Source organism: Streptomyces sp. AM25 (genome assembly GCF_058146165.1).
In genome coordinates, this window is sequence record NZ_JBKIWN010000021.1 from 57,389 (window position 1) to 102,798 (window position 45,410).

General features: G+C 69.5%; 33 protein-coding genes and 1 pseudogene (1 of these 34 cut by a window edge). 13 read left to right on the forward strand and 21 right to left on the reverse strand.

What is annotated here, in order from left to right; all coding sequences use genetic code 11:
- Window positions 1-932 carry the 5' portion of a DUF5005 domain-containing protein gene (locus ACLHRZ_RS27010; protein WP_490421132.1) on the reverse strand. The gene continues 226 nt to the left of window position 1, outside the view, so only the first 932 of its 1,158 coding nucleotides appear in the window; its start codon is at window positions 930-932; its stop codon lies off the left edge, out of view.
- Between the two features lie 236 nt (window positions 933-1,168).
- On the opposite strand from ACLHRZ_RS27010, the gene gad reads away from it, so the two are divergent.
- The 3 genes from gad to ACLHRZ_RS27025 all read left to right on the forward strand — a co-directional run bounded on the left by gad (window position 1,169) and on the right by ACLHRZ_RS27025 (window position 4,837).
- The gene (gad, locus tag ACLHRZ_RS27015; protein WP_490421133.1) at window positions 1,169-2,602 is read left to right on the forward strand and encodes a glutamate decarboxylase; all 1,434 of its coding nucleotides are present in this window, start codon (window positions 1,169-1,171) and stop codon (window positions 2,600-2,602) included.
- Window positions 2,603-2,612: 10 nt separating this feature from the next.
- The gene (locus ACLHRZ_RS27020) at window positions 2,613-3,482 is read left to right on the forward strand and encodes a class II glutamine amidotransferase (protein WP_490421134.1); all 870 of its coding nucleotides are present in this window, start codon (window positions 2,613-2,615) and stop codon (window positions 3,480-3,482) included.
- Window positions 3,483-3,568: 86 nt separating this feature from the next.
- Entirely contained in the window at window positions 3,569-4,837 is a 1,269-nt protein-coding gene (locus ACLHRZ_RS27025; RefSeq protein WP_490421135.1) for a DUF418 domain-containing protein, read from the forward strand.
- Here the strand turns inward: ACLHRZ_RS27025 and ACLHRZ_RS27030 are convergent.
- The 8 genes from ACLHRZ_RS27030 to ACLHRZ_RS27065 all read right to left on the reverse strand — a co-directional run bounded on the left by ACLHRZ_RS27030 (window position 4,815) and on the right by ACLHRZ_RS27065 (window position 11,915).
- Window positions 4,815-4,949 carry a hypothetical protein gene (locus ACLHRZ_RS27030; RefSeq protein ID WP_490421136.1) on the reverse strand — a complete coding sequence of 45 codons (135 nt, stop codon included), beginning with the start codon at window positions 4,947-4,949 and terminating at the stop codon, window positions 4,815-4,817. The genes ACLHRZ_RS27025 and ACLHRZ_RS27030 overlap by 23 nt on opposite strands.
- Window positions 4,950-5,034: 85 nt before the next feature.
- On the reverse strand, window positions 5,035-6,348 hold the full coding sequence (locus ACLHRZ_RS27035) for a tyrosine-type recombinase/integrase (RefSeq protein WP_490421137.1): 1,314 nt from the start codon (window positions 6,346-6,348) through the stop codon (window positions 5,035-5,037).
- A 13-nt stretch (window positions 6,349-6,361) separates the two neighbouring features.
- Window positions 6,362-6,619, reverse strand: a complete 258-nt coding sequence (locus ACLHRZ_RS27040; protein WP_490421138.1) for a helix-turn-helix transcriptional regulator — start codon at window positions 6,617-6,619, stop codon at window positions 6,362-6,364.
- Between the two features lie 2,129 nt (window positions 6,620-8,748).
- A complete protein-coding gene (locus tag ACLHRZ_RS27045; RefSeq protein ID WP_490421139.1) occupies window positions 8,749-8,982 on the reverse strand; it encodes a cold-shock protein in 234 nt (77 codons plus the stop codon).
- Between the two features lie 211 nt (window positions 8,983-9,193).
- On the reverse strand, window positions 9,194-9,346 hold the full coding sequence (locus ACLHRZ_RS27050) for a hypothetical protein (RefSeq protein WP_490421140.1): 153 nt from the start codon (window positions 9,344-9,346) through the stop codon (window positions 9,194-9,196).
- Window positions 9,347-9,363: 17 nt separating this feature from the next.
- A complete protein-coding gene (locus tag ACLHRZ_RS27055) occupies window positions 9,364-9,999 on the reverse strand; it encodes a hypothetical protein (protein ID WP_490421141.1) in 636 nt (211 codons plus the stop codon).
- 320 nt (window positions 10,000-10,319) lie between these two features.
- Complete coding sequence (locus tag ACLHRZ_RS27060; RefSeq protein ID WP_490421142.1) at window positions 10,320-11,153, reverse strand: slipin family protein; 834 nt, start codon at window positions 11,151-11,153, stop codon at window positions 10,320-10,322.
- A 336-nt stretch (window positions 11,154-11,489) separates the two neighbouring features.
- Complete coding sequence (locus tag ACLHRZ_RS27065; protein WP_490421143.1) at window positions 11,490-11,915, reverse strand: ester cyclase; 426 nt, start codon at window positions 11,913-11,915, stop codon at window positions 11,490-11,492.
- A 527-nt stretch (window positions 11,916-12,442) separates the two neighbouring features.
- Between ACLHRZ_RS27065 and ACLHRZ_RS27070 the strand changes: the two are divergent.
- Window positions 12,443-12,580: pseudogene (locus tag ACLHRZ_RS27070) on the forward strand (IS256 family transposase); the annotation flags it as partial.
- 264 nt (window positions 12,581-12,844) lie between these two features.
- Window positions 12,845-14,212, forward strand: a complete 1,368-nt coding sequence (locus ACLHRZ_RS27075; RefSeq protein ID WP_490421144.1) for a DUF2254 domain-containing protein — start codon at window positions 12,845-12,847, stop codon at window positions 14,210-14,212.
- A 42-nt stretch (window positions 14,213-14,254) separates the two neighbouring features.
- On the opposite strand, the gene ACLHRZ_RS27080 is transcribed toward ACLHRZ_RS27075, so the two are convergent.
- Together ACLHRZ_RS27080 and ACLHRZ_RS27085 are read right to left on the reverse strand one after the other, a co-directional pair.
- Window positions 14,255-14,536 carry a hypothetical protein gene (locus tag ACLHRZ_RS27080; protein WP_490421145.1) on the reverse strand — a complete coding sequence of 94 codons (282 nt, stop codon included), beginning with the start codon at window positions 14,534-14,536 and terminating at the stop codon, window positions 14,255-14,257.
- A 38-nt stretch (window positions 14,537-14,574) separates the two neighbouring features.
- On the reverse strand, window positions 14,575-15,063 hold the full coding sequence (locus ACLHRZ_RS27085) for an MgtC/SapB family protein (RefSeq protein ID WP_490421146.1): 489 nt from the start codon (window positions 15,061-15,063) through the stop codon (window positions 14,575-14,577).
- A 199-nt stretch (window positions 15,064-15,262) separates the two neighbouring features.
- Between ACLHRZ_RS27085 and kdpF the strand changes: the two genes are divergently transcribed.
- The 3 genes from kdpF (at window position 15,263) to ACLHRZ_RS27100 (ending at window position 16,644) form a co-directional block, all read left to right on the forward strand.
- The gene (gene kdpF / locus ACLHRZ_RS27090) at window positions 15,263-15,352 is read left to right on the forward strand and encodes a K(+)-transporting ATPase subunit F (protein WP_490421147.1); all 90 of its coding nucleotides are present in this window, start codon (window positions 15,263-15,265) and stop codon (window positions 15,350-15,352) included.
- Window positions 15,352-15,480 carry a hypothetical protein gene (locus tag ACLHRZ_RS27095; protein WP_490421148.1) on the forward strand — a complete coding sequence of 43 codons (129 nt, stop codon included), beginning with the start codon at window positions 15,352-15,354 and terminating at the stop codon, window positions 15,478-15,480. Before kdpF ends, ACLHRZ_RS27095 begins: the two co-directional genes overlap by 1 nt.
- Before the next feature lie 96 nt (window positions 15,481-15,576).
- Window positions 15,577-16,644, forward strand: a complete 1,068-nt coding sequence (locus tag ACLHRZ_RS27100; RefSeq protein WP_490421166.1) for a potassium-transporting ATPase subunit KdpA — start codon at window positions 15,577-15,579, stop codon at window positions 16,642-16,644.
- A gap of 377 nt (window positions 16,645-17,021) precedes the next feature.
- On the opposite strand, the gene ACLHRZ_RS27105 is transcribed toward ACLHRZ_RS27100, so the two are convergent.
- The 4 genes from ACLHRZ_RS27105 to mihF all read right to left on the reverse strand — a co-directional run bounded on the left by ACLHRZ_RS27105 (window position 17,022) and on the right by mihF (window position 18,871).
- Window positions 17,022-17,339, reverse strand: a complete 318-nt coding sequence (locus tag ACLHRZ_RS27105; RefSeq protein WP_490421149.1) for an STAS domain-containing protein — start codon at window positions 17,337-17,339, stop codon at window positions 17,022-17,024.
- Between the two features lie 174 nt (window positions 17,340-17,513).
- The gene (locus ACLHRZ_RS27110) at window positions 17,514-17,747 is read right to left on the reverse strand and encodes a S1 domain-containing protein (RefSeq protein ID WP_490421150.1); all 234 of its coding nucleotides are present in this window, start codon (window positions 17,745-17,747) and stop codon (window positions 17,514-17,516) included.
- A 377-nt stretch (window positions 17,748-18,124) separates the two neighbouring features.
- Window positions 18,125-18,424 carry a hypothetical protein gene (locus tag ACLHRZ_RS27115; protein WP_490421151.1) on the reverse strand — a complete coding sequence of 100 codons (300 nt, stop codon included), beginning with the start codon at window positions 18,422-18,424 and terminating at the stop codon, window positions 18,125-18,127.
- 132 nt (window positions 18,425-18,556) lie between these two features.
- Window positions 18,557-18,871, reverse strand: a complete 315-nt coding sequence (gene mihF / locus ACLHRZ_RS27120) for an integration host factor, actinobacterial type (protein WP_490421152.1) — start codon at window positions 18,869-18,871, stop codon at window positions 18,557-18,559.
- A gap of 913 nt (window positions 18,872-19,784) precedes the next feature.
- On the opposite strand from mihF, the gene ACLHRZ_RS27125 reads away from it, so the two are divergent.
- Entirely contained in the window at window positions 19,785-20,429 is a 645-nt protein-coding gene (locus ACLHRZ_RS27125) for a hypothetical protein (RefSeq protein ID WP_490421153.1), read from the forward strand.
- Between the two features lie 195 nt (window positions 20,430-20,624).
- On the opposite strand, the gene ACLHRZ_RS27130 is transcribed toward ACLHRZ_RS27125, so the two are convergent.
- The 4 genes from ACLHRZ_RS27130 to ACLHRZ_RS27145 form a co-directional block, all read right to left on the reverse strand.
- Complete coding sequence (locus tag ACLHRZ_RS27130; RefSeq protein ID WP_490421154.1) at window positions 20,625-21,329, reverse strand: helix-turn-helix transcriptional regulator; 705 nt, start codon at window positions 21,327-21,329, stop codon at window positions 20,625-20,627.
- A gap of 360 nt (window positions 21,330-21,689) precedes the next feature.
- Window positions 21,690-24,494, reverse strand: a complete 2,805-nt coding sequence (locus tag ACLHRZ_RS27135; protein ID WP_490421155.1) for an AAA family ATPase — start codon at window positions 24,492-24,494, stop codon at window positions 21,690-21,692.
- A gap of 4 nt (window positions 24,495-24,498) precedes the next feature.
- Complete coding sequence (locus ACLHRZ_RS27140) at window positions 24,499-27,270, reverse strand: LuxR C-terminal-related transcriptional regulator (protein ID WP_490421156.1); 2,772 nt, start codon at window positions 27,268-27,270, stop codon at window positions 24,499-24,501.
- Between the two features lie 57 nt (window positions 27,271-27,327).
- Window positions 27,328-30,171 (reverse strand): AAA family ATPase, encoded by a 2,844-nt coding sequence (locus ACLHRZ_RS27145; RefSeq protein WP_490421157.1) that lies wholly within the window; start codon window positions 30,169-30,171, stop codon window positions 27,328-27,330.
- Between the two features lie 399 nt (window positions 30,172-30,570).
- On the opposite strand from ACLHRZ_RS27145, the gene ACLHRZ_RS27150 reads away from it, so the two are divergent.
- Genes ACLHRZ_RS27150 through ACLHRZ_RS27165 form a run of 4 tightly spaced genes read left to right on the forward strand, consistent with a single transcriptional unit; the run spans window position 30,571 to window position 40,073 of the window.
- Window positions 30,571-31,947: a glycosyltransferase gene (locus ACLHRZ_RS27150; protein ID WP_490421158.1), complete on the forward strand. Its 1,377-nt coding sequence runs from the start codon at window positions 30,571-30,573 to the stop codon at window positions 31,945-31,947.
- Window positions 31,948-31,975: 28 nt separating this feature from the next.
- Window positions 31,976-32,731 (forward strand): thioesterase II family protein, encoded by a 756-nt coding sequence (locus ACLHRZ_RS27155; RefSeq protein WP_490421159.1) that lies wholly within the window; start codon window positions 31,976-31,978, stop codon window positions 32,729-32,731.
- A 58-nt stretch (window positions 32,732-32,789) separates the two neighbouring features.
- Entirely contained in the window at window positions 32,790-34,886 is a 2,097-nt protein-coding gene (gene pabB / locus ACLHRZ_RS27160; RefSeq protein ID WP_490421160.1) for an aminodeoxychorismate synthase component I, read from the forward strand.
- 54 nt (window positions 34,887-34,940) lie between these two features.
- Window positions 34,941-40,073 carry a type I polyketide synthase gene (locus ACLHRZ_RS27165; RefSeq protein ID WP_490421161.1) on the forward strand — a complete coding sequence of 1,711 codons (5,133 nt, stop codon included), beginning with the start codon at window positions 34,941-34,943 and terminating at the stop codon, window positions 40,071-40,073.
- A 94-nt stretch (window positions 40,074-40,167) separates the two neighbouring features.
- Here ACLHRZ_RS27165 and ACLHRZ_RS27170 read toward each other — a convergent pair whose 3' ends face one another.
- Window positions 40,168-40,398: a LysM peptidoglycan-binding domain-containing protein gene (locus ACLHRZ_RS27170; RefSeq protein ID WP_490421162.1), complete on the reverse strand. Its 231-nt coding sequence runs from the start codon at window positions 40,396-40,398 to the stop codon at window positions 40,168-40,170.
- A gap of 420 nt (window positions 40,399-40,818) precedes the next feature.
- A partial coding sequence (locus ACLHRZ_RS27175; RefSeq protein WP_490421163.1) for a type I polyketide synthase occupies window positions 40,819-45,410 on the reverse strand: 4,592 nt, incomplete at its 5' end.

The window sequence follows — 45,410 nt, forward strand, 5'->3', positions numbered from 1 at the left end:
GTCCGCGCGCTGTCGAACGGGCCGAACGGCGTGCGGGACCAGGCCACTTGGAGCTCGGCACTGAACGGCTGGTCCGCCCGCTGTGTGAGCAGGGCGTACCAGGAGCCGTGCCGGACGACGCTGAGCTCGTCGGCGGTGCGCAGGGCGGCTCCGCCGGGTCCGGTCAGGCGGGCCGCGTCCGCTTCGCGGGCGGACCAGGCGCCGTGGGCCGTGCGGTACTGCCAGGGCCGGCGCAGGTCGGTGCCGGTGACGCGGGCGAGGTGCAGGAAGTTGCCGCCGGAGGGCGCCCGTTCGGTGCCGTAGACGTAGGTGTGCCCGTCCTGCCGGGACAGCCAGGCGCCCCAGGCGATGCGGGCGGACGACGGCAGAGGGGTGACCGATACCGTCCGGTCGAGCCGGCCGGTGCGGAACCGGGCCAGCGCGTTGCCGCGCCAGGCGATGTCCAGGGGGCCGGGGCCGGTGCGCTCGTAGCGTGCGTAGACGACCTCGACCGCACCGGGGCCGTCCGTGGTGCCGGCCCGGGCCCAGTACCAGCCGGAGGCGGGCGCGACGAGGGACGTGGGGCCGCCGTCCCGGTCGTGCCCGACGGCGGTGTGCGGGCCGGAGCGGTTCCAGAGCACGAAGCTGTTGTGGACGAAGGGCGTCGGGTTCCGCGAGCCGTCGGGGTGCACGGTGCCGAGGAACGTGTCGGAGAAGACCCAGAGTTCACCGGCGGCCGTCGGTACGGAGTACGTGCTGTCGCCGCCCGTCCAGTGGGCCGGATCGGTGCCGTGGAGGGCGTATCCGCGGAACGCCTCGTTCAACGATGCGTCGGGGCGGACCTGCGACAGCGTGGGCGCCTCCGCAACCGGCGTGGGCGTGGCGGACGGCAAGAACGCGCAGAGCGTGATGAGCAGGACGGCGACGGCCGGCTTCCCCCAGGACTTTCGCACGGAATTCCCAACGAGCGGGATGTACCCGTCGTTTCCCTCCCGGACGACCGAACTGTCCGGAAACCGGTTCAACCGGAGCTCTGGGGGCTCCCGTTGGGGCTGGCGGGGCGTCAGCTGGAGACGGCAGAGTGCTGCGTGCCCGCGGCGCCGCAAGGCGACCCTCCCCGGCGCGGTGAACCGGACCGCACCGGGGTAGGCGGCAGAGGCGCCGGATTCCCTGGGAGAGGACGTCGACGATGGCCCTGAAGCATCCCCGCCACCACCGCCGTGCCGCCCGCGACGTGGAGATCAATCCGGTCTTCACCCGGGAGCCGGTCCATGTGCCCCGGCACGCCCTGCCGCGCGGGGAGATGGGGCCGGACACCGCGTACCAGATCGTGCGCGACGAACTGATGCTGGACGGCAACGCCCGGCTGAACCTGGCGACGTTCGTCTCCACCTGGGCCGAGCCGCAGGCGCTGCGGCTGATGGCCGAGTGCGCCGAGAAGAACATGATCGACAAGGACGAGTACCCGCAGACGGCGGAGCTGGAGACCCGCTGCGTGCACATGCTGGCCCGGCTGTGGAACGCCCCGGACCCGCACCGCGCGGTCGGCTGCTCGACGACCGGTTCGAGCGAGGCGGCGATGCTCGCGGGCCTGGCGCTCAAGCGCCGCTGGCAGCACCGGCGCCGCGCCGAGGGCGCCCCGGCGGACCGGCCGAACCTGGTGATGGGCATCAACGTCCAGGTCTGCTGGGAGAAGTTCGCCGACTACTTCGAGGTCGAGCCCCGGTACGTGCCGATGGAGGGCGACCGCTACCGCCTCGATGCGCAGAGCGCCGTCGCGCTCTGCGACGAGAACACCATCGGCGTGGTCACGGTGCTCGGTTCCACCTTCGACGGCAGCTACGAGCCGGTCGCCGACATCGCCGCCGCGCTGGACGAGTTGCAGGCGCGCACGGGCACCGACGTGCCGGTGCACGTCGACGGCGCCTCGGGGGCGATGATCGCCCCGTTCCTCGACCCCGGGCTGTGCTGGGACTTCCGGCTGCCGCGCGTGGCCTCGGTCAACACCTCCGGGCACAAGTACGGGCTGGTGATGCCCGGGGTCGGCTGGGCGCTGTGGCGGGACAAGGAGGCGCTGCCGGACGACCTGGTCTTCCACGTCAACTACCTGGGCGGGGACATGCCGACCTTCGCCCTGAACTTCTCCCGCCCCGGTGCCCAGGTGGTCGCCCAGTACTACAACTTCCTGCGGCTCGGCCACGAGGGCTACCGGCGGGTCCAGCAGACGTGCCGGGACGTCGCGATGCGCCTGGCGACGGAGATCTCCAAGCTCGACGTCTTCGAACTGCTCACCGACGGCAGCGAGACGCCGGTGTTCGCCTTCCGGGTGCGCGACGGCATCGAGGCGTTCACCGTCTACGACGTCTCCGCCGCGCTGCGGGAGCGGGGCTGGCTGGTACCCGCCTACACTTTTCCGCAGAACCGCACCGATCTGGCCGTCTTGCGCATCGTCGTCCGCAACGGCTTCAGTCACGATCTGGCCGATCTGCTGCTGGAGGACCTGCGCCGGGTCCTGCCCCGGCTCGCCGGCCAGAACAGGCCCTACCGTGGAGTGGACGACGCGGGCGCCTTCGCGCACGGTGCCGAGACCGCGTGCCCCCGGCGTCCGGGACCCCGCGAGTGAGGAGCCCCCGATGTGCCGTCTGTTCGGCCTGAGCAGCGCTCCCCGGCGTGTGCGCGCCACGTTCTGGCTGCTGGACGCGCCGGACAGCCTGAGCGTCCAGAGCCGGCACGAGCCCGACGGCACGGGGCTCGGCCACTTCGCCGCCGACGGGAGGCCGGTGGTGCGCAAGGCGCCGCTGGCCGCCTGGCAGGACCGGGAGTTCGCCGAGGAGGCGCGGCAGGTGGAGTCCACGGCGTTCGTCGCGCACATCCGCTTCGCCTCCACCGGCGGTCTGCAGGAGCGCAACACGCATCCGTTCGTGCAGGACGGGCGGCTGTTCGCGCACAACGGGGTGATCGAGGGGCTGGACGCGCTGGAGGCCGAGCTGGGCGAGGACCGGGCCCGGGTGCTGGGCGACACGGATTCCGAGCGGTTCTTCGCGCTGGTGAGCCGGGAGATCCGGGCCCGCGGCGGGGACGTGGCGGCCGGGATCGAGCACGCCGCGCGGTGGGTCGCCGAGCATCTGCCCGTCTACGCCGTCAACTTGGTCCTCGCCACGGCGGACGGGCTGTGGGCGCTGCGGTATCCGGACACCCACGAGCTGTACGTGCTGCAGCGCCCCGCGGGCGGCCGGCACGGCTGCCGGCACCTGGACCACAGCGGCACCGCGGGCCGGCTGCGGGTGCATTCGCAGGACCTGGCCCGCTCCCCCGCGGTCGTGGTGGCCAGCGAGCGCATGGACGACAACCCGCAGTGGCGGCTGATGGAGCCCGGCGAGCTGCTGTACGCCGGCCCCGGCCAGGAGGTCGTCCGCCGCGTGGTGCTGCCCGAGGAGCCCCGCCACCGGCTGACCCTCGCGGATCTGCGGCCGGAGGCGGCCGCCTCGCAGCATGCGGCCTGACATCCGCAGGCCGGCCACCCGCAAGTGTGAGGCAAATTAAAGCCAATGCCCTGCCATCGGTAACCTCGGTACCCGACCCTGGAGGGATGTCGCAGAACATATCAACGGCAGCCCTCCCGGCTCCTTCCCCTGCCCGCGCGGGGAACGGTGCGGGCCGCCGCACGGGGGCGGGACGGCTGGTCGGCGTGGATCTGGCCCGGGGGCTCGCGGTTTTCGGGATGTTCGCCGCCCATGTCGGCCCGGATCCGTCCACCGGCGGGATCACCGGGTTCCTGATGGAGCTCTCGCACGGCCGGGCCTCGGCGCTGTTCGCCGTGCTGGCCGGGTTCTCGCTCGTGCTGATGACCGGCCGGCGGGTGCCGAAGACCGGACGCGACGGACAGGTCGCCGTCGCCCGCATCCTGATCCGCTCCGCCGCCCTGCTCGTCCTCGGCACGGCGCTGACCATGACGGGTACGCAGGTCGAGGTGATCCTCGCCTACTACGGGCTGTACTTCGTCCTCGCCCTGCCGCTGTACCGGCTGCGGGCCCGCACCCTGGCGTGGCTGGCGGCCGCGGCGGCGCTGGTGCTGCCGCAGGCGCTGTACCTGGTGCAGGACTCCATCAGCACCGGCACCTGGGCCGAGCGGGTCGCCGCGCACGACCCGCTGGCCCGCATCAGCGGCACGGACGGGCTCGTCGACCTGTTCTTCACCGGCAGCTATCCGGTGCTGACGTGGATGCCGTTCGTCCTGGCCGGCATGGCGGTCGCCCGGCTCGACCTCGGCTCGCGCGCGGTGCTCGGGCGGCTGGCCGCCGCCGGCGGTGCGCTCGCGGTGGTCGGCTACGGCGGCTCCTGGCTGGCGTTGAACCTGTTCCACAGCATCTCGGCCGCCGTCGGGGCGGTCGGTGACGGGCCGGTGATGTCGGCCTGGTGGTCGGACGCGGTGGGGGACCCGACGGGCGACACCCCCGCCTGGCTGCTGGTGGCCGCGCCGCACAGCGAGACCACCCCGTCCATCCTCGGCAACGCCGGGGTGGCCCTCGTGGTGCTCGCGGCCTGCATCGCGGCGGCGGACGCCCTGCCGCGCTTCCGGCGGGCGGCCTGGCCCGTCATCGCGGTCGGCAGGATCTCGCTGACGGCCTACGTCCTGCACATCGCCGCCATCTGGGCGCTGGGCATCGGGGACGTGCCCGGCTCCCCGCTGCCGGTGCTGCTCGGCTTCATCGCGGCCTTCATGCTGCTGGCCGTCGTCTGGCTGCGCTATGCCGAGCGGGGCCCGCTGGAGTACCTGATGAACAAGGTCACCGGGCTCGCCCGGCTCGTCCCCGAGAGTCCGGCGCCGCAGCCGGTCAGGACGTCCAGCCCACGGTGAGGGTCTGCACCGCGGAGCCGTCGAGGTCGGAGAGCTTGGTGCCGACGAACTCGCGGGCCCGGTCGGAGGTCTGCATCCGGAAGGGCGGCCGCTCCGCGGTGAGGACGTCCATGCCATAGGTCCCAGGCCGTCCCGCTTCTCAACCTTACATTCGACAGCGGAGGCTGAGGTGGAGCAAGACGAGAAGTCGACGGCGATCAGCCCTGGGGAGAATCTGGGGAGTTTCGGCTGGCATCCCGATCCCCTTGTCTCCCCAGCATTCCGTCGATGGCGGTGCGACCCTTGCTTCCGGCCTCCGGCATGAAGTGAGCATAGTAACCGAGCGTGATGGCCGGCGAGGAATGCCCGAGCCAGCGCGCCAGAGTCACCACGGATTCACCCGCCTCCAGCAGGATGGAGGCATAGGTGTGTCGCAGCACGTGGAATCCGTCCTTCGGTGCCGCCGCCCACTGCCAGGGTTTCGCGTCGTGCGGGCGCGGCGGGATGATCCCGGCCGCGGCCAGCGCCGGTTTCCAGGTGTAGGTGTTCCACGTGTTCGCCGCCACAGCGTTACCGAAGCGCGTGGTGAGCAGGAGAGAGACCTTCCTCCGCTGCCCTGCCTCTGGCTTCCCCCACGGAAGCTCCACCTCCACGGGCGGGAACGCTTCCACGTGGCGCTTCAGCTCCTCGGCCACCGAGAAGGGCATGTCGACGACGCGCGTCTTCGCACCCTTCGGCAGGGTGAAGTACAACTTCCCTTTGATGGCCTGGACTTGGCGACGGACGTGGAGGACGCCACGGGCATAGTCGATGTCCTCCTGGCTCAGCCCGAAGACCTCACCCTGACGCAGTCCGCACCCAAGCCCGAGGACGACAGAAATCCGGTTCCGCGGGCTGATCTCATCCCGGACGCGGAGGGCTGTCTCCAGCGACCAGGCCTCACGCCGCTCCCGCGGCGCCTTGGGCCACCGTACGGACTTCGCGTGCATCGGGTTCCTGGCGAGCCGCTTGTCATCGACGGCCGCTTCCAGGATGCTTGACAGCTCGGACAGGATGTCACGCCGGTAATAGGCCGAGGAGACGGTGGCCTCCAACTTTGCTATGTACACGCGGAGGTCCGCCGCTGTGATGTTCCTGAGCGGGAGTTCACCCAGGTGCGGAACAATGTGGAGCCGCGCATGTCGCTCCTGGTTCTGCTGGGTCTTCGGAGCGCCTCCTCGGCCCGGCGCCCAGTGCATCGCGATGTAGTCGGCCAGCGTCATGGATCCGTCGCGTGGATCAACGAACTCGCCGCGTTCCTCGTCCGTGGCTGCCCGGCGAAGCCACGCCTTGGCGTCCTCCAGGGTGTCGAAGGAGCGATCCCGGATCCCGGGTATGCCGGCGACCTTGTATCGCTTCCCCTTGCCGTAGCGGGCGGTTCTTTCCCTCTTCCCGGTTATCGGATCCTTCCTCTTCTTGATCCAGCGGTCTTCTATGTAGCCGGGCAGGTGCGTCTCCTTGTCGAGGGGTGGCAACGGGAGGCGGCGCGCCAAGGCGCGCAGTGTGTCAGGCGCTGGGCATGCGGCTGGAGCGATGCTGCGGAACGGCACTCAGCGGGCTCAGGGCCTCGTTGGAGCGGGAGTCGGCCTGCTCCTGTTCACGGACCCAGGCATCAAGGGCTTCCCGCCGGTACATGACGCGACCGCGAGGCCCCATGCGGAAGCTCGGCGGTCCCTGCCGCCGGTGCCGCCAGACGTAGAGCGTGTGCGGTGAGAGACCGAGGTACTCGGCGGCATCCTTGACGGTCAGGAAGGCTGCGTGCATGACACGGGTCGCAGAGGGAACGGCGGAAGAGGCAAGGAGCGGTTGCATCACGCCACCTCGCGATTTCCGATGGACGCGTTGTCTGTGAGCAAGGCAGTTGGGCCGACCATTTCGAGGTGAAAAAGGGCAGGGGGTATCGCGGATCGGCACATGGGGTGGTGTTCCTTGTAAGGGAGCGCGGGGCAATAGAGCGGGTTCAGCAGCGCCGGGATCCCATGCCTAATCGGCCGAGGTATCGCTGTCTTCCAGCGAAGAGACGCTGCGGATTTCAGGGCAGCAACAGGCGGGGCCGCTCACTACCTCCTCTGTGTCTTTGCGGCGCTGTCTACTGCGTCCACCCCACGGCTCCACCGCCAAGCAAAGCCGAGTGCGAACACCATCAATACTCTGCCGCGATCCCCGGTTTCGGTAACCGGGGATCGTCTGCTATGTATTGCCCCGCACGACGAGAGACTGGCCATCGCCTCTTTTGGGCCGCGGTCAGGAGGCCAGTCGGCAGGACCGGAGGGCGCGGCTCACACCATCGGTGACGAGCATCAGCAGCCCGTCGCCGGCGAGGCAGTCGAGGTTGCGGGCGACAATCGCACTCGGAGGCGCCAACAGCTCGGCCGCGCAGACACAGAGACACAACGCCGTTGAAAGAGCCCCGTAGCCCTCTGTCTCCTGGGTAGCTCACGCGTTCACGGCAACCGAGCACCAGGACGACGGGAGCAGTGAAGCGAGCGGATCGGATCGCGGGATTCGACAGATGGACCTCCTTGGGCGGGCCTCGGCTGCGAGACCGAGTAGCGCAGGCTGCGGGCTGCCGTGGCGGCTGACCGGTCGGCCGATCGACCTAGTAGCCCGCGCCCCTTCGCTGACCTGGTGTTTTCCGGGACGTTGTACGTTGACATGGTCCCGGAGGAGGTTCCAGTCCCTTGGGGCTCTTTCTCGTCTGCCGTGGGCGAATGCCCTGGTGCCGACCCGAGCAAGACGCCCGCCTTACCCTGTCCCACCCGGGCGGGAGGAGTGTGCCGGCACCCCCGTCACGGAGCCGCTGCGCGACCTCGCCGGTGCCCCGGCCGCGCCAGCCCAGCGCGGCCGTCGGCCCCGGTGACCACGCGCCAGTGAGCCCGTGGTCGGGGCCGGGTGCGGGTGACCACCGGACGGAGTCCGGTCTCCAGACCCAGGGCTTGGAGGACCGGGAAGGTTATTCAAAACGCTTTGGATCATGGGAAGTTCGGGATCATCGTGCCGATTCGATCAGGCTGCGCAGTCGGGCGGACTCCCTGGTCGAGCGGCTTGCGGCCCGAGCAGGACCTTGGGGATCATGAGCCCGCCTGCGACCTGCAGAAACAGTTCTGAATAACCTTCCGGGCTGTCGACGGCGCCGGAGGCGATGCGCCGGACGATCCGGTGCCGCGAGAGGCGGAGACCGAGGCCGACACGCGGCATGGGGTGAGAGTGGAAGAACGTGAGAAAGGACACGGGAGACCACCTCCGTGAGGGGAGCACGGTGCGGCCGGGCAACAGTGCGAACTGGCCGGAAAATCACGGGCGGAAGGAGTGCGGCGGGGGGGCGGAGCAGCTACCACATACCGCAGGTTGACGGGGACATCCGGATGCGAGGCCGAAGGCAGCCCGGACTGCTGCAACTGCGCTGCATACCTCTCACCTCATCTCCGTCGCGGGGCACGTGATGCGAACCCGTAAAGACGTCCCACCGGACGAGGCATCCGATGTTTCCCTGATGCTTCCTCAACTTTCCTCTCAGCGTAGGCTTCCAACTGCGTTGCGGCATGTGCCGAGACTGGCAATGGATTCGTCCTTGACGCCGACTCTGCCCTCACGATGGTGTCGATACCGGGCAATGGCGTACCAGCGACTTCGACGACCGCATCGAAAACTGTGCGCTGCGTCGCACTGCCGAGGGCGTCGGCGGCACCCGGCGCAGCGCCTGAATCTCGCGAAGTTCGGCCGTTCCCCGTCCCAGGCCCTCGAACCCGTCAGCAGGCTGTCGAGCGATGATGCCGAGCAGGCGTTTGCTCGGCATCCGCATGGATGTCACGAGCGCCGGCCGAGAAGTTCTCCGCCACGACAGGGCGAACGGGCACACCCGCTTCGCCTCCGGAGGTTTCCGGATGTACGGGCTACTCGTGGCGGGCAACGCCCGGGGAGTGCCGGGCAATGTTCAAGCGCTCCGCATGCCAGCCGTTTTCGTCTTCCACGGGCACGTAAGTCACCCGCAATCCCTCGACGACGAAGCTGCCGTCCTCGATGGCCTGGCGGTCCACCCTCACTTCAAGGCCGTCGTCCCCGTCGATGTACCCGACGCCCCGGGCCTGGTTGTACCACCGGACCACGCCACTGACCCTGTCAGCCATATGTTCGCCTTCCAAAGCTGGTGCATGTGGGCACTGTTGACTATCGCATCAGGTCATTCCCGTCCAACGTGGCGCGCACCCTGGGTGAGTGCATCAACTCGGCTACAGTCGCCGATGCCCAGCAGCCGTACCCCGGCGAACACCCCCCTTCGACACGCTGACGCCCTGGCCGGGCACCATGCGTTCAACGACCCCGCCGACGCCGCGGGGGTCACCTGCCGCCGAGAAGGCCGCCTTCCTCCAGGTCGAGGTCGTACTGCAGCTGCCGCCGGGTGATGCCGCTGATCTGGTGCTCGTCGTGCAGCGCCGCGAGGCCCGCCGGGCTTACCCCGGCTGTCCCGTTTCGGCGCAGCTCGCGCAGCATGAGCCGTGCCGGAAGCGTCAGTTCACGCCCTTCCCGCTGTGATCCGTGCGGTCCTGGCCGGCTGGCGGGAGAACGGCGCCCTGCAACTCTGCCGCCCTCCCCTGTGCGCCGGAGGACCCGGCGTGCTGGTGACGTACTGGCTTCTTGGGCCCGCCGCACCAACGGAGGGGCGCTTTGATCATGAATGCGATGGCGCTGACGGAGTCCCTGATGACATCGCGGTGCTGATGGCTCGTGACCCGCTCACTCACGTGATCGCGTATCTCCGCGACGAAGTCGCCGATCATGACAAGGCCGGTGGCAGCCATGATCTCCCTTCCGGTGACCGCGTCGAAGTCCCAGCGCGCATGGACACCCACCTCCACCACCACGACGACAGCGATCAGGGCGATCCAGACGCCGATCTTTTCCAGGACCCCCACCAGATTGACGTTCTCCAGCCGCGCCGCCACCCCGATACTGCCCAAGATGATCAGCCCTGCCGCAAGTGCCAGGACTTTCCACTCCAGGCGGAAGAAGTCCATCCCCAGGATCAGCAGCACGAGCACCCAGGCGGTGCACTGGACCAGAGCACGTTCGCGGATACGCGTTGTGGCTGGCTCCCCCGACAGCGCCATGAACCATCCCTCCCCCGTCCGAACAAAGGCGGACACGCCTTCAGCGTAGGCAGCGTCTCCCCCACAACGGCGCTCAGCGAAGCGTTAAAGCTCACGACTGTCGGAAGCGCTACTGCAAGGCGTGCGCCCCGGCGCACGGGGAACGCGCCGGCCAGCATCCCACCTCATGGCGTGTCGGGCCAAAGGCGTGTTCCCCGTCCAACAGCTACTTCCGGGCTCCAGCCATGACTTGAGATGGTGGCTCTCTGTGCTGCGGGTCGTGGGGGTGGCCTTCCGGATGGCCACCCCCACGTAAGAGACAGGCAAACCCGGGAGGAAGCGTGCCGGACTTGGCGCTGCCACTCGGGCGTGGTCCGCTAGCCCGCCCGGTGCTGCCCCGTCTCCGGACGCGGTGAACGCGGATCGGGAACCGGGGAAGCCGTACCGTTCCCCTCCGGGCGGCCAGCCCGGTCGAAGAAGCGGAGCATTTCCACCGGGAACGGCATGACCAGGGTCGAGTTCTTCTCCGCTGCGACCTCCACCACCGTCTGTAGCAGCCGCAGTTGGAGCGCGGATGGGTTGTCCTCCATCGCCCGCGCTGCTTCGGCCAGCTTCTGGGAGGCCTGCAGTTCGCCATCGGCGGTGATGATCCGGGCACGCCGCTCGCGATCGGCCTCGGCCTGACGGGCCATCGACCGCTTCATGGACTCCGGCAGTGCCACGTCCTTGATCTCCACTCGGTCGATGTGAACGCCCCAGCCGGTCGACGGGGTCTCCAGCATCAACTCCAGCCCCTCGTGGAGCGATTCACGACCCGACAGCAGGTCGTCGAGCTCGCTCTTGCCGATGACCGAGCGCAGCGACGTCTGGGCCACCTGCAGCATCGCGAAGGTGTAGTCCTGCACATGCACGGTCGCCAGGATCGGATCGACGACCCGGAAGTAGAGCACCGCGTCCACCCGCACCGAGACGTTGTCCCGTGTGATGCCCTCCTGGGACGGCACGGGCATCGTGACGACCTGCATGTTGACCTTGGTCATCCGGTCGAGAAACGGCACCAGCAACCGCGGCCCCGGCTCCTTCGGCGCCGGCCTGACCCTCCCGAACCGGTAGACAACACCACGTTCGTACTGCTTGACCACACGCAGGCTGCTCTTCAACAACACCAACGCGGCAACAACGACCACCACCACAGCGGCGGCAGCATTCATGTACGTGTCTCCCTCGCTCACAACAGACTGACGGCAGCGACCTGTTGTACCACCATGGCTGTCCTGTGTGAGTCGGCGCCTACCTCCTGGCCGCCGCAGCACTGCGTCCCGCGGAACGCCTGCGTGCCCGGACCGGCACGATAGGCCGTACCGACCGGGCACCTCGTGGCGTCGGCCGCCAGTTCCAGCACTCCGATAATGACGAGTTCGGTCGTGCCGATGGCGCACACCCCCGAAGCTCAGGGTGACCAGGGCGAACGGGCGGCAGTATGCCACGCTCGGAGCAGAGGTCTCGTCATGTCCGCCTCCTCTCGTTTCCCGGAGCACCGGGGGCCGTCAGCTGGCCGTGGATTCCCACAGGTCCAGTTGCGCCCACTGTCCGGTCACCAGCCCATTGCTGACCTTGACGATACGAATGGCATCGAACGCGATCCGACGTCCGGTCGCCGGCACCCCGAGGAATGGTCCGACGTGCGTGGCCTCGACGCAGAAGCGGACGGTGACGGCATCCTGTCCCTCGATGACGTTTCCCTCGCGCATCTCCATGCGGTCCCACGGGCGGACCATGTTCGTGACGTAGTGCGAGACGGCGCCGTCGAAATCGGTCAGCCAGTCGGTCAGCCCCAGGCACTTCTCATTCCAGTGCTCACGGTCGACGTACCGCGCTGCCCCTTGGAAGTCACCAGCCAGCAGGCAGGCGTTCCACTCGCGGTAGACGTCCAGGGGCGCAACGGGCTGCCCGGAACGTACAGAGCTCTTCATCGGTCCTCCTCAGTCGGCTGTTTGCCGCCAGATGCTTCCGTTCTGGATCACGAGCGTCCCCGTAGCCTCTCTCCGCTGCCCGCCCACGCTCATGACGGCCCGGTACAGACCCGATCCACCGAGTCCTACAAAGCCCTCGGCCCCCTCCTCGAATCCATCACCGCCAAGGCCCCCGACGGAACGCCGTGCTGCACCCGCATCGGCCCCGGCGCCGCCGGACACTTCGTCAAAATGGTGCACAACTCAGCACTGGTCAGCGTTTCCGCAGCTCAGAGGCCTCGTGGAAGGCGCCTGGTCAGCAATTGGTCAGCATCGCACCGGGAGGCCACCCGCTGGCAGCAGGACGACGAACTCACGGCTGCCTGAGCCCGCGCTCTTCCTCACCACCGACAGCGATCCGCCCGATCCCTATCTCCCCGACTTCACCGTCACCACCAGTGATCAGAGACAGTCTGGACGAGCAGGCCCGACGGGCAAGAAGCCCGAGAGCACCCTGACCAACACCCGGAAATCCTGCTTCGGCACGCGCACAGCCGTGGGTGACCACCTTGCTCAGGACGGTGTTCAAGCGGCCTGACACCGATGCCGTCCACACCCGGATGTCCCATACTCTGGACGCGCTGGAAGCCAAGTTCCCCAAGGCGGCACAAGATCACCGAGCGGCCGTCGATACACCATGTCACCGGACGCGACGAGCGGCGCGCGCCTGTTGTCCGGAGACGCTGTTGTTGGACTGCTGTGCCGGAGGCATCGGCCTGCCTGGAAGCCGCCGTTCGCGTACCGGACCGGACAACTCGATGAACTTCTCTCCCAGCTGCTGCTGTCTGCATTCCCGTTGGAGTGAATCTGGACTATGCCCCGGGTGTGGGGACATAGGCTGTATTCCAGCGAACCGGAGAGCCTGATCAGCAGCTGGTGGTGGGCAACGTATGCGCCGGGCCTGCCTCGAGTCGCACTGGCGCCGGGAGGTACTACGGACGAATCTGTGGCTGGTGCCCGTGGTGGAAGTCGTCCTCGCGAGCGGCATGTTCCTGGGAACCTGTGCCGTGGACTGGTCGGCGTACCGGGGTCTGCTGGTGTTGCCGTGGTGGGTCATCGACGGGTCCGCCGATGCCGCGCGGCAGGTTCTCGCAGTGATGGCGGGTTCTTTGATCACGGTTGTCGGCGTGGTGTTCTCTGTGGTGATCGTGACGCTGACTCTGGCATCCACCCAGTTCGGGCCGCGGATGTTACGCACTTTCATCCGCGACCGTACGACGCAGCTGACGCTGGGAACGTTTGTTGCCACGTTCGTCTATGCGGTCCTCACCCTGATCGCCGTCAGCCCTGGCCCACAGGGCGACTTCGTGCCACACCTGTCGATCACCGTCTGCATGGTCCTCGTGCTGGCCGACCTGGCGCTGCTGATCTACTTCATCCACCACACCGCCACCTCCATCCAGCTCCCGAATGTGATTGCAGGTATCGCCGCCGAGTTGTCGGAGGCGATCGAAGTCGGCGAGGCAGGGCCTGGGCAGGCGAACAGGACGGAGCGCGGGCCGTGTGCCGCGGAACTGCACGCCCGGCTGGACGAGTCGGGGGGTGCGGTACCGGCGCCGGGCAGCGGCTATCTGCAGTTCGTCCGGCACCGCACGCTGGTGCGTATCGCCGCTGGGCTCAACGCGGTGATCCGCCTTGATCACTGTCCCGGGCAATTCCTGCTGCGAGGCCACCGGCTGGCCACCGTCTGGCCGGCCAGTGCTGCGCCCGAGGTGGCCAGCAGCCTTGCGCGGGTGCACATCACCGGTCCGTCCCGGACCCTCGCCCAGGACATCGCCTTTGCGGTGGACCAACTCGTCGAAATCGCCCTCCGGGCACTGTCGCCCGCCGTCAACGACACCTTCACTGCGCTGACGTGCATCGACTGGCTGGGGGACGGGCTGTGCCGGGCCGCGGCCCAGTGGCAGCCGAACCCGGAGCACCGGGACGAGGCAGGCTGCATCCGGGTGCTGACGGCCCCGGTGGGGTACCAACAGCTGGTCGAGCGCGCATTCGAGAAGATCCGGCAGGCAGGCCGGGGCATGCCTGCCGTGCTGGCCCGGCAACTCGATGCCCTCGCCGGGATCATGACGGAAACCACGACGTCCGAACAGCGCCAGGTGCTACTGGCCCAGGCACAGATGATTCACCGAGCGAGTGCCGAGTCGGTACCGGAGCGGGCCGACCACGAGCATGTGCACCGCTGCTACCTCGCCGTACTGGAAGCCCATGCACGCCTCGACAGCACATCTCTACCCCGCCCCCCAAGCCGCGCGTGAGCTGCGCACTCTGCTGCACTTCCCTCGGCGACTGTCGGCCGGTCAGGGCACACGTCGGCTCTTGAGCCGGTCCGACCAGTGCCGGACTCTTGCGACCGTCTGGTGGATGGTGTTGACGGAGGCCCGTATCCCGTCGTTGTGCTGGTGTCTCGTGACCTGCTCGCTGATGTGGTCACGGGCTTCGGCGATCAGGTCCCCGATCATGACCAGGACAGTTGCCGTCGTGATCTGTCTGCTGGTCACGACGTCGAGGTCCCAGTGTGCATGCACGCCCAGCTCCACGACAAGAACAATGACGATCAAGCCGAACCAAATGCGCTCCACCCGTCCGCAGTACGGGGGGTGCGAGCCTGCGGGCCTCGTCACGGGCTCGGCGCCGCGCCGGGGGTTTCGGACTGTGTGCGGGAGGCGTCGTCCTCCCTGAACCGGTGGGACCACTGCTTGCCGTCGAGCGCGCGCAGGACCGGGATGTTGCGGATCTCCAGGGCGAGCAGCACCAGAGTCGTGCCCGCGACGGCCAGCGTCGTCCGCCCCTGGCCGGCCGTGGCGCCGATGCCTGCCGCCGCGAAGATTGCCGCTGCGGTGGTGATGCCGTGCACTACCTTGCCGGAGGCCATGGTTTGACGGAACGTCAGTCCGCCGCCGATGAAGCCGATGCCCGTCACGACCCCGGCCAGCGCGTTGGGCGCGTGGTTCAGCGCCAGGATCGCCACCAGGGCGGATCCGACCCCGATGAGGGAGAACGTGCGGTCCCCTGCAGTGGATCCGCGCAGGCTCCGTTCGAAGCCGAGCGCGTACGTGAGGAGGAATGCCAGCAGGAGATGGCCCAGGGCGGGGAGGTCTTGAGGCATGATCCATTGAACCGTGCCCGGCATACTCCGCGGTGTACCGGTGCCAGGGGCGTGTCAAGGAGAGGCCCGGTTCGTCAGGGTCCCGCCATGTCCCCGCCCTGCGGGACTACCGTCGACGGGCTCCAGCCCGATTTCCGTATCCGACTACCCCTTCCGACAGGCTCAAGCATCCCGCACAGCAGAAGGAAACGAGGTCCCGGTGAGCACTGAGAACATCGTCGGGCTGGCGGTCGCGGCCGGCCTGGTGGGCTACCTGATTCTGGCGTGGATCTTTCCGGACTCGTTCTGATGAGCCCCCGCCCCACCGGATCCGGCGCTCGACCGTTCCTCCGGCTGCTCGACCTGTGGCAGCTGTGGCCGACCCTGACCGCCCCGGTGCGCAGGCTCGATCCGCTCACCCTGATGCGCAATCCCTGATGCGCCGCCTGGCCGGATGGACGCCGGGAGTGCCGACAGGTGCCGGGCGACGGTGATGTCGTCGCAGGGGCCGCCAGCGTCGACTACCCAGCGATCATGGGAGAGTCAGCCCCGGTGATCAAGGCCGCGGCCATGCTCATCGGGCGGTACCTCCCCATGGCGTTCGCACTCGCCCTCTCCGGACGCCTGGCCCGGCAGCGGCCCGGCACCGTCACCGCCGGAACGCTGCTCGCCCATGGCATCAACCTCATCGCGCTGGCCGCCGGGGCGGCTCTCGTCCTCGCCCTGCTCAACTTCTTCCCAGCGCTGTCGCTCGGGCCACTCGCACAGGGGCTGCAGCGGCAGAAGGATCAGGGCTCCAAGTACCAATCGGCCTCCAGGTGCCGACGACCGTCGGCACCGGTAACCACCTGCCAGTGGGCTCGGGGACGGGATCGGGTGCGGTCCGCCTCTGCGCGGGGACCGGTCTCAAACCCCAAGGCCTGCAGGACGGGGGTGCTGACGGCGCCAGCGGCAATGCGCCGGACGATCCGGTGCCGTGAGGGCCGCGTGCCGAAGCCGAGGTGCGGCATGACGCGGTGGGAGTGGAAGAAGGCGAGGAGGGACACGGAAGACCACCTCTGTAAGGAGAGCACGGCGCGGCTGGACAAGCGGGGAGAGCCGGCCGGGCAGGGAAGGAGATCGGACTGCGGCGCGCAGGGGACAGAGCGGCTACCAAATACCGCAGATCGACGCGGACATACGAATGCGACGCCGAAGACCACTCAGGCTGTTGCAACTACGCTGCATGTCACTCACCCCGTCTCTGGCCGTAACGGTGGTTCACAGGCTGCACTGTGCCGGCTTCCACTGGCCGCGACTTGTGAAGGAGCGACCACCTCGGCCCCACGCCACCAGTGCCCCGAGCCGGAGCAGATCCGGGTGGGGACCGGCTCAAGCCTCATCGATCCTCACGGATTGGGACCACTGCAGACAGTCCGTGGGGCGCTCAAGGCTGTCACAACCACCCCACGTTTGTTGTGGGGCACATGGCACGAGCCTGTGAAGAGGTCCCACCGAACAACGCACCTGGTGTTTCCCGGGTGTTTCCTCAACTTCTCCCGCAGCGTAGCCCTTCTTCTGCGTGACGGCATGTGCCGGGACGGGCAATTGATTCGTCCTTGACGCCGCCCCCGTACGAGCAATGGCCTCCGTCCCGTCGGACAACGTTGTTCCAGGCGCAACAGGACACTCCGCCGGCCGACCAGCAGCCAGCTGCCGGTGCGCTCACAACGCCCTGTGCCGCACGCAGCAGCGCCTGAACAGTCGTGGAGTTCACCTGCGGCCCGTCCCGGGTCTCAAGTCCAGTGTTCACGCTGATGTGTTCACCGGAGTGCGGGATCAGCACCAGCCAGGACCCACCTTGCGGTTCGGTGAACCATGCCGGTCGCACCCGCCACTCGGCCGGGGCACCCCGCGCACGGCACCAACCCCCTTTGAATGCTGCGGAGTTGGCGAACGCACCGGGGGTACTGTGGCTGCCACGCCTGCTGCGATGGGCATCAATGGCATGACGGTTCAATGCAGAACACGCTGCTGACGTGCAGCAGCCGGAATAGCCGGTCCAGGCAGGGCGGAACATTATGCAAGCGCAGTTCCGCGCCTCTCTCCTTTGCCGCGCGAGCACCATCGAGCAGTGCGCCAAGTCCTGAGCAGTCAGAGAATGTGAGTTCCGCCAAGTCCACCACTACAACGCAGTGATCGGACACCGCGGCCCGCAGTGTGTCGCGGAGGGCTTGGGAGGTAGCCACATCGAGCTCCCCCGTTACGATCAACCGGAATCCGTCCGGGCCGTTGTAACAGAACACGGTGCATATCATGGCCTGTTGTGCGCCTGTGAGGGGCGCTGTCCCGGGAAAAGTGCCTCCTGAGGACTCATGGCCTCACGGGAGGTGCCGAACTGCGCGCAGGCGAACATCTCCCGAGAGGCCCTCCGCCATCGCGGGGCGAACGGGCATGCCTGCTCGCTCCCCAGAGACTGCCGGACCTGCGAGTCACTCGTGGTCGGCATCTCCCGGAGACTGCCTGTCAATGGTCAGGTGCTCCGCATGCCAGCCGCTTTCGTCCTCCACGGGCACGTACGTCACCCTCAAGCCTTCGACGACAAAGCTCCCGTCTTTGATGGACTGGCGCCCCACCCGCACCTCACGGCCGTCGTCCCCGTCAATGTATCCGACACCTTGGATCCGGTTGTACCACTGGATCAGGCCGCTAGCCCTATCGGCCATATGTTCCCCCTTCAAAGCTGGCGTCTCGGTGCACGGTTGAGTCATTCCCACCAGACGTGGCCTGCACCCCAGGCGAATGCATCAGCTGCCTGAACCCCCCAATCTCCGGTGGGCTTGAAGCCTACTGCCGGTCAGCTCGCCGGCGAGCCAAGGTCAGGCGGCGGCCCGGATACCCGCGAGGTTCTCACGGGTGCCGATGGCCGTCCTCGTGCTGCTACATGGCGTCATCCTCCCCACCGGCACCAGAGCTCCACAGCCGACTCAGGCGAACCTGCTGGTCTCTCGCGGTCGCGTGTGCTGCGGCGGTAGCGTCCGATCCGGCCGTCGTTCACCTGCCGGGGGCCGCAGATTGACATGGCTGGATCGCAAATGCTGGCTCAGTGCCGTTCGTTCGAGAGATCAACGGTGAGGTCGAGGCAGTGGAGCGGCGGGCCGAGAGGGTCGGAGTCGTGAGGAAAGAGGAAGCCGCCCACCCAGTTGACACCGATGAGTGTGGCGTCACGGTGTTCCCCCATCCACATGCCGGCGGAGTGGAGGATGTCGGCCTCTTCGGACCCGGTGAACGTCACAACCTGGATGCTGGTCTCGCGTGGGCAGACCCCGACGGGACCGTGATACGTCCGCGCGTGGATGTGTCTGCGGTCGGTCCGGGCCGTCCTGTGGGCGTCCTCGCTCATGCGTATGTCCTTGCGCCGAGTGCCTGGCGGGTTCGTTCCATCGGTTCAGGTTGGTGCTTCAACCGGCCCGGGGTGTGTTGGGCGCCTTGCTCTCCTGCCGAGTGCGGTCTCCGGCCGACAGGGACCTGCCGGTCAGCCCTTGGGCTCGAACCGTTCGAGAAGGCGTTCTCGCTGGTGGCTGCCCAGGCCACGCAGGCGGCGGCTGTCGGCGATCTCCAATTCGTCGAGGGCCTTGCGGGCCCGCGCCTGGCCGGTGCCGGGCAGCGATGCGAGCAGGATGCGGACCGGCATCTTGCGGATGGCATCACGGTCGCTGGCCAGTACCTCGCGCAGCGACAGCGTGCCATGCTTGAGGGCCTCCTTCGCCTCGGCCCGCTCCTTGCGCGCGGCGACGGCCTTCTCCAGTGCGGCCAGGCGCTGCTCGAGGCTGAGCGGGGGCACAGCCATGAGGGACTCCTCTCATCGTGCGTAACCCAACGGGCCTGCCGGTCTCCTTCAGGCCCGATGCTCGGGCCAGCTCTCGCGCAAGGTCACGACAATGGCACCCGCCGTGCATACCTGACTTGGGCCAGTGGCTACGGATTCGATACCCGCAGACACACGTCTTTACCACCGCTACTCCGCGGTCTTATCGGCGCCTTTACGGAGCCGCTCATCCTGCTCGTACAAGGTGGTTACCGCCGGATACGAAATGGCAATGCTCCGGAAGCACAGATATTTTCTCCGTGCCGCTTGGACCCATGCATGACCCTCGGCACACGCCCAGCTGATGGTGATCCGTGCGAACTCCGTGCAAACTCGACCGGGGCAGAGCCGACGCCCTCGTAGTGCAGCGAAGATCCAGCCGACGGAGCACTCACAGCAGCGGGCGGGACTCCGGCGGTGTAGCGGTTGCACGTCAGTCGCGAACAGGCTCGAAAACTTTGCCTGGACTTGTGCGTCTTGACCAGCGATCACGTTTGACCCTCGCGAAACTTGCTCAGTCTCAACGTACCCCATGCTCGCCGGATACCGGTGGCTGTCCTGTGGGTGCGGGTCCCATTCCAGGGAGGGAGGGAGCTGGTGGATGGGACGGCAGCCGAGCCAACAAGAAGACCGATACTCCACAGGGCCTATTCCGTGGCAGCCACATCCGACTCCGGGCGGTCAGTTACTGGCTGCTGCTGGCACCGCCTGACACGAAGTGCGTCAAAGTGATGTGAAACGCGCTGGTGAAGCGATGCCGGTGAAAAGCTCAACCCGGCAGCAATCCCTCCGCAGGCCACGGCTACCACTCTGAGGCCCTGCTGCTCCCCGACGGCCCGGGTGGCTGCCTATGGTTCACACCCACTTGTTCGTCCACGCGCAGAGGAGGCACACCATGACCCTGATACCTGGCCGTGGCAGCATCCGCCGGGTGCTCGAGGCCCGGGCACATCCGATGCGGCACCTCGATCTCATGCTGGAGGCCTTCTGGGATGCCGGGTACGACCGGAAAACCTACCGCAGCGCGTACGACCTGCCAGAAACCCACGTGGCGCTGGCCCAATTGATCTACCGCATGCGCAAGAACGGAGACCTCGTTCTGCTTCCCGCCACCAAGTGGCGCCGGCTCCTGGGCGACGCCTTCCAGCCCCAGCGCATCTCCCACGGCCACCCCGGCAGCTGCTGGTACGCCACGGCGACGCAGTACGCACGCTGGCGACGCGCCGCCGCGGGGCAGCAAACACGAATTGCGGCAATCGCAGCCCGGCTGATGGCCGCCGGCCTGCCACCCCGCCTGCACGTCACCGAGCAGTCGCCGGTCGGCTGCCGCCTCGACTGGTCCGCAGGGCTCCTTGGCGCTCTCGCCGAGACGGACAGCGTCTCACACGATAGGCCTCGGAGCAGGGTGCATGTCCGGGCCGAGTTGCTGGCCAACGCCCCAGCCGATCTCGCTTTTCTGCTCTCCCTTCTTGTGCAGGGCGAGCATTCCCCGCCCAGGCATCACGAGCTGTGGCGACCCGTCCGGACCACAGGTTCCTGACCCCCGTGCCCTCACATGCCCTGCAGCGGCCCCTCCGCGGCGGCGGAGGGAAGCGCAGCCGGCCAGCTTCGACGACGCGGTCGAGGGCGGTTGCCTGAGCTGTATGCGCGCGTTCCGCTCGAGTCCCTCCGAACGTGCTGATGATCTTTCGGCAAGCGTGACCGGGACACCCGCCGGTGTCCCGGTCACGCGGCCTCATTTGACGAAGTCCTCGACGACGCGCGGAGGCCAGACACCCACCTTGAGCACACCCAAGGAGTAGGCGCGGGAGACCAGGGCAGCCCGGTTGCGGACCCTGAGCTTACGCATCAGGCAGGTGACGTGGTACTCGACGCCGTGCCGGCTCAGGTACAGCCGTGACGCCAGGGGGACGCTGGGGAGTCCGGCGGCAATGCCCTCCAGGATGCGTGCGTCCATCTCGGTCAGGATCTTCTTGCGCCGGATGACGACCCTGGGGTCTTCCGAGGCGTGCTCGGGGCTCAGCATGACCAGGATCGCTGAGACGCCGGGCAGTCCGTTTCTGACAGCAACTGCGGTCAGAGGGACGGTGAATGCCGTGTCCTCCGGACCCACAGCTATCACGTCGGTGGCGAACCGGTCACGTCTGCCTTCGAGAAGGCCCGAGAGCTGGCGCAGCAGCGGCAGTTGGACGCTGGGATGGACCAGCTCACTGAAGGAACGGCCGCAGAGACGAACAGAGGGGCCGCCGAACCTCCGCTGGAACTCCTTGTTGGCATGCTGGATCGTCAACTTCCGGTCCAGGCAGGCCATGTTCAGGTCGGCCCGGTGGAGCAGCACGTAGACCTCCGTCGGCCCGGGGAGGCCGGCCGGGAGTCCCGGTGCGACCGCGGGCGCGGAGGCCGGCGGTGCGGGAAGAGCGGAAATTGCCAAGGAACTCATTTCCCCTCGGGACACCGGATGATCCGGAAGGATATCCGGGGGTTCTTCTAGGGTTTTCCTGGAGGTCGGTTCGAAGGCTTGCACCGGAACGACTCCGACATGAATGCTAGGGACGCCTCCGGAGGCCGGTCAACGCGGCGTCCCAGGTTCCGCGTCAATTTCGTGGGATGCCGCGCCAGGTTCGGAGGGGCCGTCTTCGGCTTCGGTGGATCGGTACGGTGAGCTCGGTCAGGCCGCAGTTCGGGCTGGATTCACAGGAGCTCGCCGCCGTGGGACGGCGCGGACCGAACCGACCACCGAAACGCGATGCCGGACGGACCGAACCACGGCCCGCCCGGCGAAGGAACAACGGTTCTGCGGTCAGTACCGGTTCTCGGCCCGCGCCCCGTTCAGGACGGAAACGAGCTGCGACCTTCCGCATATTCCGAGCTTTCGATAGGAATTGGTGAGGTGCTTTTCCACCGCTCGTGAGCTCACTCCGAGTTCGCGGGCGATTTCTTGGTTGGTACGGCCGCCTCCGGCCAGGCCTGCCACTTTGCGTTCCGTGCGGGTCAGCAGCGCACCCGGAGCGGTACCTGCGTCGGCGGCTCCGGGTGCCGTCGGCCCGGCCCGCCACGGTGCCCCGCAGATCCATGCGAGTGTCTCGGCCTCGCGCAGTGCGGCCTCCGCCTCATCACCCTCCCCCGGCCTGCAGCCCAACGCATGGAGGGCGCGGGCGAGTTCGAGCTGGTTGGCGGAGTCCCGCAGGACGGTGACGGCCTCGCGCAGCGTTTCCGTTCCCGTGCTGCCGAGCAGTCGGCCCTTGAGGCGAAGGGCGCGGCCGACTGCGACCGGCGCACCCCACGCGGTGGCGCGGGCGTGTTCCTCCTCGGCAAGGGCAAGCGCCGATCGCTCGTCGCCGAGGCGCTGAAGGAGGCTGATGGCCCAGGGGCGCCAGGGGAACAGGACCGTGTTGTGCCAGCCTGCCGCCTCCAGTCGCCTGCCGCAGGTCAGTGTGGTCTCGAGGGCTTCGCTCCAGTGGCCGCGCTGCGCCTGTGCGGCACTCTGCAGGAGGAGGAGCAAGGCCGAGGGCATCAGGTGCATGTGCCCATGCCGGCCGACGTGGGTCAGGATGCGGTCACTGAGGGCGAGGTCGCGTGCTTCGAGGGCGACTGCGGCCAGCGTGGTGGTGCAGAAATCGCCTGCTTCCAGCCAGTTGGCCTCCGCCAGGTCGAAGGCGCGCTCCGCGGCGTAACGTGCGGGTGCCAGGTGTCCCCGGGCCAGGGACACCAGGGCGTGCTGGGCGTGCACGACTGCTTCGGCGATGCCGCCGGTCCCCCGCCGGGCCTGTTCCTCGGCGGCGAGCCAGGAGCCCAGCGGCCGCAGCGAGTCCGCTCCCACGAGACTCATTACCACCAGAGGCAGGACCGGGGACAGCCGGGCCGACGTGGCCGGTTCGCGGTCGAGGATACGGTGTGCCTGTCGGGCGATGCCGACGGCCGGCAGCGCGGCACCGAGTGTCGCGGTGTGCAGCAGCACGGCGAGCAGTTCACGTTCTGCGCTGGAGTCCGCCGGAGGTTCGTCCCCGTGGGCACGCAGGCGCTCGACCGCCGAGGTGACTTCGGCCGAGTCCGCCCGGCCGGTGTGCCGCAGGCGTGCCTCCAGCCGCAGGGCCACTTCGCGGACCGAGCCGGTGAGCTGACAGGGAGAGCCGAGGTCGTCGGCCGCCTGGCGCAGGATGTCGACGGCCGTGGGAGTGAGGTGTGCATGGAACTCCGGTGAGATCCGAAGGGCTGCGGAGGCCCTGTCCCTGGCTGTGTGCAGCAGGGGGATGGCCTGTGCAATGTGCCGTTCGCAGGCGGAGGCGTCGAAGGCACGCTCTGCGGCAGCCAGGCAGAGCAGCAGGCGGGCCCGGTCCTCGCCCTGTTCGGGGCTGTCCAGCAGCGCGCGCCTCAAGTATCGAGCAGCCGTGTCGGGAGCGCCCCTGCGCAGTGCGGTGTCGGCTGCTGCGCACAGCACACTCACGGACCAGGTGTGGCCGGAGACGGGCACGGCCATGAGCTGTGCGGCAACCTGTTCGGCCGGATATCCGCTGCTGTACAGGAGATTCGCGGCGGATTCGCGCCAGCGTTGCCGTTCTGCAGCGGTGAAGGAGTACTCGACCGCGTCCTGCACGACGCGGTGGACGAAGCGCGGCCGGTGCTCCCCTGCCAGCAGCCCCAGTTGGTGGAGGACCCGCAGTGCTCCGGTGAAGCCGACGGTGTCCAGGTCTGCCAGCCGGGCGGCGAGCGCGGGCTCGCCCTGTTCGCCGAGGGTGGCGATGGCCGCCGCGAGGTCGCGTACCAGTTGTGGCTGGGTGCGCAGGGAGGCGGCGAGGCGTTCCCGCAGCTGCGACGGGCGCAGGGATCGGGCCGTGTCCGCCTGCTCCGCCGTGGGCCGGTGACCGCCGACCGCCATCCCGACCAGGACCGACATCAGGAACACGGGGTTGCCGGCGGAGGTTTCGTGGCAGGCGACAGCAAATTCCTCGTCGCCGGCTTCACCGAACTGCCGACTGATGACTTCCTTGGTGGCTGACAGGGACAGGAGTCCGGGCCGCAGCACATGTGTCGAGGCTTCCACCACTTCGCGCACCAGGAGGTTCTGGGCCCGCGGGTCGCCGTCGCGCAGGGTACAGACGAGCACGGCGCGCAGGCCGTGGAGCCGCTTGGCAAGGTAGGCGAGCCAGCGCAGGGAGGAGGCATCCACCCAGTGCAAGTCGTCCACGAGAATCAGCACGGGGGCGGCGGCGCCGGTCCGGGCCACGAGGGACCACAGGTCGTGCAGGACCGTGTCCGAGGCCGGGACGTCCTGGTCCTCGCCGGTGACGGCGAGGTCGTCGGTGAGGACCGGGCCCGCGGAACCTGCGTCGCGCAGCCACTGGTTGCGCGCGTGGTCCGGCATCCGCACCAGCAGCGGGTCGAAGAGTTGGCGCACCACTCCGAAGGCGAAGTCCTGTTCCATCGGTGCCGCGTGGGCCTGGAGGACGGACACGTCGTCCGTGACGCAGGAGGCCAGTTCGTACAGCAGTGCCGACCGTCCGATGCCCAGAGGGCCGGTGAGCAGGACCACCGAGGACTTGCCTTCCCTGGCGGCGTACAGCGACTCCCGCAGCAGCGCCAATTCGAAGCCACGCTCGATCAGCATTCGTTCAGCGTCCTTCCATCGCACGCACCAACGCACTCAGTTCCTGACGCCCAGTAATACGAAGCTGCCGGTACGCTCGACTCAGCCGGAGCTCGACCGTCCGCTGTGACACGGCCAGGATGCCGGCGATCTGCCGGTTGCTGTGTCCGTGGCCGGCGAGTACGGCGGTGTGCCGTTCGGTCTGAGACAGCGTGCTCCACTCCGTGGCCGGTCCCGTCCGCGGCACCGTTTCGAGTTCTTCGGCAAGCCGTCGCGCCCGCAGGGCCATCGGGCTCGCGGGGTGGGCAGCAGTGAGCCTCGTCAGCTCCGCCAGTGCTTGGGCGGCCGCCTGCCGGTCACCACCCGGTTGCTCGAGTTCGGCGGCCACCAGGTCGGCCAGCGCACGCGTGTAGACCGGCCCCTGGGGTCCTCGGCGCAGCACGCCTACCGCCTCGCGGATCATCGTCAACCGGTTCTCACCGGCCAGCCGGGCAGCAGTCAGCCCGGCGCGGCCGAGGGCCTCGGCCGCGCCCCAGCGCCGGGCGAGCGACAGTTCCTCCTGGCTCAGGCGCTCGGCTTCCTCGTACTCTCCGGCCGCGTGGCAGATCTCCGCGGCGAGCGACCTCCAGGGTCTGAGTGCCGGATTGAGCTGACGGCAGCTCATCAACCGGCGACCGCACTCACGCAGAAGCTCTTCCGCCGGGGCCGGCCGCCCGTCGGCCATGGCGACCAGTGCCCGGGCGAAGAGCAGGTGGGGCCAGTGGACGTGCTCTTCCGCCCCGGGAGGCATCCGGGCGTCGGCGAGCGACCTCGCCCTGTCGGGGCAACCGCACTCCAAGTCGACCATGATGCGCACCGCCCTGACGTATGCCACGGTGATGGGGTGCCGGCCAGCCGTCAGCAGCGCGCGGCCGGCGTCTGCGATGTCGCTCTCGGCGGCACCCAGTCGGCCGCGCAGGAGGTGCAGTTCGGCGCGCACGGCCAGCGCGTGCGGGACGCCGATGGCCAGGTGCCCGCAGCGGAGTTCGGCGAGCAGGGCGTTGAGGCCGGCCTCGGCCTCGTCGTGGTCCCCGGTCAGGCACAGGGCCTTGCAGGCGGCCAGACGTGGCAGGGCCAACGCGCTCCGGGCCCCGCCGGGGGCCAAGGCCCTGCGGGCGAGCTGCCGGACGGTGTACAGGTCGTCGCACTGAAGGGCGAGCTGCCAGGCCCGTACCCCGGCCTGCCCCGGGGACAGGGGGCAGGCCGGCAGTCCGGGGACCTCGGGCACGATCAGATCACCATCGTCGCGCCGGGCCTGGTCGACGGTCCAGAACAGGGCGATGAGGTCGTCGCGTTCGCTGCCCCGGGCGTCCGGCACGGCTTCGGCGACGGCCCGGCGCACCCGGTCGGCGTCGCCGTAGGTGAAGCCGAGTTCGAAAGCCCGCAGGCGCAGTCCCGCCGGGTCGCCGGACGGGTTGTAGACAATCTCGTCGAGGCGCCGTCCGCCCGCCTCGGGGACGGCGACCAACTCGACCGTGGCCAGCTCGAGGTTCAGCTGTGCACGCAGCACCTGCTCCAGCGGCTCCTCCAGCGCGCGAGTGAGAAAGGCCGCTGCGTCGCGGTGCATTCCCTGCCGTATCGCGGTGGCGAAGCTGCGGCACAGCACCGGCACGGCCCAGGGGGTTCCGGCCGGCCGGGCGTGCAGCAGGAGTCGGGCAACGTCCCTGTCCTCAGCGGCGATTCGGTGGGCGAGCTCTGCAGCGCGGACGTAGAGACCGGAACGTTCGCCTGCGGTCATGCCCTCCAGGATCCGGTCCCGGGCCCCAGGTTCCATGTGCAGTCCCGTCCCGGTGGCGGAGACGATCCCCGTCGCCTCGAGCCGGGCCCGCAGTCCGGATTCGCCCAGGGTGCGCAGACCGGCGAGCATGCAGACGAGCGGGAGATCCAGTATGCCCTCGCTGACGGCGAGCGCCCGCACGACCGCAAGCACCTCGCCGTCCAGGCCGTCGAGCGCACGTCTGACATAGTCGCCCGTGACCGCGGAGCTGAGGGCCTCCAGCTGCGGCAGGTGGTGTGCCACCGGCTGGTGTCCACTGCGGGCGAATTGCCCCAACGCGTCGTACAACACCCGGGGATTGCCCGCTGACAGGCGTGCAGCCCCTGTGACGAAGGGCTCCTCTCCTGCCCTTCCGCAGGCCGATTCCACTGCGGTCGCGACATCGGCCGGGACCAGGGCCGGGAGAACCAGTTCACGGGTCACCCCCGGCCCTGGGAAGGAGGCCGCGACTGCAGACCAGTCCGGCCCGTCTGCCATGCCGGTGCCGTTGCTGCTCACCAGGAGAGCCGCAGGGACGCCCGCCAGGCGCCGGACGAGCGTGTGCAGCCAGGCCAGCGACTCGGCGTCGAGCCACTGGGCGTCCTCGAGGGCCAGCAGTGTCGGCCGCTCGCGCAGAACAGGCAGGAACTCGGCAACGCCCGGTGGCCGGTACGACTGCTCATCGCAGACCGTTCCGCCCAGCGGTGCGAGCAACTGGGTAAGGGCGCCGTACCGCAGCCCCCGCTCACTCGGGGTCGCCCGTGCGTGCAGCACGCGCAGTCCCTCCTGCCCGGCGCGTTCCACAGCCCAGCGCACCAGGGCATCCTGTCCGAAGTCCGGTTTGCCGCGCACGATGACCATCGCGGGGCGACCGCTGCCCAGTTCGGCCAGGACCGAGGCCAGGACTGCGCGTTCGCGGTGCCGGTGCAGCAGGACGGGTGTGGTGTGCGGTGCCCAGGGCACGCCGGGCCAGGCGGGTGTCCCTCCTCGAGACGGGTGCATGGTCCCACCAGGATCTTCGGTTCGCAGTTCGGTCTCTTCGCTTCCCCGGAGCCGGAATCAGGGAATTCGCACCGGCGTACGTCCACCGGTGGTGCCGGAGCTTTGCAGCACCGGGGCCAGCGCGGTGCGCCGGTCCACACCCAACTTGCAGTAAATGCTGGTCAGGTGTGTCTCCACCGTACGAACGGTGACCGCCAGCGACTCCGCGATCTCGCGGTTGCTGGCTCCTGCCGAAGCCAGGCCCGCAACCGTCCGTTCGGTGCCGGTCAGGTCGTCGGCCCGGGAGGCGGTGATCTCCTGCATGCGTCCGCCTGCGGCGATCAGGTGCCGTCTGGCTGCTCTGGCGACTGCGAGGGCACCGCAGCGCCGGGCTGTGCCGGCTGCTGAGCGCAGGTGTCCCCGTGCGCCACGGTGGTCGCCCAGCCCCAGCAGGGCTCGCCCGAGGGCCAGTTCGGCCCTGGCAGAGTCGACCCGGGCCGGTGATACGGCCAGCCGCGCGACGGCCTCGGTGAGCTGCTCGGCGCCGGGCCGCCCGGGAGTGATCACGCCGCAGGCCAGCCCGGCGAGCCCGAGGGCACGGGCGGTGCCCCACAGTCGTGCCCGTTCACCGGCGTTGGCGGCGATATCCCGGGCCTCGCCGGAACGGTTCATGGCAGCGAGGAGGTGACAGGCGTCGACCCACCACGGCACCAGCACCGGGTTCGCCACTCCCGCTTCGTCCTCGGCCCTGCTGCATGCGAGCAGCAGCCGCAGTGCGGTGTCGTCGTCTCCGGCGGCCCAGCGGGCCCTCGCCCGGATCATCAGATACAGAGGGTGTTCCGGGGAACGGCCGTCCGGTGCCGGCAGATGCATGCGGACGAGCAGCCGCTCGGCCTGCTCGTGGTCACCGTGATCGATCAGGCCGGCCGCCAGGATCAGGTAGGGAAGGGGTACGCGGGCGCGCCACCCCGCCCCGGCGACGACACGGACCGCGGCCCCGGCCTCGGACATTGCATCGGGAATGGCGCCTGTGCTGTACAGCACGGCGGCCCGGACGGCCAACGCCTGGGCACGGGTCCATGCGGCCCCGCCACTGGCGGTGTTCCGGAGAACGGTGTCCAGGGCGGTGAGCGCCTCGTCGGTCTCGTCGGCCAGGCCGAGTGCGATCGCCGAGGTGACCAGGGGCCAGCCGCTCGGTGCGGGGTGGGCGGCTGCCGTGACCCTGCGGGCGTGCTCGACGGCCTGGTGCGCCGGTCGGCCGTCCAAGGCAGCCAGTGTTGCGGACAGCGCCTCGCGGTGACAGTGCAGCAACTGCGGCGTCCGGTCACCCCGTTCGCGTGCCGCAGCCGTAGCGGTCGTTCTGCAGGCGTCCTCGGCCATACGCCGTGTGGACCGTACAAGTTCGTGCAGTTCACCGTCGGCACGGCCGTCTGTACCGGGGCCCGGTGCGCCGGGCAGGGATCGGGTGCTGTCCGCCAGTGCCGAGACGGCGAGCCCCGGGCGGCGGAGGACGATACAGGTCATCGCGTACTGCACCGCGAAGCGGGCCCTGACGCGGTCGTCGGCGGCTTCGGCGTTGCCCTGCCTCAGCAGGTCCAGCGCCTGCATCGGGTCGGTCTCGGTCAGCGACGCAGCCAGTTGCAGCCGTACGTGTGCGTTCTCCGGTTCCGCCTCCAGCACCCGGTGGAGGCAGCGGGCCACTGTCTCGGTGGCGCCGCGGTCCTCGGCCGCTGTGGCTGCGTCCCGCAGGAGCCGGGTCATCCACGGCAGGGGTGGTCCGGGCACGAGCAGCAAATGGCGGGCGATCTCCTCGGCCGGGCGGCCGGCGTCGCTGAGCAGCTGGGCGGCCCTTGTACGCAGCGCGGCGAGCCTGTCTGTGCCGAGGGGCTCGAGCACCGCGCAGCGGAAGGCCTCGTGGACCAGCTCGCTTCTGCCGGGGGCCATTTGTTCGGCCCGGCGCAGCACGGCCAGGGCGTCTTCGACCAGTGCGAGCGGTACATCGGCCAGGGCGGCGAGGTGCAGCGGCGAGTCCGTGCCGAGCACGGCGGCTGCGGCTGCGGCCTCGCGGACGGGCTTGGGCTGACGCTCTATCAATTCGCCCACGCATTGCCTGATCAGGCGCCGTCCGGTGGTGGACACACGTGGTGCGTTCACCGCGTTCGGAGGTGTGCCTTCGCTGTGCAGCTCGCGCAGGAGCCGGGTGGCCGTGCGGGGGTTGCCACCGGAGAAGTGGGCCACTTGTGCGGCGAACGGGGCGGCAACGGGTGCGCCGAACGCGATCCGCGCCAGTCCGGCGACCTCGGCCGGGGTCAGAGGGTCCAGGCGGACCGTCGACACCGGGGGCTGCATGATGACGTCCGCGGTCCGGGGGCGAGCCTCCGGGCACTGTGCGAGGACCACCAGCAGGGGCAGCCGGCCGGCCCGCCGGAGCAGGAAGTCCAGCCACTGCAGGGAGGGCGCATCGGCGTGGTGGGCGTCGTCCAGCACCAGGGCGAGAGGACGGTCCGCCGTCAGGTTCACGGCGAGACGGTACAGGCCGTTGAGTATGGAGTAGGCGGAGCCGGCGACGAAGTGCCGGAGGGCGGGCAGTGCGTGGCGGGCGGCTCCGTCGAGCAGCGGGTGGTCGGGGACTGCGGCGTCTGTGAGACCCAGCGTGCCGAACAGCGCCCGTGTGCCCGCGTAGCGCTCATCGCGTGCGGATTCGCTGCACGTACCCCGCAGTACGGTCATCCCTCTGCAGGGTCTGCCAGCGAGGAACGCCGTGAGGAGGTGGGTCTTCCCCATGCCCGAGGCCCCCGTCACGATCACGAGGCCGGGTCGGCCTTCACGTGCGGCTGCGGCATGGGCCTCGAGCGCTGTCAGCTGGCCGGTGCGGCCGACAATGGTGCCTGCGAAGCCGGAAACGCCTGCCTGGTTGAGCACTGATTCCCCCTCGCGCCTGAACCAGAGCCGTCATGCCGGTGGTTCGTCCCGCCCGCGGCCAACGATCGTTACGCGCCACCCAGGCGCTCAATGTCGGCCAGCGTAGCCGACGAACGCGGTCGTCCCTGTATGGGAACCATCAAGAACCCGCCGGTAGGCAGCGTGCAGACGGATCCGGCCACCTTGACGATCACCCGGATGCGCCGACCGCGAATGCGGCAGGGCGCGCTGGGCCCAACTCCCCTGGGCCGTCGGCAGACTACGAATTCATCGGTAGCCACCGTGAGACCAAGTTGCGGTGCAGCGAACACCCTTGCCCGCGACCGGGCATAACTCCTGCCCCTGTCCGCACGTGACCCACCGGGCCTCCGGCACCTCCACCGCGATGGGAGGTTCCCGATGAGCACCGCACGACGACCGATCCTCTTCGTCAGCCTGCCAGAGCGCGGCCTGCTCAACCCTCTGCTCGTTCTCGCCTCCGAGCTGTCGCGCCGCGGCGTACCCGACCTGTGGTTCGCAAGCGACGAGCCCCGGCGAGGCGAGGTGGGGCGCCTGACAGCGGGCAGCGCGGTGGAATTCGCCTCGCTCGGCGACGTCTTCTCCGAGCTCTCGGCGGTGACCTGGAGCGACGAGGTCTACCGCGAAGTCACCCAGGCGTCGCGGTTCAAGGCACACCGGGCCGTCATCCGCCACTCCTACCGGCCGGCCCTCCAGGCGGAGAAGTACCGCCGTCTGGAGTCCGTGGCGGAAAAGGCCCGTCCGGCGCTGATGGTCATCGACTGCATGTGCAGTTTCGCCGTTGATCTCGCGCTGACCCGCAACATCCCCTACGTCCTGAGTGTTCCGTTCCTGCCGAGCAACGTCCTCACCTCGCACAGCCCGTTCGGAAGGTCGTACACGCCCCGCGGTTTCCCCGTGCCGCATTCGGGCCTCCCCTGCCCCATGAATCCCGTGCAGCGCATGGCCAACCGGATGTTCAAACTGCGGACGCTGGCCATGTTCTTCAACCCGGCCATGGGAAAAGTCCTTTCGCAGGATACGAAACTCCGCAAGGAACTCCGCCTTCCCCCGCCCGACCCGATGACCAGGATCGACCGGGCAGAAATGATCCTGTGCAACTCGGTTCCCGAGCTCGACTACCCCTTCGAGATTCCCGGAAAGATGAAACTGGTCGGCGCGATGGTGCCGCCGTTGCCCGAAGTGCCGGACGACGACGGCCTGTCCGACTGGCTCGACGCCCAATCGTCCGTGGTCTACATGGGGTTCGGCACGATCACGCGCCTGACGCGCCGACAGGTCCGCTCGCTGGTGGAGGTCGCCCGCAGGCTCGACGGCCGGCACCAATTCCTGTGGAAACTGCCGGAGGAACAGCTCGCCCTGCTGCCCGCAAAGGAATCTCTGCCAGGCAACCTGCGGATCGAGAGTTGGGTGCCGTCGCAGCTGGACATCCTCGATCACCCGAACGTGAAGGTGTTCTTCACTCACGGCGGCGGAAATGGCTTCCACGAGGGCCTGTACTTCGGCAAGCCCCTCGTTGTGCGGCCGTTGTGGGTGGACTGCTTCGACCAGGCCGTGCGCGGGCGGGACTTCGGCGTGTGCCTGCCCCTCGACCGGCCGCAGGACATGGCCCCGGACGATGTCGTCGACAAGCTCACCCGCGTGCTCGACGATCCTGGGTTCCACCGGCGCGCGCAGCGGTTCGGCGAGTTGCAGCGGGCCGCGGGCGGGCGGATCGCCGCGGCCGATCTGCTCCTCGGCCTCCCCGCCCTGTCCTGACAGCCACCCTGCGAAAGGATCGACTCCCTTGAAGAACCCGGACCGTTGTGCTGCCCTGTGGCTGCGGCGATTCCATCCGGCCGCGGACGGCCCAATCCGGCTCGTCTGCTTTCCTCACGCCGGCGGATCGGCAAGTTTCTACCTGCCGGTGTCAGTGGCCTTCTCGCCCGGAGCCGAAGTGATCGCACTTCAGTATCCGGGACGACAGGACCGGCGACACGAACCGTGCATCGAGCACATCGGCACGCTCGCCGATTGCATCACCGCCGAACTCCTGACACTGGACGACAAGCCCACGGTCTTCTTCGGCCACAGCATGGGGGCCGTCCTGGCCTTCGAAACGGCCTGGCGTCTTGAGCAGCAGGCCTCCCACTCACCGAAGTCGGTCATCGTCTCCGGCCGCCGTGCACCGTGCACCGTCCGTGCCGAATCGGTGCACTGCCGGGACGACGACGGCGTGCTGGCCGAACTGCGGCTGCTCAACGGCCCGAACCCGCAGTTGCTGGGCGACGAGGAGATCCTGCGCATGGCGATGCCTGCCATCCGCGGGGACTACCGGGCGATCGAGACCTACACCTGCGCTGCCGACCGCAGGCTCCGTTGTCCCCTCACCGCGCTGACCGGCAAGGCCGACCCCCGGACGTCACTGGCCGAGGCAGAGGCGTGGAAGACCCACACCGACGGACGGTTCCGGCTCACGGTGTTCCCCGGCGGACATTTCTTCCTGGCCGAACACCCGTCGGCGGTGAACGAAGAAATCGCCCGGGAACTCGACACCGCGTGACACACCGCAGCCTTCCCGGTGCTGTCCGCCAAGTCACGTGCAGGACAAGGACATTCACATGCGCACACTACTGGTCGACAATTACGACTCGTTCACCTACAACCTCTTCCACTACCTGACTCAGGTGAACGGGGAAGAGCCCGAAGTCATCCTCAACGACGACCCGTCCTGGCGGCCGGAACTGCTCCGGGCGTTCGACAACGTGGTGCTGTCCCCGGGACCGGGGACGCCCCACCGTCCCGCCGATGTCGGCCATTGTGCGGGCATCGCGGCGGAGGGACTGCTGCCCGTGCTCGGCGTGTGCCTCGGGCACCAGGGCATAGCCCTGGTGCACGGGGCCGACGTCGTGCGTGCTCCCACGCCGCGGCACGGGCGCACCTCCCTGGTCCGGCACGAGGGCACCGGCCTGTTCGAAGGCCTGCCCGAGCCGCTGGAGGTCGTCCGGTACCACTCGCTGGCCGTCACCGGCCTCTCCTCCGTCCTGGAACCGCTGGCCCGGTCCGCGGACGGGGTGCTCATGGCGCTGCGCCACCGCAGCCTCCCTCTGTGGGGGGTGCAGTTCCATCCCGAGTCCATAGGAACCCAGGCCGGTCACCAGCTGCTGGCGAACTTCAGGGCGCTGACCGAACGGCACGGTGCACCACGCCGGAGGGCCGCTGCGCCCGCCGTGCACCGGCCGGTGCACAGCAGTCCCGTGGTCCGCCGGGTGCGCAGACTGCGTGTCCTGACCGAGCAGTTGCCGACCCGGTGGGATGCCGAGGTGGTCTTCGACCGGATGTTCCGCGCCGATGCCCACGCCTTCTGGCTGGACAGCAGCCTGGACGGGGGCCTGCTCGGCCGGTTCTCCGTCATGGGCAACGCGGCGGGGCCGCTGGCCCGTGTCGTCACCGCCGACGTGTTCCGGGGCACCGTGACCGTGACGGAGCCTGGGTCGACGCGGGTCGTGGCGGGTGAGTTCCTGGAGTGGCTGGACCGCGACCTGCGGTCCCTGCGGGTCGACGTGCCCGAGCTGCCCTTCGGTTTCACCCTCGGCTGGGTCGGCGCGCTGGGGTACGAGCTGAAGGCCGAATGCGGCGGCGAGAGGGCGCACCGCTCACCGGACCCCGACGCCGCCATGGTCTTTGCCGACCGGGCCGTGGTCTTCGACCATTCCACGGGCACCACCCATCTGCTGGTGCTCGCAGGTGAGAGCGGCGAGGAGGAAGCGCGCACCTGGCTGTGCAGTGCTGCCGCGGACCTCGACAAGCTCGCCTGCCGGGCGGCCGGGCCCTGCGAGAGGCCCGCTGCAGAGCCGGGCACGGGGATCCGGCTGCGTCACGACCGGGAGGCCTACCTCAAACTCATCGACGCGTGCCAGCAGGAGATCACGGCCGGGGAGGCCTACGAGATCTGCCTGACCAACATGGTCGAGGCCGAGACCGCGCTCGACCCCTGGCAGGCCTACCGCTTCCTGCGGCGCGCCAGCCCCGCGCCGTTCGCCGCCTTCCTCTGCTTCGGCGGACTGTCCGTGCTGAGCACCTCGCCCGAGCGATTCCTCCGGGTCGACCGGGACGGCACGATGGAATCCAGGCCCATCAAGGGAACCCGCCCCCGAGGGACCACCCCCTGTGAGGACGCGCTGCTGGTCAAGGAGTTGAAGGCCAGTGAGAAGGACCACGCCGAGAACCTCATGATCGTCGACCTGGTCCGGCACGACCTCGGGCGGTGCGCCGAGGTCGGTACGGTGGTCGCCGATCCGGTCTTCCAGGTGGAGACCTACGCCACGGTCCACCAGCTGGTGAGCACGGTCCGGGCGCGGCTGCGGCCGGGCACGGGGACGGTGACGGGGGTGCGGGCGGCGTTCCCCGGAGGGTCGATGACCGGGGCACCGAAGGTCAGGACGATGCAGATCATCGACCGGCTGGAGGACGGGCCGCGAGGCATCTACTCCGGAGCCATCGGGTATTTCTCGCTGACCGGGGCCGCCGATCTGAGCATCGTCATCCGCACTGCCGTGATCAGCAACGGCCTGCTGCGCTACGGGGTCGGCGGTGCGGTCATTGCACTGTCGGACCCGGAGGCGGAGTTCGAGGAGACGGTCGTGAAGGCGCGGCCCCTCCTCGCACTGCTGCGTTCCGGGATGCCGGGGCAGCAGGAGCGTGCCGCGAACGTCTAAGGCTTTCCGAACCCACGCATGGGGCGGCAGACCGCCCACCGATTCCCGGGAGTGATGGTGTCCGTTCACAACGACGACTACGAGATCGATCCGGCCGCCGGCACGGACCCCGGCCGACTCGGCGTCGGGCTCGGCGGTTTCACCCTCCCCCGGGTCTTCGAAGACGCCGTGCGCGCCGCTCCGGACGCGGTCGCCGTCAGGGACGGGGACCGTTCGTGGACGTGGCGCGCATGGCGGTCGGACGTGGACGCGATGGCACGCGGACTTCAGGAACTGGGCGTCGGCGTCGGCGACGTGGTGGCGGTGCAGGTGCCGAACTGCTGGGAGTTCGAGACCCTGCACCTGGCCGTCGCGGCCGTCGGCGCCGTGCTGATGCCCGTCCACTCCGGCAATGGCCATGCGGACGTACAGGCTCTGCTGGCCCGGGTGGAACCCGTGCTCGCCGTGCTGCCAGAAGCGGCCGGGGAGGACGGCACACCGCAGCCGGACCCGCCACTCCCGGCCGTGCCGTCGCTGCGCGCCGTACTGGATGTTCCGGCCCTGCACCGGCTGCTGGCCGACTGGCACGGCAGCACACCGCATCCGGTGGATGTGCGGCCGGACATGCCGTTCGTGCTCCTGCCCTCCTCCGGTACGACGTCCGCACGGCCGAAGATCTGTCTGCACACCCATGACGGGCTGCTGTCCAACACGTCCTTCGTGACAACGGAGGCCGGGGAAGCCTTCACCGTCGCGGTCATGACAGCCTGTCCGCTCACGCATCTCTTCGGCCTGCAATCCATGCACTCCGCACTCTTCACGGCATGCCCGCAGGTTCTGCTGACCAGTTGGGACCCGGACCGCTTCCTCGAGCTGGCCAGGGAGGCTCAGCCCAGTGTCGTCTTCGCCGTTCCGGCGCAGCTGCACGACGTCGTCGCCTGCCTCGCCGACGGCGGGGAGCCGGCCGGCTTCCGCCCGCACGAGGTGCGAACGGCCGGTGCCGCGATACCTGGGGCGCTCGTCACCGATGTCCGAGCGGCCCTGGGCGCTCCGCTCGTGGCAGTGTGGGGGATGTCCGAACTGGGCACGGGAACCTGTACCCGTGCCGACGATCCCCTGGACGTCGCCATCCGCACGGTGGGCCTGCCGACCCGCGGGGCGCGGGTGCGGGTCGTCGGCGAGGATGGTTCGAAGTGCGCCCCGGACGAACCGGGCCAACTGCAGTACCACAGCCCGGGCATGTTCCGGGGCTACTACCGTGAGCCGGCTGTGACACGGTCCTCGATGACCCAGGACGGCTGGCTGCGCACCGGCGACCTGGCGGCCGTCGGTGCCGACGGCCGCGTCCGTTTCCTGGGCCGGGCGGCCGAACTGATCAACGTGGGCGGGCGCAAGTTCAACGCCGCGGAGATTCAGGGCGAGTTGGCGGACCTGCCCGGTATCGGGCCGCTCGCGGTTGTCGCCCGGAAGGACGTCCGGCTCGGGGAGTATCCGTGTCTGGTCGTCACCGGCCGGGCGAGCACGGCCGTCGGCCTGAACGAGGTGACCGCGTTCCTGCGGGAGCGCGGGGTGTCCGACTACAAGATTCCGCTCGAACTGGTGAAGGTCGACGCCCTCCCCCGTACTCCTGCGGGCAAGCTCCACCGCAGGAGGCTGGAGAGCCTGCTCGCCGGCCCCGGCTGCTTCACCTCTGCCGCACCGGGAGCCCGTCGCCCCGTCTCCTTCGCCGAGTCCCTGGCCCTCGTCGCATCCTGCGTGGCGAAGGTGCTGGCGCAGGAGCCCGGCGAGACGGCCGTCCGGCCCGGGGAGACCTTCCGCAGCCACGGCCTGGACTCGGTCCGCTGCGTCCGGCTGCGCAACCTGCTGGCCGAGGCCACAGGTCTGTCGCTCCCGGTCGGGCTGGCCTTCGACCACCCCACCCCGGCCGCAGTCGCACAGGTTCTGGCAGCCGAGACGGACCGGGGTGAGGAAGAAGGGACCGACCGCGACGGTGGCCCGACGGCCGAGCCGGTGGCCGTCGTCGGCATGGCCTGCCGCCTGCCGGGCGGGGTGGCCTCGCCGGAGGATCTGTGGGCACTCGTGGCGGACGGCACCGACGCGATCTCCGCCTTCCCCCGTGACCGAGGCTGGGACCTCGACGGGCTGTTCCACGAGGATCCGGAGCACCGGGGCACGTCCTACGCCCGGGAGGGCGGCTTCCTCCACGACGCGGGCGACTTCGACGCCGGGTTCTTCGGTTTCTCGGAACGCGAGGCGCTGGCGACCGATCCTCAGCAGAGGCTGCTGCTGGAGGCGGCGTGGGAGGCGCTGGAACGGGCTCACATCGATCCGACGGCCCTGCGGGGAAGCAGGACCGGTGTCTTCACCGGGGCGATGTACCACGACTACGGGGCCGGTTCCCTCGTCCGCGGCAGCGCACTGGAGGGGCTGATCGGCATCGGTACGGCCGCGAGCGCGCTGGCCGGGCGGATCTCGTACACCTTCGGTCTCGAGGGCCCGGCGCTGACGGTCGACACGGCCTGCTCGTCGTCGCTCGTCGCAGTGCACCTGGCCTGCAGGTCGCTGCGTTCGGGCGAGTCCTCCCTGGCCCTGGCGGGCGGGGTCGCGGTGATGGCGACGCCCACGCCGTTCGTGGAGTTCTCGCGGCTGCGCGGGCTGTCCCCGGACGGCCGGTGCAAATCGTTCGCGGAGGCCGCGGACGGTGCGGCGTGGTCGGAAGGCGTCGGGCTGCTGGTCCTCGAACGGCTGGGGGACGCCCGGCGCAACGGGCATCCCGTCCTCGCCGTCGTACGGGGGTCGGCTGTGAACCAGGACGGTGCGTCGAACGGCCTGACCGCGCCGAACGGCACTGCCCAGCGCCGTCTGGTCGACCATGCCCTGGCCGACGCCCGGCTGGAGCCCGGGGACGTCGACGCCGTGGAGGCCCACGGGACGGGCACGGCCCTGGGCGACCCGATCGAAGCGGAGGCCCTCCTGGCGTCGTACGGACGGGGGCGCTCTGCGGACCGGCCGCTGTGGCTCGGCTCGGTGAAGTCGAACATCGGGCATGCCCAGGCCGCCGCCGGGGTCGCCGGGGTGATCAAGACGGTGCTGGCGCTCCAGCACGGTGTCCTGCCCCGGACATTGCACGTGGACGCCCCGTCGTCCCACGTGGACTGGTCCGCCGGGGCCGTACGGCTGCTCACCGAGCCCCGTCCGTGGCCCCGCGCGGCGGACCGGATACGCAGGGCGGGGGTGTCCTCGTTCGGGATCAGTGGCACCAACGCGCACGTGATCCTGGAGGAGGCGCCGGAGCAGCCCGGGCCCGCCGCCGAGGAGCAGCCCGGCAGCGGCATGGTGCCCTGGGTGCTGTCCGCGCACGACGAACCGGCTCTGCGGGCGCGGGCACGGCAGTTGGCCTGCCATGCGGAGGCGCATCCTGAGCTGTCCGCCCGTGACATCGCTTGCGCGCTCGCGGTCACCCGTGCCCCGCACGAGCTCGGAGCGTACGTCGTCGGATCGAGCCGTGAGGAACTGGTGTCCGCCGTCGCCGCGTTGGGCGCAGGCGGATCCTCGCCCTTGCCTGTTCCTGCCGGTACGGGCGCGGGCCGTCCGGTGTTCGTCTTCAGCGGGCAGGGCAGCCAGCGGCCGGGCATGGGGCGTGAACTCGCCCGTGCCTTCCCCGTGTTCGACGCGGCGCTGCGCGAGGTCTGTGCGGAGCTCGGTCCTCGGCTGGCACGCCCGCTGGCCTCGGTGATGTGGGCCGCTCCCGGTACGGAGGAGGCGGCCCTGCTGGACAGCACCGGATACGCGCAGCCGGCGCTGTTCGCCTTCGAGGTCGCGCTGTTCCGGCTGTTCGAATCCTGGGGCGTGGTTCCCGGGCACCTGGTGGGCCATTCGGTCGGCGAGATCGCCGCCGCCCATGCAGCGGGCCTTCTGTCGCTCGCGGACGCCTGTGCGCTGGTCGCGGCCCGGGGCCGGCTGATGCAGGACCTGCCACCGGGCGGCACGATGCTGGCCGTGCGCATGCGGGAGGAGGAGGTCTCGCGGTGGCTGACGGGCCCGGCGGACGCACTGACGGTCGCGGCGGTCAACAGCCCGCATTCGCTGGTGCTGGCGGGAGCACGGGGGCCGCTGGAGGACCTCGCGCAGCAGCTGACCACCGCCGGGCACCGGGTCCGGTGGCTTGCCGTCAGCCACGCCTTCCACTCGTCGGCGATGGACCCGATGCTGAAGGACTTCCGCAAGGCCGTCGAGGATCTCGCGTTCCGCCCACCGCGCATCCCGATGCTGTCCGGCCTCACCGGCCTGCCCTTCACCGGGCAGGAGGTGTGCGACCCGGACTACTGGGTGCGCCAGGTACGGGAGCCGGTCCGGTTCGGCGCGGCGATCGACTTTCTGCACTGCGAAGGAGCGGACTTCTTCCTGGAGTTGGGGCCCGGTGCCGCCCTCAGCCCGATGATCGAGGAGTGCCTTGCGGCCGGGCCCGATTCCCGCATGCCCGGCTCGGCGGTCGTGCCGGCCGTGACCGCCGAGGGCGGTGAGGAACGCGCGGTGCTATCGGCGGCTGCTCGGCTGCATCTTCACGGAGTGCCCGTCACCTGGCGTTCGGTGCTCTCCGGCGCCCGTCCGGTGTCGCTCCCCACGTACCCGTTCCAGCGGCGGACGTACTGGCTCGGCCGGACGCCGGACACCGGCGGCACAGCGGCCGGGGAGGGCATCGCCGAGGACGTGACACCGCAGTCTGCGGCCGCTCATCTGGCCAGCCTCGATGGCGGGGAACGGGACGCGGTCCTGACCGATCTGGTGCTGTCCGCGACCGGGGCCGTTGTCGGCGGGCGCACGTTCGGCGGCCCCCACGCCACCCGGTCCTTCACGGACATGGGTATCACCTCGGTCAACGCGATCGAGCTGCGCAACCGCATCACTGCCGTCACTGGGATCGAGCTGCCCTCCACCCTGGTGTTCGACCACCCCACGCCCACGGCCGTCATGCGGTTCATCCGCGAGCGCCTGGACCGTCGCGCCCCGGCCGCCCCCCGGTCCTCGGCGGAGGTCGTGGCGGAGCTGGAGGCCCTGCTGGATGCGGGCGCATGCCTCGACGCCGCAAGCGCCAACCGCCTCAAGGACCTCGCGAAGCGCTGGGGTCCCGCTCCGAAGCATGTCAGCAGCGTCGACCTCGCCACGGCCACGGATGCGGAGCTCTTCCGCCTCGTGGACGGCGCTTGAGCACTCCGCTGGAAGTGCGGTAGGTCAACTGCGGGCCGTTCATGGCTGGTCGCGCAGTTCCCCGCGCCCCTACAGGGCGCGGTACCGCACCGGACTACGGAAACGTCAGCACCTGGCCGACGTCCACCACATCCGGGTCGTCGATGCCGCTGGCGGCGGCAATGTCGCGGTAGCGGTTGCCGTCACCGTAGAAGCGTTCGGCGACGGCCCACAGGGTGTCGCCGGGTTCGACCGTGTAGGTGCGCGCCTCGGGGGCGGACGGGGACGGGGGTACCTCTTCAGCAACCGGCTCCTCGGCAGCGATCGGGGCGTCGGTGTAGAGCACGAAGTTGCCGTCGGCAAATCGGGGTGATCAGCCGATACCGATGCCGTGCAGGAGGGGGCCCACGATGACTGCGCCGAGAGCAACGGCGTAACCGACGAGCACACGGAAGAGACCGATAGCCGGGAGAAGTTATGAACTCACCTTTCGTGGAGCACGCCTGACTGCCCGGTCCTTCCCCGCTGACGCACCGCCACTCCTCGCATCCCTCGCACGGGGTCAGCCGTATCGATCCCTCACCCGTGCGTTCGGAAGCGGGGGAGATCAGGGGGCGGATCAGACGGCCGCCTGCTCCACGTGGCACCGTGCTTCGAAGGCGCGAGGGACGATCCGTTTCCCCTTTCCGGGGGAGCCACTTGCCGCGTCGCCCCGGCCTCCGGGTGCCCCGCCCCGCCTGAAGCCGGGGGCGGGGCGCCGGGTGGGTCACGACAGTCCCAACTCATTGTCCAGAAGGTCGAAGACCTCCTCGTCGGAGGCCGCTTCAAAGTCGAAGGCCTCGTCCGCGGCGGATCCCGGTGCAGTGGCAGCGTCGTCGCGCAGGGTTGCCCACTTGGACCTGAGAACCTCCAGGCGGCCCGCCACCTGTTCGTACGCCTCCTCGCCGATCTCCACGCTCCTGAACGCCCTCTCCAACTTCTCCAGTTCGGCGAGGATCGCCACCGTGCCACCGGACGAATCCGGGCCGAGCGCGAGCCGGGAGTACACGTATTCCGTCAACTCGTCCGGCGTCGGGTAGTCGAAGACCAGCGTGGCCGGCAGCCGGACCCCGGCGACCGCGCTCAGCCGGTTGCGTAGTTCGACGGCGGTGAGCGAGTCGAAGCCGAGGTCCTGGAAGGACCGCTGCGGGTCCACGTCCGCCGCCCGGGAGTGCCCCAGGACAAGGGCCGCCTGGCCCCGTACCGTCTCGAGCAGGGCCCCTCGCCGTTCAGGCCCGGGGAGGGCGGACAGCCGCTCCACGAGGTCACCGCCGCCCGCCGCCGCGCTGCTGCGCGCCCGCGTGCGGACCAGGCCGCGCAGCAGCGGCGGGACTTCACCGCGGGCACGGAAGGCCGCAAGGTCGAGGCGCACCGGCAGCGGGACCGTCTCCGGACCGGAGACGGCGGCGTCGAACAAGGCCAGCCCCTGCTCCGGGGTCAGCGGCGGCATTCCGGCACGCACCATGCGCCGGGTCTCCGCCTCGCCCATCCCGCCGGTCCACGGGCCCCAGGCGAGTGACACAGCCGGCAGACCTCGGTCACGGCGGTACAGCGCGAGGGCGTCCAGGAAGGCGTTGGCTGCCGCGTAGTTGGCCTGGCCAGCATTCCCGAACGTGCCCGCCACGGAGGAGAAGACGACGAAAGCATCGAGGTCCATCCCCTTCGTGGCCTCGTGAAGGTTCCACGCCGCATCCACCTTCGGACGCAGAACCGCAGCCAGCCTCCCGGGCGTCAGAGAACCGATGACACCGTCGTCCAGGACACCTGCCGCGTGGATCACAGCCCGCACCGGATACCGGCCGACCAAACCCTCGACAGCAACCGCATCCGCGACATCGCACGACTCGACAACAACCTCAGCGCCCAGGCCTCGCAGCTCGGCCACGAGTTCGGCAGCACCCTCGGCCTCGGCGCCACGCCGGCTGACAAGCAGCAGGCCCCGCACACCGTGCTCGACCACCAAGTGCCGGGCCACCAACCGACCCAGACCACCCGTACCACCCGTGACAAGCACCATGCCCTGAGGGTCCCACTGTGCCCGGCCGGCATGGGCAGACATCCTGGCCAGCCTCGCAGCCAGCACCTCACCCTCCCGGATGAGCAGCTCGGGCTCATCCAGAGCAAGGGCCTGCGGAAGTGCAGCCAGGCACGCCTCGTCCTCGGCTGCCAGCTCCACCAGTCCGAAGCGGTCCGGGTTCTCCGACACCGCCGAACACACCAGGCCCCGCACCGACGCAGCGGCCAGGTCGGCTCCGGAAACTGCGCCACGGGTCACGAAGACCAGGCGCGAGGCCCCGAATCGCTCCTCCGCCAGCCATTCCTGCGCCAGTCGCAGAACGTGCGCCGTCAGCGCGCGCACAGCTCCCGTCGTCCCGGCCGTTGTGTCGCCGTGCACGGGGACGAGCACCATGCCGGGCACATCATCCGCAGCCTCGGCCAAGGACTCGAGGCCGGCATACCGTTCGGTATTCCGCAGGCCTGCCAGGGCCGGGGCGTCCGTGTCCGCGGCGAGCACCGCCAACGGTACATCGGCTATGGCCTCAGGCCGGACGGGCGTCCACTCCAGCCGGAAGAGCGCGTCCCGGTCGACCCGACCCGCCGCGGTGTTCAGCTGCTCTGCGGTGAGCGGCCGGACGACCAGCGACTCCACCGTGGCGACCGGGGCCCCCGTACCGTCGGCAACTGCCAACGACAGCGCGCCCTCGGCCGAGCGCGTCAGTCGCACCCGCACCGCAGAGGCACCCGTCGCATGGAGCGACACCCCGGCCCACGAGAACGGCACGCCGGCGGTCGCATCGTCGCCGTCCTCTGCAAGTGCGATGGCGTGCAGACCCGCGTCGAAGAGTGCGGGGTGCAGGCCGAACGGGCTGCCGTCCACGTCGTCGGGCAGGGCGACCTCGGCGAACAACTCGTCGCCGCACCGCCAGGCGGCCTTCAGCCCTTGGAACGCCGGCCCGTACTCGAAACCGGCGTCCGCGAACCGCGCGTACACGCCCGTCACGTCCAGCGGCTCGGCACCCGCCGGTGGCCACACCGACGCGTCGAACGACGTCCGCGCGGCTCCCGGCGCCAGGACACCGCCGGCGTGCAGCGTCCACGGCGACTGCGTGCCGGACGCCGGTCGGGAGTGCACACTCACGGTGCGGCGTCCCGACTCGTCCGGTGCGCCCACCCCGACCTGCACCTGCACGTGGCCCTGCTCGGGCAGCACCAGCGGCGTGGCGAGCGTGAGCTCCTCCACCAGGCTGCAGCCGGCCTCGTCGCCGGCACGCAGGGCGAGTTCGAGCAGTGCCGTGCCGGGCACCAGTACCGACCCCATCACCACATGGTCCGCACACCACGGCTGGGACTGGGCGGAGAATCGTCCGGTGAACAGCAGCCCTTCGGATCCCGCCAGTTCCACGGCACCGGCCAGCAGCGGGTGTTCCGCGGACTTCAGCCCCACCGACTCCGCTCCCCGGGCCCCGGGCCCGCCCGACGGCCAGAACCGACGGTGCTGGAAGGCGTACGTCGGCAACTCGGCCCGGGGGCCGCCCGTTCCGGCAAAGAGTGCGGACCAGTCGGCCTTCGCACCGTGGACGTGCAGCTGGGCCAGGGCTTGCAGCAGCGTGGCTTCTTCGTCCCGGTCCTTGCGCAGGACGGATAGGAAGACCGGCTCGCCCTCCTCCGAAACCGATGCTGCCGCCAAGGCCGAGAGGACTCCGTCCGGGCCCAGTTCCAGGAACCGGTTCACGCCGTTGGCACGCAAAGTGCGGATGCCGTTCGCGAAGCGCACCGCCTCACGGACGTGCCTCACCCAGTAGTCCGGGGAACGCAACTGCTCGCTCGTGGCAAGCTCGCCGGTCAGGTTCGAGACGACGGGCACGGACGGCTCACCGAAGGACAGCCCCGCCACGATCCGGGCGAACTCGTCGAGCATCGGGTCCATCAGCGACGAGTGGAAGGCGTGCGAGACCTTCAGCCGGGTCGTCCTGCGGCCCCGCTCCTCGAAGTGAGCACTCAGCTCCCGCACAGCGTCCTCGACGCCCGAGACCACAACGGAGGAAGGGCCGTTGACAGCAGCGATGGAGACGGACTCGCCCAGCAGCGGCAGGACTTCGTCCTCCCTCGCCTGCACGGCGAACATGGCACCGCCCGCCGGCAGCGCCTGCATCAGCCGACCACGCGCCGCCACCAGCTTGCACGCATCGGCCAGCGAGAACACACCAGCCACATGCGCAGCCGCCACCTCACCGATCGAATGCCCGGCCACGAAGTCCGGGCGCACGCCCCACGACTCCACCAGACGGAACAACGCCACCTCGACCGCGAACAACCCAGCCTGGGCGAACACAGTCCGGTTCAGCAGATCCTCGTCCTCACCCCAGACGACATCCCGGACAGGCCGGCCCAGGTGCTCGTCCAGTCCGGCACACACCGCGTCGAAGGTTTCGGCGAACACCGCGAAACGGGCATGGAGTTCACGCCCCATGCCGAGCCGCTGCCCGCCCTGACCCGAGAACAGCACGGCGGTCCTGCCGGTACGTGCCGATCCCTCGACCACGCCCGGAGCGGTCTCGGCCGAGGCCAGCGCTGAAAGGCCACCGAGTGCAGCGTCCCGACTCTCCGCCAGCACCACCGCGCGGTGGGCGAAGGCGGACCGTGTGGTCACCAACGCGCTGCCGATGTCGGCCAGTCCGCTGTCGGCACTCGCCTCCATGAAAGCCGCCAGCCGACCGGCCTGGGCCCTCAGTGCTGCTTCGGTCTTGCCGGACAGCACCAGGGGAACCCAGCCGTCGGCAACCGGACGCTCTGCGCGGGCCGGAGCAGGCTCGGGCTGTTCCAGGATCACGTGGGCGTTCGTGCCGCTGATGCCGAACGAGGACACGCCTGCCCGGCGTGGCCCGTTCCCTTCCGGCCAGGCCTGCTCCTGCTTCAGCAGTTCCACCGCGCCGGCGGACCAGTCCACATGCGACGACGGAGCATCAATGTGCAGGGTGCGCGGCAGCGTGCCGTGCCGCATCGCCATCACCATTTTGATGACGCCCGCCACGCCTGCCGCGGCCTGCGTGTGACCGATGTTCGACTTCACCGAACCGAGCCACAACGGCCGCTCCTCCGGCCGGTCCTGGCCATACGTAGCGAGCAGCGCCTGGGCCTCGATCGGGTCACCCAGGGTCGTACCCGTACCGTGCGCCTCGACCACGTCCACGTCGGATGCCGACAGGCCTCCGTTCACCAGCGCCTGGCGGATGACCCTCTGCTGCGACGGACCATTCGGCGCGGTCAACCCATTGCTCGCACCATCCTGATTCACCGCAGACCCACGCACCACAGCCA

Coding starts and splice junctions, on each gene's coding strand:
- ACLHRZ_RS27025 (WP_490421135.1), top strand. CDS start 3,569: ATGTCGCAGAACATATCAACGGCAGCCCTCCCGGCTCCTTCCCCTGCC.
- ACLHRZ_RS27110 (WP_490421150.1), bottom strand. CDS start 17,747: ATGGCCGATAGGGCTAGCGGCCTGATCCAGTGGTACAACCGGATCCAA.
- ACLHRZ_RS27095 (WP_490421148.1), top strand. CDS start 15,352: ATGAGCCCCCGCCCCACCGGATCCGGCGCTCGACCGTTCCTCCGGCTG.
- ACLHRZ_RS27135 (WP_490421155.1), bottom strand. CDS start 24,494: ATGCTGATCGAGCGTGGCTTCGAATTGGCGCTGCTGCGGGAGTCGCTG.
- ACLHRZ_RS27085 (WP_490421146.1), bottom strand. CDS start 15,063: ATGCCTCAAGACCTCCCCGCCCTGGGCCATCTCCTGCTGGCATTCCTC.
- ACLHRZ_RS27065 (WP_490421143.1), bottom strand. CDS start 11,915: ATGAAGAGCTCTGTACGTTCCGGGCAGCCCGTTGCGCCCCTGGACGTC.
- gad (WP_490421133.1), top strand. CDS start 1,169: ATGGCCCTGAAGCATCCCCGCCACCACCGCCGTGCCGCCCGCGACGTG.
- ACLHRZ_RS27165 (WP_490421161.1), top strand. CDS start 34,941: ATGGTGTCCGTTCACAACGACGACTACGAGATCGATCCGGCCGCCGGC.
- ACLHRZ_RS27060 (WP_490421142.1), bottom strand. CDS start 11,153: ATGAATGCTGCCGCCGCTGTGGTGGTGGTCGTTGTTGCCGCGTTGGTG.
- ACLHRZ_RS27130 (WP_490421154.1), bottom strand. CDS start 21,329: ATGAGTTCCTTGGCAATTTCCGCTCTTCCCGCACCGCCGGCCTCCGCG.
- ACLHRZ_RS27030 (WP_490421136.1), bottom strand. CDS start 4,949: ATGGACGTCCTCACCGCGGAGCGGCCGCCCTTCCGGATGCAGACCTCC.
- ACLHRZ_RS27125 (WP_490421153.1), top strand. CDS start 19,785: ATGACCCTGATACCTGGCCGTGGCAGCATCCGCCGGGTGCTCGAGGCC.
- ACLHRZ_RS27040 (WP_490421138.1), bottom strand. CDS start 6,619: ATGCACGCAGCCTTCCTGACCGTCAAGGATGCCGCCGAGTACCTCGGT.
- ACLHRZ_RS27100 (WP_490421166.1), top strand. CDS start 15,577: ATGGGAGAGTCAGCCCCGGTGATCAAGGCCGCGGCCATGCTCATCGGG.
- ACLHRZ_RS27115 (WP_490421151.1), bottom strand. CDS start 18,424: ATGAGCGAGGACGCCCACAGGACGGCCCGGACCGACCGCAGACACATC.
- ACLHRZ_RS27150 (WP_490421158.1), top strand. CDS start 30,571: ATGAGCACCGCACGACGACCGATCCTCTTCGTCAGCCTGCCAGAGCGC.
- ACLHRZ_RS27105 (WP_490421149.1), bottom strand. CDS start 17,339: ATGATATGCACCGTGTTCTGTTACAACGGCCCGGACGGATTCCGGTTG.
- pabB (WP_490421160.1), top strand. CDS start 32,790: ATGCGCACACTACTGGTCGACAATTACGACTCGTTCACCTACAACCTC.
- ACLHRZ_RS27020 (WP_490421134.1), top strand. CDS start 2,613: ATGTGCCGTCTGTTCGGCCTGAGCAGCGCTCCCCGGCGTGTGCGCGCC.
- mihF (WP_490421152.1), bottom strand. CDS start 18,871: ATGGCTGTGCCCCCGCTCAGCCTCGAGCAGCGCCTGGCCGCACTGGAG.
- ACLHRZ_RS27140 (WP_490421156.1), bottom strand. CDS start 27,270: ATGCACCCGTCTCGAGGAGGGACACCCGCCTGGCCCGGCGTGCCCTGG.
- ACLHRZ_RS27075 (WP_490421144.1), top strand. CDS start 12,845: ATGCGCCGGGCCTGCCTCGAGTCGCACTGGCGCCGGGAGGTACTACGG.
- ACLHRZ_RS27045 (WP_490421139.1), bottom strand. CDS start 8,982: ATGGCTGACAGGGTCAGTGGCGTGGTCCGGTGGTACAACCAGGCCCGG.
- ACLHRZ_RS27050 (WP_490421140.1), bottom strand. CDS start 9,346: ATGCTGCGCGAGCTGCGCCGAAACGGGACAGCCGGGGTAAGCCCGGCG.